Origin of the sequence: Limnohabitans sp. Rim11, assembly GCF_001269365.1 — a bacterium.
In the GTDB taxonomy this organism is placed as follows: domain Bacteria; phylum Pseudomonadota; class Gammaproteobacteria; order Burkholderiales; family Burkholderiaceae_C; genus Limnohabitans_A.
Map to the genome: position 1 here is coordinate 228,966 of NZ_CXOM01000003.1, position 57,671 is coordinate 286,636.

Sequence of the window (57,671 nt, forward strand, 5' to 3'; positions counted from 1 at the left end):
CAGGATCGAATTGGCGATGCCTTTGTCGATGCCTTCTTTCAAAATTTTGGTGTTGGTCACGAACAAGTCGTCGCCGACGATTTGAACTTTTTCGCCCAAACGCTCGGTGAGCAATTTCCAACCATCCCAGTCGCCTTCGGCCATGCCGTCTTCAATGCTGATGATGGGGTACTTGTCGACCCAAGTGGCCAACATGTCAATCCACTGCTCGCCAGTTAAGGACAAGCCTTCACCTTCGAGTTCGTATTTGCCGTCTTTGTAAAACTCGCTGGCCGCGCAGTCGAGGCCAATGGCAATTTGCTCGCCAGCGGTGTAGCCGGCTGCGCTGATGGCGTCCAAAATCATTTGGATGGCGGCTTCGTGGTTGGGCACGTTGGGGGCAAAGCCGCCTTCGTCGCCGACTGCAATGCTCATGCCCTTGTCGTGAATGATTTTCTTCAAGGCGTGGAACACTTCAGCGCCGTAACGCACGGCTTCGCGGAAGCTAGGGGCGCCTACGGGAATGATCATCAATTCTTGCAAGTCGAGGTTGTTGTTGGCGTGTGCGCCGCCATTGATGACGTTCATCATGGGCACGGGCAACTGGCATGCGTGCATGCCGCCAAAGTAGCGGTACAAAGGCAAACCAGACTCTTCAGCAGCAGCGCGGGCCACCGCCATAGAAACTGCCAGCATGGCGTTGGCGCCCAAGCGGCTCTTATTTTCTGTGCCGTCCAGATCGATCAAAGTTTTGTCGAGGAAAGATTGCTCGGAAGCATCAAGACCCAACACGGCTTCAGAGATTTCGGTGTTGATGTGCTCAACGGCTTTCAGAACGCCTTTGCCCAAGTAACGGCTCTTGTCGCCATCACGCAATTCAATGGCTTCGCGGCTACCAGTGGAGGCGCCAGAAGGCACTGCGGCACGGCCCATCACGCCGGATTCCAACAGCACATCACATTCAACGGTAGGGTTGCCGCGGCTGTCTAAGATTTCGCGGCCCACAATGTCAACAATCGCACTCATGTTTACTTCTCTCTGTCTAAATTAAAAATCGTTAAATCCAAAAAACAACTGAATGATGCAATCAATCACTGGAAATTATTTTCAAGGAAGGGGTTCTTTTTGGTGACTGCGTCGAGTTCCAGCAAAGTTTCCAGCAGGGCTTTCATGTGTTGCAAAGGCACGGCGTTGGGGCCGTCAGACATGGCCTCTGCGGGGTTAGGGTGTGTTTCCATGAACAAACCCGCCACACCCACCGCCACGGCTGCTCGTGACAAGACTGGCACCATCTCCCGCATGCCGCCAGAACTGGTGCCTTGGCCGCCTGGCAATTGAACCGAATGGGTGGCGTCAAACACCACGGGCGCGCCGGTTTCGCGCATGATGGCCAAGCTGCGCATGTCAGACACCAAGTTGTTGTAGCCAAAGCTGACGCCGCGCTCACACGCCATGAAGTTGTCTTCTGGCAAGCCTGCTTCACGGGCCGCTGCACGCGCTTTGTCGATCACGTTCTTCATGTCGTGAGGGGCCAAAAACTGCCCCTTCTTGATGTTGACCGGTTTGCCTGATTGGGCCACGGCACGAATGAAGTCAGTTTGGCGGCACAAGAACGCGGGCGTTTGCAGCACGTCAACAATGGAGGCAACAACAGGGATGTCGGCTTCGGTGTGCACATCGGTGAGGATGGGGACGTGCAATTCACGCTTGACCTTGGCCAAAATTTCCAAGCCTTTTTCCATGCCAGGACCGCGGAAGGTGCTGCCAGAAGAGCGGTTGGCTTTGTCGTAACTGCTCTTGAAAATAAAAGGGATTCCCAAAGCGGATGTGATCTCTTTCAAGGTGCCCGCTGTGTCCATTTGCAACTGCTCGGATTCAATGACGCAGGGGCCAGCAATCAGGAAGAATCTTTGATCGAGGCCAACATTAAATCCGCACAGTTTCATGGTGTTCCTTGTTTCGTTACTTCAAATTTAAGCAACGGCTTTGAGGTGCTTGGCACCCTTTTGATGATCAATCGACGCCTTGATAAACGCGTTGAACAAGGGATGACCATCCCATGGGGTTGATTTGAATTCGGGGTGAAATTGAACGCCCACAAACCATGGGTGAACATCGGTTGGTAGTTCTACAATTTCTGTCAGTTGCTCGCGCTGCGTCAGCGCAGAAATGACCAGCCCAGCTTCACGCAAGGTGTCCAAATAATTCACATTGGCTTCGTAGCGATGACGATGACGCTCTGTGACCACAGGGCCATAGATGTCACGTGCCAAAGTGCCCGCAGACACGTCAGAACTTTGAGCGCCTAAACGCATGGTGCCACCCAAATCAGATTGCGCATCTCGGACTTGGATAGTGCCATCGGCATCTTTCCACTCATTGATCAAAGCAATGACGGGGAAGGGAGTGTCGGGTTCAAACTCGGTGCTGTTGGCGTTGGCCATGCCCGCTACGTGGCGCGCGTATTCGATGGTGGCCACTTGCATGCCCAAGCAAATGCCAAGGTAAGGCACTTTGCTTTCACGCGCAAAACGAGCGGTTTGAATTTTGCCTTCTACGCCGCGTTTGCCAAATCCGCCTGGGACCAACACGCCGTCAAACTTGGCCAGTTGGGCCACGGTTTCTGGGGTGATGGTTTCTGAGTCGATGTGTTCAATTTTGACGCGCACATGGTTGCGCATGCCAGCATGGCGCAATGCTTCATTGACAGATTTGTAGCTGTCTGACAGTTCAACGTATTTGCCCACCATGGCAATGGTGACTTCGCCTTGGGGGTGTTCGGTTTCGTAAACCAAGTCGTCCCAACGCTTGAGGTTGGCAGGCGGCGTGTTGATGTGCAATCGGTCGCAAATGAGGCCGTCCAAGCCTTGTTCGTGCAAGACGCGGGGCACTTTGTAAATGGTGTCAACGTCGGGCATGGAGATCACGCCCCAGCTTTGCACGTTGGTGAAGAGCGAAATCTTGTCTTTCTCGTCTTCCGGAATCATGCGATCGGCACGGCACAAAAGCGCATCGGGCTGAATACCGATTTCGCGCAATTTTTGAACCGTGTGCTGTGTCGGTTTGGTTTTGAGCTCGCCTGCGGCTGCAATCCAAGGCACATAAGTAAGGTGCACAAAGGCGGCGTTGTTGGGTCCAAGGCGCAAGCTCAGTTGGCGCACAGCTTCCAAGAAGGGCAGGGACTCAATGTCACCCACAGTGCCGCCAATTTCAACAATGGCCACATCGACAGCTTCGGGCGTGTCAAAGCCGGCGCCGCGTTTGATGTAGTCTTGAATTTCGTTGGTAATGTGAGGAATGACCTGTACGGTTTTACCCAAATAATCGCCGCGGCGTTCTTTTTCGAGCACGCTTTTGTAGATTTGACCTGTGGTGAAGTTGTTAGCCTTCTTCATGCGGGTGTTGATAAAGCGCTCGTAGTGACCCAAATCCAGGTCGGTTTCGGCGCCATCGTCGGTGACAAACACCTCACCGTGTTGAAACGGTGACATGGTGCCTGGGTCGACGTTGATGTACGGGTCCAGCTTGATGAGGGTGACTGACAGGCCGCGCGATTCTAGGATCGCGGCGAGAGAGGCGGAGGCGATTCCCTTACCCAGGGAAGACACCACACCACCGGTGACGAAGACGAATTTGGTCATGTCCAGGACGGGATGCTGAGCACCCGGGAGATGGAAAACGAGATTATAAAGGTGTCCTGATCTGCTACATTGCCGAACATGAACGATTTGCACGGAAAACGCATCCTTTTAGGACTCACCGGTGGCATTGCCTGTTTCAAGGCGGCTGAGCTTTGCCGATCGCTTGTCAAAGCCGGCGCAGAAGTCCAGGTGGTCATGACGGAGGCGGCGGCCCAATTCATCACCCCTGTCACCATGCAAGCGCTCTCTGGTAAGGCTGTTTACACCTCCCAATGGGACGCCCGCGAAGGCAACAACATGGCGCACATCAACTTGAGCCGGGAAGCCGATGCCATTTTGATTGCCCCCGCCAGTGCCGATTTCATGGCCAAGCTGATTCATGGCAAGGCCGACGAATTACTCAGCCTGACATGCCTGGCCCGGCCGCTTCAAAAAGTGCCTCTCATTTTGGCGCCCGCCATGAACCGCGAAATGTGGGCGCACCCCGCCACGCAGCGCAATGTGGCCCAACTCAAAGCCGATGGCACCCATGTCCTCGATGTGGGGCAGGGTGATCAAGCCTGCGGCGAGACGGGTGATGGCCGAATGTTGGAGGCTGAGGAGATTGTGGAAGAGCTGCAAGCTTTTTGGACGCCCAAATGCTTGGCCGGACAGCATGTGTTGATCACGGCGGGCCCAACTTACGAAGCGATTGACCCCGTGCGAGGCATCACCAATTTGTCCAGCGGCAAAATGGGATTTGCCATTGCGCGTGCAGCCCGCCACGCTGGCGCTCAAGTGACGCTGGTCGCAGGTCCTGTGAGTTTGTCAACGCCTCGGGGTGTCAAGCGGGTCGATGTGCGTTCGGCAATGCAAATGAATGAGGCGGTTCAACAGTTAACGGCGAATGCCCAAGTGTTCATAGCGGCGGCAGCTGTGGCCGACTGGCGTCCTGCCTTGGCAGCAGATCAAAAAATCAAGAAAGACGGTTCAGGTGACACACCTGAATTGAGCTTTGTCGAAAATCCCGACATATTGGCTTCGGTGGCTCAAACGGCTCGGGCACAAAGCGGTGCGTTATTTTGTGTCGGCTTTGCCGCTGAAAGCCACGACTTGCTAGCCCATGCCACGGCCAAGCGAGCGCGCAAAGGCGTGCCTTTGTTGGTGGGCAACATCGGCCCCAGCACCTTCGGTCAAGATGACAACGCTTTGTTGTTGGTCGATGCGCAAGGCGCCAAAGAATTTCCTCGCGATACCAAAACCAAGTTGGCGTATGACTTGATTCAAGACATTGCTGCCAGGCTTGTCAAACACTGAACGCTGAAAAATATGATGAATGTTGACGTCAAAATTTTAGATCCCCGCATGGCAGATCAATTGCCCGCTTATGCCACACCAGGCAGTGCTGGCCTTGATTTGCGGGCTTGCTTGGACGCCCCAGTCACCTTGCAGCCCAATGCTTGGCAATTGATTTCTACGGGCTTGTCGGTTTATCTCAAAGACCCTGGTTTTGCGGCCATGTTGTTGCCACGCTCTGGCTTGGGCCACAAGCATGGCATTGTGTTGGGCAATCTGGTGGGTTTGATCGACAGCGATTACCAAGGCCCGCTGATGGTCAGTTGCTGGAATCGGAGCCAAGAGGCTTTCACCATTCAGCCCATGGAGCGCATTGCCCAGATGGTCATTGTCCCTGTGGTGCAGGCCAGATTCAATGTGGTGACTGAATTTGATGCCCCCAGCGAGCGCGGCGAGGGCGGCTACGGCTCGACAGGCAAACGATGAATTTGATGGCTTAGGGATGCCCGCTTGCGAGCATGCCTTGAAGCTCAGTCCAGCTCAGTCAAGCTCAATGGAGCAAGCCGCCACCTGAAGCGGGTGCATCGCCAATTTCAATTTTGAAAAAGCCAGTGCCGCAGGTGCCTGCTTCTTGTTCTTGATCGGTGGCCAGTCGCACATGGTTGACTTTGAGGCTTAAGCGCAAGGCAATGCCAGACAGCGGATGATTGCCGTCAAGCACCACATGTTCTGGATAAATTTCGGTGATGGTGTACAGCACATTGCGGGGTGCATCGGGGTTGCAAGCCGATGGCAAGGCCGTGCCTTCAATGGTCAAGCCTTCCTCAATGTCTTTGGGGAACAAGCCGCGTGGTTCTAGAAACAGCAAGTTCTCATCAAAGTCACCAAAGGCGTCTTCGGGTTCGAGGTGCAAATCGACCTTGGCGCCCACGATATGGCCTTGGAGCGCCTCTTCAATTTTGGGCAGCAAATCGTGGCCGCCAATGTAGAAGGCTACAGGCTCGTCGAGCTCGTCTAAAACTTCGCCCAAAGTATCTTTGAGCGTCCAGGTCAGTTCGACCACACATTGAGAAGTAATATCCATCCCAGAATTGTCGCAGTTTTGAAATCGATTTGGATCAGGTTCCTATGCAAAAAAACACAGCTTTGACCTTGTTGGGTGGTTTGACGCCCGAGCAGTTTATGAAACGTCATTGGCAAAAAAAGCCCTTGCTGATTCGGCAAGCCGTGCCGAACATGAAGCCGCTTGTCGAGCGGGCAGCGTTGCTAGAAATGGTGGAAAGCGAGGAGGTCGAGTCTCGGTGCATTGTGCGCAAAGGTGCCAAATGGACCTTGAAAAAAGGGCCCATGGCCCGCAAGAGCTTGCCCTCTTTGAAAACACCCGATTGGACGGTATTGGTTCAAGGCGTCGATTTGCACAACGATGAGGTCCATTCCCTGCTTCAACAGTTTCGTTTTGTGCCAGATGCGCGGCTTGACGATTTGATGATCAGTTTTGCCACCGAGGGCGGGGGTGTGGGTCCGCATTTCGACAGCTACGATGTGTTTTTGCTGCAAGCCCACGGCCAGCGTCAATGGCGCATAGGTCGGCAGAAAAAATTTGAGTTGCAGGAAGGCGTTCCGCTCAAAATCCTCAAAGAGTTCAAGCCAGAAGCTGAGTTTGTTTTGAATCCGGGCGACATGCTTTACTTACCTCCGGGCTATGCCCACGACGGTATTGCCCAGGGCGAATGCATGACCTATTCGATTGGATTCAGGGTGCCCCGAAGTGCAGAACTGGCCAGTGAATTGTTGATGGGCCTGTCGGAGGAAGTTGCAGAAGATTCTGGCGGGTCTCAGGATGTGCTTTACCAAGATCCGCAACAGCCCGCAGTTTTTCAAGACGCCTCTGTGCCTCAGGCCTTGCAGCAATTTGCAGCCAATGCAATTGCCAAGGCCCTCAAAGATCCCCAACTTCTGAATTGTTTGTTGGGGGAGTCTTTGACCGAGCCCAAGCCCAATGTTTGGTTCGACAACCCCGACCAGGATGAATTGCCCAACTTTGTTTGGCCTGCCGATGTGCGTCTAGACCGTCGGACCAAAATGCTGTTTGATGCCAAACACGTATTTATCAATGGCGAGAGCTTTCGAGCGGCCGGCCAAGACGCCAAGTTGCTTCGAAAGTTGGCCAATGACAAGTTTTTGCCTCTGAAGGAGGCGGCTAAGTTGAGCGCCAATGCGGCCGAGCTGATGCAAGCCTGGTGGGAAGAGGGCTGGTGGCATGAATAATCTGAGGCGATTTGGACTGCCTAGTAATTACCCTGTAAGTCAAGCTATAATCGCAAGCTGTTCAGTGAGAGCTCGAGTGCTCGCTGATCTGTCAGCAGGGTTTAATCAACTTTGATGACAATTTCCCGGAAATTGTTTTTTCACTAACTTTAAGGAAAATAATCATGAACAAGTCCCTCGTTTTGGCCGCCGTGATCGCTGCTGCTGCTTTGGCTGCTTGCGGTAAAAAAGAAGAAGCTGCTGCACCAGCACCAGCCGCTGCTGCTCCAGCTGCACCTGCTGCTGACGCTAAGCCTGCTGACGCTGCTGCCGCTCCTGCTGCTGCCGCTGCACCAGCTGCTCCTGCTGCACCAGCTGAAGCTCCTAAGAAGTAATTCTTAGCAGTCCAAAAAAAACCCCGCTCTGCGGGGTTTTTTTTCGTCTTCAATGGATGGCTTCGGTTGAATTATTTAATTTCACCGACCAAAAGCTTGATGATTTTTTCTGCATTGGCAGAAGTCTCTGGGAGACCATCGGCCGCTTGAACCACGACGGTTGAAACATCACCTTTGCTGGTCACTGCTATACGGTATTTGGCAAGTGTGGGCGTTGCCTTGTCGCTTGAGAAAATTTTGGCAAAGAAACCGGGTTCTTTGTCTGGCTGCCCCGCAGGCGCATAGCGAACAAAAAACACGCCTTGTCCGCGGTCGCGGTCTTCAACCGTAAAGCCTGTTCTGTCAATGGCAATGCCAACTCTGCGCCATGCGCGGTCAAAGCCATCCTTAATTTCAATGGCGGGCTGATTGCCAATTTTGATGAGGCTGACATCAGTGCTGCCACCTGCGGCACTTGGGTTGGCGCCGCTGGTTGCGGCCGGTTGAGCACTGTTGGCCGCGCTGGCCAATGAGGCGCCACCCAATTTAAGCATCATGCGGCGTAAAAACTCAATTTCCAATTCTGGGTCGGCGGGACGGGCCGTCCAAGTGGTGCTCTCTTTGGCGGCGTTTGAAAAGACTTCGGTCAAACCACGGTGCGTGACCGTAATTTCCAGGCCAGTGTCTGTGCGTTCAATGCGTGTTCGGAACTTGTCTCTTGTGCCCGTTGAATAAAGCGAGTCAAAAAGTTTGCCAATTGATCTGCGAATAAAGTCTTGTGGCACGTTGGCGCGATTTTCTGCCCAATCTGTTTCCATGATGCCCAGTGCGGGTTGATCGATGTTGAGCGTAAAACCGCTTTCTTTCCAAAATTCACGCAGAGGTTCCCAAACCGCGTCCGCCTTGAGGTCAACTTTCAGAATGCGTTGCTGGCCGATGCGTTCAATTCGCGCGTTACCCGCTTTGTTGGTTGCAGTCTGGCTATCAGTCGCACTGCGATCAGACGTTGTTGCAGCGCCCGTGGCAATGGCCAGAGCACTTGTTGAACCACCAATTTGGTAACGGCTATCTCGCTTGAGTTGTGTCAGGTCAGGAGGGACCTCGAGCGTTGGCAATGGCTTGTTTGCACTCTTGTAATTGATTTTGTCTTCCTCCAGAGAAGAGCAGCCAGACATGAGGCAAACCAGGGCGGCGGCGCCGGCCAAGGCTGTCATGTGACGAAGGGTGGGCTCAAATCGATTCACGTGTGTATCCTGAAGTTTGGGTGTGCAAGGTCGAGGAAGTAGGGACTTAAATCAGACCGCTGGCGCGCAGTGCGGCTTCGACCACGGGCTGTTGTGATTTGGAAAGTTCGGTCATGGGTAAACGCAAAGTACCGCCGCACAAGCCCATTCGGGTCATGGCCCATTTGACGGGAATAGGGTTGGCTTCGACAAACAAATTTTTGTGCACAGGCATCAATTTGAATTGAATTTCCATGGCTTTTTTGACATCGCCCGCAATGGCTGCAACGCACAATTCGTGCATCAAGCGCGGCGCCACATTGGCCGTCACACTCACATTGCCCTTGCCACCGCACAACATCAAGGCAACCGCTGTTGGATCGTCGCCTGAATAAACGGCAAACTCTTTGGGAAGGTCGCGGATCAACCACTGAGCGCGTTCAATGTTGCCTGTCGCTTCTTTGATGCCCACAATGCCAGGGACCTGGGCAAGCCTGAGCACTGTCTCATGCTGCATATCGGCCACAGATCGGCCAGGCACGTTGTACAAAATAATGGGAAGGTCGGGCACTGCTTCTGCAATGGCTTTGAAGTGTTGGTAAAGACCTTCTTGCGTTGGTTTGTTGTAGTAGGGCACCACTTGCAGTTGGCAGTCGGCGCCAACGCTTTTGGCGAATTTGGCTAGTTCAATGGCTTCGGCGGTGGAATTGGCCCCGCAGCCTGCCATGATGGGGACGCGGCCTTTGGCCTGTTCCACAGACACGCGAATGATTTCTCGGTGTTCTTCGACATTGACCGTGGGGGACTCGCCAGTGGTGCCGACAACGCCAATGCAATCTGTGCCTTCGGCAATGTGCCAATCGATCAGTTTGCGGAGCGTGTCGTAGTCGACAGAACCGTCCGCCAACATGGGCGTGACCAAAGCAGGGATGCTGCCAGTAATGGGTTGAAAAGTTTTCGTCATGGCGAATGAAAAGATCGACAAATGAGCATTCTAACGACTGCTTAGGCCAAACTGGCGTTCTGAATCATTGTCTTGCTTTACAGCCACTATTCGTTGCACACATTTTGGCGTTGGGTGCCAATAGCCATCCTCATAGGCAATGATGCGAAGTGGGGCGAATGTCTGGAGTAATTCACCTGGTTTGAGCAGAAAGTCGGGCCGAGAGGGTTTACCGATTTTTTCGTGACCGGCACTGAAAGTCTCATAAATCAACAAGCCGCCTGGCAACAAGCTTTGAAGAATGGCAGGCATCAGGGGGCGCCAAAGGTAATTGGTCACCACCACCCCCCCAAATTGTTGCCCCGCCAAGGGCCATGGGCCATTCTCTATATCGGCCTCTACCACTTGGCCATGGGACTTGGCCAAGGACAAAGCCTCGGCCGATCGATCAATGCCCGTGCAGGGATGCCCCAATTGTTTGAAAAATTGCATGTGGCGGCCAGCGCCACAGGCCACATCCAAAACTGTGCTGCCTTTTTGCGCCAAATGTGCCCACCGCTGAACCCAATCTGATGGACTTTCTGTGCCGTGCATGTGTCTGAGCCTTGTAAATCAAGTGAGGGATAGCGCACTGTATCGCCAATGAAGTCACATTGTCCTTGAGTTGCTGGGCTGTAAATATATCCAGTACTTTGTTTGATTTGACACTACAATCTGCGCCCATGGCTACTTCTACCTCTTCCAATTCATCTCCCGAATACGGCGAAGGCTCCATTCGAGTCTTGAAAGGCCTAGAGCCCGTCAAACAACGGCCGGGCATGTACACCCGCACCGACAACCCCTTGCACGTGATTCAAGAGGTGCTCGATAACGCAGCTGATGAAGCGCTGGCGGGTCATGGCAAAAAAATTAAAGTGACCTTGCATGCCGATGGCTCGGTCAGCATTGAAGACGACGGCCGCGGTATTCCTTTTGGATTGCATCCGGAAGAAAAAGCACCTGTCATTGAATTGGTGTTCACACGCTTGCATGCCGGTGGCAAGTTCGACAAAGGCAAGGGTGGCGCCTACAGTTTCTCCGGCGGTTTGCATGGTGTGGGCGTAAGCGTCACCAATGCTTTGGCCAAGCGACTTGAGGCCACCAGTTACCGCGAAGGTCAAGTGGCCACGCTGGCGTTTTCGGGTGGCGATGTGGTCGAAGCTTTAGTCACTTGCAAAGCGGGTGAGGGCGATCGGAAGCAAGGCACCACGGTCCGTGTCTGGCCCGATGCCAAGTACTTTGAATCCAGTGCCTTGCCCATGGCCGAGCTCACCCATTTGCTGCGCAGCAAAGCGGTGCTCATGCCAGGTGTTACGGTTACTTTGTTCAATGAAAAAAACAAAGACACCCAAACCTGGCAATACAAAGCAGGCCTGCGTGACTATCTCATGCAAACCCTCTCAGGCGATCCGGTCATTCCTTTGTTTGAAGGCGAAGGTTTTGCCGATGGCAACAACGACAGCTTTGCAGAAGGCGAAGGCGCCAGCTGGGCAGTGGCTTTCACAGAGGACGGCCAGCCGGTTCGCGAGAGTTATGTCAATTTGATTCCCACCAGTGCAGGGGGCACACACGACAGTGGCTTGCGCGATGGCTTGTTCACCGCCGTCAAGAGTTTTATTGAGCTGCACAGCTTGCTACCCAAGGGCGTGAAGCTCATGCCTGAAGACGTGTTTGCCCGAGCCAGTTTTGTGTTGTCTGCCAAAGTGCTCGACCCTCAATTTCAAGGCCAAATCAAAGAACGTTTGAACTCGCGCGATGCGGTTCGATTGGTGTCCAGCTTTGTGCGCCCCAGCTTAGAGCTGTGGCTCAATGAGCACGTCGAGTACGGCAAAAAATTGGCCGAGTTGGCCATTAAGGCCGCTCAGCATCGTCAAAAGGCCGGCCAAAAAGTTGAGAAGCGCAAGAGTTCTGGCGTGGCTGTGTTGCCCGGCAAACTGACCGATTGCGAAAGCAAAGACATTGCGCACAACGAAGTGTTTTTGGTGGAGGGCGACTCTGCGGGCGGTAGCGCCAAGATGGGCCGCGACAAAGAATGCCAAGCCATTTTGCCTTTGCGTGGCAAGGTGCTCAATACGTGGGAAGTCGATCGCGATCGTCTCTTTGCCAACAACGAAATTCACGACATTTCGGTGGCCATTGGTGTCGATCCGCATGGCCCCAACGACACGCCCGATTTGTCGGGTTTGCGTTACGGCAAGATTTGCATCTTGAGCGACGCTGACGTAGATGGCTCGCACATTCAAGTCTTGTTGCTCACTTTGTTCTTCCGTCACTTCCCCAAGCTGATCGAAACGGGCAATGTGTTTGTGGCGCGTCCACCTTTGTTCCGTGTGGATGCACCGGCGCGCGGCAAAAAACCAGCGGCCAAGATGTACGCATTGGACGAAGCCGAGATGCAAAGTATTTTGGACAAGCTGCGCAAAGACGGTGTGCGCGAAGGTGCGTGGAGCATCAGCCGATTCAAAGGCCTGGGTGAGATGAGTGCCGAGCAATTGTGGGAAACCACCCTTAACCCCGACACCCGCCGTTTGCTGCCCGTGCAATTGGGCACTTTGGATTTTGCGCAAACCGAGAGCTTGATCACCCAACTGATGGGCAAAGGCGAAGCTGCAGCGCGCCGCGAGCTCATGGAGCTGCACGGTGACGACATCGAAGTGGACATTTAATCATGAACGATCAACCCACCTTAGACCTCAAAAACAGCGAGTCCGATGACTCACTGAATTTGGCCACCTATGCGCAGCGCGCCTACCTTGAATACGCACTGAGCGTGGTCAAGGGCCGTGCGTTGCCCGATGTGTGCGATGGCCAAAAACCTGTTCAGCGACGCATCTTGTATTCCATGTCCCGCATGGGCTTGGGCTTCTCGGGTGCAACAGGTGCCAAGCCCGTTAAAAGCGCGCGTGTGGTGGGCGATGTGCTGGGCCGTTTTCACCCTCACGGTGACCAAGCAGCCTACGATGCACTGGTGCGCATGGCACAAGATTTCAGCCAGCGATATCCGCTGATTGATGGTCAAGGCAACTTCGGTAGCCGCGACGGTGATGGCGCAGCGGCCATGCGTTACACAGAAGCGCGACTTTCCAAAATCACCACTTTGCTGTTGGATGAAATTGACCAAGGCACGGTCGATTTCATTCCCAATTACGATGGCTCAACTGAAGAGCCGCGCCAACTGCCAGCGCGTTTGCCTTTTGTGTTGATGAACGGTGCCAGTGGCATTGCCGTGGGTTTGGCCACCGAAATCCCAAGCCACAACTTGCGCGAGGTGGCCGATGCTTGCGTGGCCCTCATCAAGTCGCCCAAATTGACGGACGAGGAATTGTTCGCACTGATTCCTGGTCCCGACTTTCCAGGCGGCGGTCAAATCATCAGCCCAGCCTCTGACATTGCGGATGCGTATCGCACCGGTCGTGGTTCTCTCAAGGTGCGCGCGCGTTGGAAGATTGAAGACATGGCGCGCGGCCAATGGCAATTGGTGGTCACTGAGTTGCCCATTGGTGTCAGCTCGCAAAAAGTGCTGGAAGAAATTGAAGAGCTCACCAACCCCAAAGTGAAGGCTGGCAAGAAAGCCCTGAGTGCAGACCAAATGCAACTCAAGGCCAGTATCTTGTCAGTGCTCGATGTGGTGCGCGACGAGTCCAGCAAAGATGCCGCAGTGCGCTTGGTGTTTGAGCCCAAGACCAGCCGCATTGAACAGCAAGAATTGATCACGGCCTTGCTGGCGCACACCAGTTTGGAGACCTCGTCACCCATCAACATGACCTCGGTTGGCATTGATGGCAAGCCCGTGCAAAAGTCATTGCGCCAAATGATTTCGGAATGGATCACATTCCGTCAACAAACCATTGTGCGCCGCTCTGAGCATCGCTTGGGCAAGGTGATGGACCGCATCCACATTTTGGAAGGCCGTCAGTTGGTGTTGCTCAACATCGACGAGGTGATTGCCATCATTCGCCAAAGCGATGAGCCCAAGCAAGCCTTGATGGATCGCTTTAAGCTTAGCGAACGCCAGGCTGAAGACATTCTTGAAATTCGCCTGCGTCAATTGGCGCGTTTGGAAGCCATCAAGATTGAGCAAGAGCTCAAAGAGTTGCGCACAGAGCAAACTCAGCTCGAAGAAATTTTGGCCAATCCTGCATCGCTCAAACGCTTGATGGTCAAAGAGATTGAGCAAGACGCTAAAACATTTGCCGATCCACGCCGCACACTCATTCAAGAAGAGAAGAAGGCCGTAGCCGAAGTGAAAGTGGTGGACGAGCCTGTCACGGTGGTGGTGTCGCAAAAGGGTTGGGTGCGTGCGCGTCAGGGTCATGGCCATGACGCCACCAGCTTTGCTTTCAAAGCAGGCGATGGTTTGTATGGCACCTTTGAATGCCGAACGGTGGATACGCTGTTGGCATTTGGTACCGCGCAGAAAGGCAGTGGCCGCGTTTACTCGGTGCCCGTGGCTTCCTTGCCTGGTGCACGAGGTGATGGTCAACCTATTACCACCTTGATTGAATTAGAAGCCGGAACTCAAGTGGCACATTTCTTTGCGGGTCCTGCCACGGCCACATTGCTGTTGTCTAGTTCTGGCGGCTATGGGTTCATGGCTACGGTCGAGAATATGATTTCCCGACAAAAGGGCGGCAAGTCATTCATGACGGTGGGTGAAGGTGAATCGGTTTGCGCGCCTTCACATGTGTCGGGTTCAAACGCCACGTCAGCTGTTGGCGCAGCGCCCATGCCAGCGGCCACCCATGTGGCTTGCGCTTCTACGGGCGGTCGCATTCTGACTTTCGAAATTAGCGAACTCAAGCTGATGGAGAAGGGCGGCCGTGGCTTGATGTTGTTGGATTTGGAAGCCAAAGACACCTTGGCTGGCGCAGCGGCTTACACCCGAAGTATCAAGTTGATGGGCATTGGCCGAGGCGGCAAAGACCGAGAAGAGACCTTGGAAATTCGAAGCTTGAACAATGCGCGTGCTGCTCGTGCGCGCAAAGGCAAAGCCGCAGATCTGGGCTTCAAACCGACGCAAATTTTCCGGGTCGAATAATGGCTTAGTTCAGACCTCTCAAAAACAAAGCACCTATTGAGGTGCTTTGTTTTGTGGGCTTAGTTCAATTAGCGCTTCGGTGCAAAGTGCATGCGCGGCACAAATTGATAAGTTGATCGCCAGCAAGTTGCCAACAACTCTTCTGGGCCATGGCGATGCGTTAACTTTTTGCGCAAGCGAGAAACGCAAACTTGCAGGCGTTTGTTGTTGTAAAAGTCTGAGAGTCCCCAAATGGCCATTTCAAGTGCATCGCTTCGAAGGGCCTGCTCTGGCGCCATGGCCAATTGGGTGAGCAGCACAGTTTCCATGGCGGTCAGTCCGATGGCGTTGTTGGCAGGGCCTGTAAGGAGGGCTCTGACAGGATCGATGGTCCAACCCGATTTGAGCGTTCTGGGTAAACGAGAAGCCAAACGTTGAATGATGGCAATGAGCTCGGTTGGGTTGAAGGGCTTAGTCAGGCAGACATCTGCGCCAGCGGCAATGTCTGCAATGCGGTCTTGCGGTTCGGCGGCTTGGGAAATCATGACCACCCGAAGCTCTGGGTGTTTGGCCAACTGGCCGGCCAGGCTGAGTCTTTGTTCGCCTAGGGTGTCGGCATCTAAAACGACCACATCAAAGACTTTTTGCGAAAGTTCGGTAGCCAAGCCATCAGGAAATTGGCAGTGGTGGGCTTCAATGCCCGCCGTTTCTAGCTGTGAAAGTACCTTTTCCGCCAGGTGAGGGTCTTGTTCAACGAAGCTGACGCAAAGTGGTTTCATGGCGGATGTCCTTTTATTAATTGTTAACTTAAGAATTCATCCTAATGGTTTTTGAGTGTTTTTTAAATATTTTGTAATGATTAATGTGAATTAAAGGACAAGAAAATTACAAAAAGTTTGTATTTCTCCTCTGAAGAGCCGTTGGAATTCATTCGCTTGCCAACGCCTTGCAAAAAAGAGCAATGTGGTGAATTTGATGAATTTGCTTGTTTAAAGCTTGGATTGGGGGCAAGACTGCCCCCCGAATGTCTGAATTAGGCCAATTCAGCAATCAATTCAATTTCCACGCAGGCACCCAAGGGCAATTGAGCAACACCGAATGCGCTGCGTGCATGCGCGCCGGCTTCCCCAAAAACTTGGCCCAACAATTCGCTGCAACCATTGGTCACCAAGTGTTGTTCCGTGAAGTCTGGCGTGGAGTTGACCAAGCTCATGACTTTGACGATTCTTTTGATTTTATTGAGATCGCCCACAGCCGCATGCAAGGTGCCCATTAAATCAATGGCCACGGCGCGAGCAGCCGCTTTGCCTTCCTCAGTTTGGATATTTTTACCAAGTTGTCCTGCCCAAACTTGGCCATCTTTCTTAGAGATATGGCCACTTAAGAACACCAAATTGCCCGTTTGCGCATAGGGCACATAGGCTGCGGCAGGTGTCGCTACAGGTGGCAATGAAATTTTGAGTTCTTCTAAACGTTTGTAAACAGACATGGTGCATTCAATTCAAGAAAGGTTAAAGAGGTTCCACCGTGACACTGACCGCAAGGGTATGGTGCGTGCCACCTTGTAAGACGCCTCTGAGGGGGGAGACATCTGCAAAGTCGCGACCTACGGCAAGACGAACATAGTCAGTGCCAGGGCTGCACCAACCATCGCGGTTGTTGGTGGGATCGAAATCGTACCAAGATTCTGTGCCCTCGACGGGATTCATCTTTGGAATTCTGAGGGATATCCAAGCATGCGATGCATCGCTGCCAATGAGTCTAGGTTGACCCGGAGGGGGTTCAGTTAACAAATAGCCACTGACGTATCTGGCGGCTAAACCAAGACTGCGTAGACAAGCCAACATCACGTGCGCAAAATCTTGGCAAACCCCTTTTTTATCTTCTAAAACTTTGAGTGCTGGCGTGCTGATGTCGGTACTGAACGATTCGTATTTGAAATCGGTATGAATGCGCTGCATCAAATGACGCGTTGCATCAATGAGGTTTCGGCCGGGTGGAAAACTGCTTTGTGCGTAAATGGCAAATGCCGTGTCGATGGGGGCATGGTGAGAGGTATAAGCAAATTCAGTCGCTTGATCGCTGGCAATGTCAGCGCGGTATCGGTATGCCAATACGGCATTTTCCCAGGACAGATGCAGGACCTGTTTTGCTAAAGCATCTAAGCGCTTTTCTCCGATGAGAAAAGTTTCTAACTCGCTTTGCGCAGTCACCTTCAAGCTGTTGTGAGGTGAAGGCAGTGACCAATAAACTCTGTGGTTGCCAAAGGCATCGATATTCGAGCTCACTTGCGTCGCATTGGGCTCAGTTGCCAAATGATGCTGCTGGCAACTTTGACACGGCGTCATGGGCGGTTGAAGGTGCGCCACGTGCTGAGCCGTTTCGACGATTGGCGTGTAGTGGTAGAGCGTCTCGTGAGTGATTCGCAGCTTCATGGTCTAGCCCTTATGCGCCAATACTTTGCTGCGACTCATCACTGTGCGAGAAGAACAGGCTGTTGAGTTGGTCAGAGACTGAACGTGCGGTTTGCCGACATTCTCCCAGCAACTGTATTAAGGCTGGGCTGTGATTTTGGCCATCGGGTGCAAGCAGCATCAAATCAATGTCTTTCAACACTGGTATTTGATGTGACAAGGTCTCTGTGGCGCCATTGGCCAAATGGCCCATTCGAGCCAGTCGGCCGCGCAATGTTTGAGCGACCCAACCTAGCGCACGTGGATTGTCGGTATGGGTTAACAACAACTCTAGCAGCGCCCCTAAGGTTCGGCTTTGCTGATATTGCGCATGAAAAGAAATGGTGCTGTCGAATAAAGCCAATACCGCATCAAAACCTGCTTGGCTTTGAACACATTGGGTCTCGATGGCGCTGTGAAGTGCGTGTGCCAAAAAATCAAGTCGTTCAATGTGACGGCCAATGGACAGCAAACGCCAGCCATCATCGCGTGTCATTCGGTCTGTTTGCGCGCCAGTCAGTGCCGCCATCAATTGACTGGTTCGGGCCAACAGTTGTTGCGCCCAAATGCTGCTGGCCACGGGAGCATCTTGAGAAGCGGGTTGAAAAAACGCTTTTTCAGTTTGCTCAATCAAGGACCAATGCTCAGGCGACAATCTTTCGCGGACTGTCGCAGCGGCCAACTTGATGGCGCGCAGGTTGTAGCCCACACCTGTGGTGTGCTGGGTGTCCCAAAGTCCGGCAACCAGAGAGCGCTCAAACACGCGTCTAGATTGTTGCGCTTGAGGCACGCCGGGGACCAGCAAGCCATGACTGACGCACATCACATTGAGCCATTCAATCAGGGCGGGACTATGTTGCGCTTCGCTGTTCAAACTCTCAAGGGCCAGTCGTGAAAGTCGCAAGGTGTTTTCTGTTCGTTCCGAATATCGGCCCATCCAAAATAAGTTTTCGGCGGCACGGCTGGTGACCAGTCGATGCTTTTGTGAACTGGCGACAAACACCGCTTCTTTGGCTGGCGCTGGCGCAGGACTTGGTGCCTTGTTAGACAACACCCAGACATCTGCACTGCTGCCACCTTGCTGCATAGAGGCAATGCCATTTTGAGTGCCCAAACGCGCCAAGCCACCTGGCAGAGCTTGCCACCCGCCTTCTTCATTGGCCAATACAAAGACGCGCAATATGACCGGCCGCGAAGGCATTGATTGAAGGTCCGCAAAAGTGGGTGTGTGCGACAAAGGCAAAAAGCCTTGAACAGTGTGCGCCTCAGGGTCGTTTTGAATGCGCGCGCGCCATTCGTCCAGCCCCCGCCAATCTAATGTGTGACCCATGACGGGCTCAAAACTTCGACGGCTTGGCCCATAAGGGTAGGTGGGCTTGATGACACATTCTTGCAAGCGTGGCAGCACCTCGTGCATGGCAGCGGGTTCACCACACCACCAACTGGGGATGGCAGGTAACAGCAATTCTTCTTGCAACAAGGTTCGAGAAAGTTTAGGCAAGAACCCTAGCAGCGCATTGGACTCTAAAAATCCTGAACCGGGCGTGTTGGCCACCAACACATTGCCAGCGCGAACAGCCTGCAATAAACCAGGAACACCCAAGCTCGATTCTGCGCGCAACTCAAGAGGGTCTAGCCAGTCATCGTCAACGCGCTTGAGCAGACCATGAACGGGTTTCAAACCCTCGAGTGTTTTGAGGTAAAGCTTTTCATCTCTGACCAAAAGGTCATTGCCTTGGACCAGCGACAAACCCAAATAGCGCGCCAAGTAAGCTTGTTCAAAATAGGTTTCGTTGTAGGGGCCTGGTGTTAAAAGCGCAATGTGCGCTTGCATACCGGCTTGGGTACGCAGTTTCAATGCATTGACAAAGGAGCGATACGACGCAGCCAGTCCCTGAACCGGCATGGCTTCAAAAGCCCTTGAAAACTGATTGGCAATAATCTGTCTGTTTTCAAGCAAATAACCTAGGCCCGAGGGCGCTTGAGTTCGTTGAGACAAAAGCCACCAACAGCCATCAGGTCCCTTGACCAGATCGAAGGCCGCCAAGTTAAGGTGCCGACCTCCCACAGGCGAGCTGCCCTGCATGGCATGCAAGTAACCCGAATGTCCTTGTACCAAGGCATAAGGCAACGCACCTTGCTTTAAAAGGTGCTGCATGCCATACACATCAGACATGATGCCTTCGAGCAATCGCATTCGTTGCAATACACCCGATTGAATCTGTTGCCAATCTTGGCTGGACAAAATGAGCGGCAACAAATCCAGTGACCAAGGCCGTTGCGGTTGATCGGCGTTGGCATAGACGTTGTAGGTCATGCCATTGTCCCGAACCTGCTTGGCCATGGTGTTGTGTCGCGCTGGCAAGCTTTGGATGCCCTCAGTGCCCAAGTGCGACAAAAACTCAGCCCAATGGGGCGTAACTTGTGTGCTTTGTAGAACCGCTCCAAAGATAGAGTCGGTGCCTTCGCCGTTCAGGGCGCTGACGCCGCCTCGCATTTCATCCCAGTGCCCTGAGGGTGCCAGCCCAAGCACACGAAGCAAGTCGCGCGTGGCCGCTGACTGTTGCACGTTCTCATTGGCAGAGCCCGAAGATTGCGTTTGAGATTGCACAGCGGAAGATGAGGGGTTGTTGTTAAATTCCACAATGCGTGAATTGTCGCCTCATCTGGGCTTGCGCAGGTCCAAAGTCCAAGGAAATTCTGGACTGGCCGCCAATTCGACATTGGCGGGCGGTATGGGCATGCGGCCCGGTGTATGGCCCATTCTGAAGAAGCGGGCTAAGCGTCGGCTTTCTGCTTCATAGGCATTGACCGGCAAGCTGTCGTAATTTCGGCCACCGGGGTGTGCTACATGGTACTGCGCACCGCCGATGGATCGCTGCATCCAAGTGTCCAAAACGTCGAGGGTGAGCGGGGCATGAACGCCAATGCTAGGGTGCAGGGAGGAGGGCGGGTTCCATGCTTTGTAGCGCACGCTGGCCACATATTCGCCTGCTGTGCCGGTAGGTTGCAAGGGCAAGGCCTGACCGTTGACGGTGACGGTGTAACGACTGGGGTTCAAGCCTGTGACATGAACCTCTAGGCGTTCTAGTGACGAATCAACATATCTTGCAGTGCCGCCCGAGGTACTTTCCTCGCCCATGACATGCCAGGGTTCGAGTGCATTGCGCAAAGTCACTTGAATGGCATCGACACAAAATTCACCCACTCTGGGGAATCTGAACTCGAAGTGTGGGGCAAACCATGCTGGATCAAAGTGGAAACCTGCATCACCCAATTCGGTGAGCACGTCGTCAAAATCCATTTTGATGAATGTGGGCAACATGAAGCGATCGTGCAGCGTGGTGCCCCATCGAGTGACGGGTGCCGTGTAGTTGTCGTCCCAGAATCGGGCTACCAAAGCGCGAAGCAGTAACTGCTGAACTACGCTCATTCGAGCGTGAGGCGGCATTTCAAAAGCTCTTAACTCCAGCAAGCCCAAACGACCTGTCGATGAATCCGGTGAGTACATTTTGTCGATGCAAAACTCGCTGCGGTGCGTGTTGCCAGTCATGTCCACCAAGATGTTTCGAAGGCTGCGATCGACCAACCAAGGTGGCATGCTTTGTCCGTGAACTTGTCGATTGCGCGCAATTTCACGCAGCGCAATTTCTAGTTCATAGACCTGATCATTGCGCGCTTCGTCCACTCGCGGCGCTTGGCTGGTGGGCCCAATGAACATGCCACTGAAGAGGTAGCTCAGACTAGGGTGGTTGTGCCAGTACAAAACTAGACTGGCTAACAATTCTGGACGCCGCAAGAAGGGGCTGTCTGCAGGTGTGGCACCGCCCATCACCACATGGTTGCCACCACCGGTTCCTGTGTGCCTGCCATCGGTCATGAATTTTTCAGCACTCAGTCGGGTTTCGAAAGCGGCTTGGTACAGAAATTCGGTGTGCTCAACCACTTCACGCCAATTGCTGGCAGGGTGAATGTTGACCTCAATCACGCCAGGGTCGGGTGTGACTTGCAAGAGCTTGAGCCGTGGGTCTCTGGGCGGCGGATATCCTTCCAACACAATGGCGATGTTGAGTTGCTTGGCTGTGGCTTCTACGGCAGACAACAAATGGAGGTAATCGTCGACTTTGGCCAAGGGCGGCATGAAGACATACATCACGCCTTGCATGTCTTTGTCGCTTGCGGCATCTTTTCGTGGCACGGGCCCATTGGCACGTCGTGGGTCTCTGATTTCTACGCACAAAGCGGTTCGCACGGTGGAGGGATCAGACTTAAACCTGGCAGGTGCCTGCGCATGAGCGCTTTGACCCGGATACTGCATCGTTGGCGGCACTGCCGTCCGCTGATGCGCACTTGGCAATGGCAATGGACCACGAGTTGCATAGGGATCTTGGTCAATTAAAACTTGACGATCGGTCGGTGCAGTCCAAGGCAGGGAGTCGAGTGGCAATCGCCAGCCCATGGCTGAATCGCCTGGCGTTAAATACAAGCGCTCATCTCGCACAAACCATTTGCCACTTTGCCATGATGTGTTATCCCCTGTGCTGCCTGATTCTTGCACTTGCAAGGGCAGTAGGTAGCCAACCTCTTGATCCAGACCTTGCGAAAAAACACGGTGCAAACGAGCGCGTTCCATTTCGTCGTCCAGCCTGGCATCAAAGGGGTCTACGTTGACAGGCAGACGCCGTTCACGCCACAAGTAATACCAAGTGTCTTCATAACCCGGTGTGATGTTTTCGGGTGATACACCTAATTGGTTTGCCAATGTGTTTAAAAACTTTTTGGCATCACTAGGGGTGTACTGATGTGACACGCGTTCATCTGCAAACAAGGATGTGTCTTGCCAGCAAGGTTGACCGTCTGCACGCCAATAAATGCTGAGGGCCCACCTTGGTAATTGTTCTCCCGGATACCACTTGCCTTGGCCAAAATGCAAGAAGCCGCCTGCGCCATATTGCGCGCGAAGCTTGTGAACCAGTTCAGTGGCCAAACCCCGTTTGGTGGGGCCTAATGCGTCGGTGTTCCATTCGGGCGCATCTCTGTTTTCGGTGGCTACAAAAGTGGGCTCGCCGCCCATGGTCAGTCGGACATCGCCTTCTAGCAATTGCGCGTCGACTTGATCGCCTAAAGCCAACACCTTGGCCCATTGATCTTCGGAGTAAGGCTTCGTGACACGGGGAGATTCATAGATGCGCGTGATGGCCATTTCGTGACCGAACTCAACTTCGGCTTCGTCCATCAAACCCTCAATGGGCGCTGCACCTGAGGGTTGGGGTGTGCAAGCCAAAGGAATATGACCTTCACCGGCCAATAAACCAGAGGTGGGGTCGAGCCCAACCCAGCCAGCACCTGGCAAATAAACTTCACACCATGCGTGTAAATCGGTGAAGTCAACTTCGGTGCCACTGGGGCCATCCAGCGATTTCACATCGGGCGTGAGTTGAATCAAATAGCCAGACACAAAGCGCGCAGCCAGGCCCATGTGCCGCATCAGTTGAACCAAAAGCCATGCTGAATCACGGCAAGAACCACTTTGCAATGCAAGTGTTTCGTCGGGCGTTTGAACACCGGGCTCCATCCGAATCAAGTAGTTGATGTCTTGGTAAACGCGTTGATTGATTTGCACCAAGAAGTCGATGGTTCTTTGACGCTTTCTGTCTAAGCTGCTGAGGTATTTTTTAAACAGCGGGGTGCGCGGTAGTTTGTCCAAGTAAGCGGCGAGTTCTTCTTTGAGTTCTGGCGCGTAGGTTAGAGGGACATGCTCGGCACTGGGTTCTAAGAAGAAGTCAAAGGGATTGAAGACGGCCATTTCAGTGACCAAATCGACAGTCACTTTGAATTCGGTGGTTTTATGGGGAAATACCAAACGAGCCTGGTAATTGGCAAAAGGGTCTTGCTGCCAGTTGATGAAATGATCAGAAGGCTCTACGCGAAGGCTGTACGACAAAATTCTGCTGCGGCTGTGCGGTGCTGGACGCAGGCGTATAACTTGGGGGCCCAGTTGAACAGGCCGATCGTATTTGTAATGTGTAACGTGATGCAGTGCAACGTGAATAGACATAAATGCAAGTAAGCGCAACAGCGGCTGCATCGACAGAGCAGCTTGGGCTCCCTAAACTAGCAAAAGCCGCGCCATGGTGGGCACATCGAAAGGCTCAACATGTTGAAATTGGCGCCCAGCTTGGCGATGGGCTGGATTTTGGGCACTGCGCTTCAACTCCAACAAGAAGACATTTGGACCGTGCAGCGCATCACTGCAAGTTCGCTGTTCGGTCTTGCACTTTTAGTGTGCGCTTGGGCGCTGTCTACATTGGGCCAAACCCAGCCATTTCTTTGGGGAAACAAGCCAGAGCTTTTCAAAGGTCTTCAGCACTTGGCTTTGTTTGTGGCCTCAATGGCCTTGGCTTTGTCGTTCATCAATGTCAGGTGCTTACTGCAGGATCATCGACAACTAGTGCGTGACATTGAAGGGCAGGACATCAGTCTCACAGGGGTCGTTGCGTCGCTGCCTGTTCAAAGCGCAATGGGTGTGCGCTTTAAATTTCAAATTCAATCAGCTCGCCATGTGGATTCCCACAGGGCAGTTGATTTGCCCGCAGATGTGGACCTCAATTGGTACGACCGGGAGAGCGGCAGCATGGGGGAGTCACGGGCTTGGGCCGATCTCAATCCGGGTGGCACGTGGCAATTTGTTGTGCGATTCAAGGTGCCGCATGGCCTTCGCAATCCTGGTGGTTTTGATGAAGAGCTGTGGTTGTGGGAAAACGGTGTCATGGCCACTGGCACCATCAGGGTTGGCAAACGCGATACAGCGCCCCAAAAGCTCAGCGCTTCATGGCGTTTTCCTATGGCGCAAGCGAGGCAATACACGCGTTCTCAAATTGCCTTGACCTTGTCCTCAGACGGCCATGCATCTCAGACGCATGGTGGGGTGATTGCCGCTTTGGTGATGGGCGATCAAGGCGCGATCAGCAGTGCAGATTGGGATCTCTTTAGGGCCACAGGTGTTGCTCATCTCATGAGCATTTCGGGTTTGCACATTACCTTGCTGGCCTGGCTTTTTGCCAAAGCACTAGGGGGCCTATGGCGATGGTCTGCCACTGCGGGCAGTGACTTGTGTTTGCGTTGGCCTACGCCGGTAGTGGCTGCATGGGGTGGTGCCATCCTTGCAACACTCTATGCCTTCTTTGCGGGTTGGGGTTTGCCGGCGCAACGAACCATCGTCATGTTGTGGGTGCTTGTCCTTGTACAAAACTTGGGCTTGCGTTGGCCGCGTCTGTGGACATGGGTTCTGGCGTTTTGGGTCATTGTCATTTGGGACCCATGGGCTTTGATGCAAGCAGGCTTTTGGTTAAGTTTTGTAGCGGTGGGGGCGCTCATGTTGGGCGGTTCTGACTACAACTCGGAGCGCACCAAAATGAGATCAAAAAGCCCTGAATTGGTGCAAGAAAGTGGCTTGAAGCGTTTACGCCTCAATATGGGTAAGTCAATCTGGCAAGGATTTGTTGGCTTGGCCAAGGAGCAGTGGATCGTCATGTTGGCTCTGACACCCTTGTCTGTTTTGTTTTTTGGCCAGGTGTCTTTGGTGGGGTTGCTGACCAATTTTGTGGCCATTCCCTGGGTGACTTGGATCGTCACCCCTTTGGCCATGTTGGGCATGCTTTATTCACCCTTTTGGCAATGGGCATTGCTGGCGCTGGAACCCCTCATGTCTTTGCTTGAATTGCTTCGACAGGTGCCTGTTGGCGTATGGGTCATGCCAGTTCCACCGGCACTGATGGCGGCCATGGCGCTAGGTGGTGGGCTGCTACTGATTCAGGCTTGGCCATGGGTATTGCGTTGCTGGGGTCTTTTGCTGATGTTGCCTGCTTTTTTGTGGCAAGACCCCAGACCGCCAGAGGGGCACTTTGATTTGTGGTTTGCCGACGTGGGTCAGGGCAATGCAGTCATTTTGAGAACTGCGCACCATGCATTGTTGTACGACACTGGCCCCCAATATTCTGAAAATTCAGACGCTGGGCAAAGAGTCTTGGTGCCGCTGATGTCTCGACTGGGCATTCAACTCGACCGCCTTATATTGAGTCATCGCGATTCAGACCATACAGGCGGTGCCGCTGCAGTCTTGGCGGCCCACACCAAAGCGTCGGTGTGGGCTTCCTTAGAAGAGGGGCACACGCTTACAAAAATACGCCCTGTGAACGCTTGTTTGGCGGGGCAAAAATGGATTTGGGATGGTGTGCAGTTTGAATTTCTGCATCCGACGCGGGCAGATTACGATGCCCAAGCCTCCTCAAACGCGATCAGCTGCGTCTTGAGAATTGATGCCAATCAAGGCGCCACAACCTTCAACAAGGACGCAGAGAAAGGATTCGGCAAGGCCAGTGCGCTGTTGGTCGGCGACATCGAAGCGCCGCAAGAATTGGCATTGTTGCAGCGGGCAGCACTGCACCCCGTCGATGTGCTGTTGGTACCGCATCATGGCAGCCAAACCTCCTCAACACCTTCGTTCATTAGCTCGCTAAAGCCACAGTGGGCGGTGGTTCAAGCGGGTTATCGCAATCGGTACGGACACCCTGCAGCGCCTGTGCTGGCACGTTACCAAGCGCTAGATGTTGAGCTGGTATCAACGCCCGATTGTGGTGCTGCCCATTGGCAAAGTAGTCTGCCTCAGACGCTTGAGTGTGAACGGACTCAGAACAAACGGTATTGGCATTACCTAAGGCCTTAAGCCTTAAGATAGGCGTTGCTTGACCAGACTGCATTTGCGGGTATGCATCTTGCTTTTCAAAGCCTAGGAGTGATGTCAGATGCAGAGATTTGATGAGATGTACAGTCAGGCAACGGCCACCACGCCGGGTAGTCCTGTTCGGGCCCACTACAAAGCCTATGCCGATTGGTTAGCGGGTCAAAGTGAGCAAGTCATGCTTGCGCGCCGTGAAGAAGCTGAAATGATTTTCAGACGTGTCGGCATTACATTTGCGGTCTACGGCGACAAAGACGAGTCGGGCTCTGGTACCGAGCGACTCATTCCTTTTGACCTGATCCCTCGCATTATTCCGGCCAACGAGTGGCAAAGCATGGAGCGTGGTTTGGTGCAACGCGTCACTGCACTCAACCGTTTCATTCACGACGTCTACCACGATCAAGAAATTATCAAAGCAGGCCTGATACCTGAAGAGCAAATTTTGAGGAATGCACAATTCCGACCCGAGATGATGGGTGTGGATGTGCCGCATCAAATTTATTCGCACATTAGCGGGATTGACATTGTTCGTGCGCCTAACGCGCAGGGCGAGGGCGAGTACTACGTTCTAGAAGACAACCTGCGGGTTCCCAGCGGTGTGAGCTACATGCTTGAAGACCGCAAGATGATGATGCGTCTGTTTCCAGACTTGTTCAATCGCCATCGCGTTGCACCTGTTGCCCATTACCCAGACTTATTGCTTGAAACTCTGAGGGCTTCTAGTCCTGCCTCCTCGGCTGAGCCCACGGTGGTGGTGCTAACGCCCGGCATGTACAACAGTGCCTACTTTGAACATGCTTTTTTGGCGCAGCAAATGGGCGTGGAGTTGGTGGAAGGTCAGGACTTATTTGTTAAAGACCAGTTTGTCTACATGCGAACCACCCGAGGGCCTAAGCGAGTGGACGTGATCTATCGCCGTGTCGACGATGACTTCTTAGACCCCAAGGTATTTCGACCCAACTCAACGCTGGGTTGTGCAGGTTTGATGGATGCCTACCGCGCTGGCAATGTGGCCATTTGCAACGCGGTTGGCACAGGGGTGGCAGACGACAAATCTATCTATCCCTATGTGCCTCAGATGATTGAGTTTTATTTGGGTGAAAAGCCTATTTTGAAAAACGTGCCCACTTACATGTGCCGAAAGTCTGATGATTTGGCTTACACATTGGCCAACTTGAAAGACTTGGTGGTCAAAGAAGTTCATGGTGCTGGGGGTTATGGCATGTTGGTAGGACCCGCATCAACCCATGCAGAAATTGAAGACTTCAGAAAAGCATTGGTTGCCAATCCTTCGGGCTACATTGCGCAGCCTACTTTGAGTTTGTCGAGTTGCCCTACCTATGTTGAAAGTGGTGTGGCGCCGCGTCACATTGATTTGCGTCCCTTTGTTCTGAGTGGCAGAACGGTGCAGATGGTGCCGGGTGGCTTAACGCGAGTGGCTTTGAAAGAGGGCTCGCTGGTGGTGAACTCATCGCAAGGTGGTGGTACCAAAGACACATGGATTTTGCAGTCGTAAGTCAGCACGATGCACTTTCTAAGCCACTTCTAAGAGCCCCCCTCAGTATTTGAAAGAACAAGCATGCTAAGCCGAACCGCCGATCATTTATTTTGGATGTCACGCTACACAGAGCGCGCTGAAAACACGGCGCGCATGTTGAATGTGAGTTATGAAACCTCGCTCTTGCCACAATCTAGTGCCACCGTTCAATCGGGTTGGGAAGGGCTGCTGTCAATCAGTGAACTTTTGCCGGCCTACACAAAAATGCATGGCGACGTCAAAGCGCACAACGTGATGCAGTTCATGGTGATGGACCCCAACAACCCGTCGTCCATCATTTCCTGTTTGCGTGCGGCCAGAGAAAATGCCCGCGCTGTGCGTGGTGCGCTGACCACCGAAGTTTGGGAGACACAAAATCAAACTTGGTTGGAAGTCAATCGCATGATTCGCTCCGGTGAGTTTGAAGCCGATCCAGGTAAGTTTTTTGAGTGGGTTAAATTTAGATCGCACCTGTCTCGCGGTGTCACGGTTGGCACTATGCTCATGGACGAGTCCCTGCACTTCATGCGCTTGGGAACCTTTCTAGAACGTGCTGACAATACAGCGCGTTTGGTCGATGTGAAGTTTCATGCAGTTCAAAATGATCGATTTGGTGCATTGCCCTTGGAGGCCAGCTTGGTCCAGCAAATGCAATCGCAAACCATGGCAGTCGATTCGCCCTTGGACGTGTCACAAGAGTTTGATTTTTATCACTGGAGCGCCATTCTCAGAAGCGTCAGTGGTTTTGAAATTTACCGCAAGGTTTACCGCGATGTGATTCGCCCCGATCGAGTGGCTGAATTATTGATCTTGCGCCCCGACATGCCGCGCTCTTTGCATGCCAGTCTGAACGAAGTGGTCAATAACCTTCAAGCAGTGACGGACAATCCTCAAAGCGAGACCGTGCGCCATGCGGGCAAATTGCGAGCAGATCTGGCCTATGGCCGCATTGATGAAATTTTGGCTACGGGTTTGCATGCCTATTTGACCCAGTTCCTAGAGCGCGTCAATGTTTTGGGCGGTAGAATCAGCCGAGAATTTTTGATGCCCCAAGCATCTTGAAGTTTGGGTGCCCTTAGGGCATGTATTGGCCGCCATTGACTTCGATGATTTGGCCAGTGACATAGCCTGACATCTGCTCAGAGGCAAGGTACACAAAGGCACCGGCACATTCTTCGGAGGTGCCCAAGCGGTTCATTGGAATGGTGGCTTTGAAGCCTTCCAGCATTTGGGGCGTGGAGAAGCGTTCGTGGAATGGGGTGGTGATGACGCCTGGAGAGATGGCATTGACACGAATCTTGTCTTTGGCCAATTCTTTGGCCCAACCTCTGGTCATTGTAGATACAAAGCCTTTTGAGCCTGCGTAAAGCGATGCACCTGCGCCCCCACCATGACGTGCTGCGATAGAAGTTAAGTTGATAATTGAACCACCATGACCTTGACGGCGCATGTGGGCAACGGCAGCAGATGTGCACATCATGGCAGACCGAACGTTCAAGTAAACAACATGGTCAAAGAGTTCATCCGTGATTTCTTCGATGGGAACCCGCTGAACCAGCGCTCCCGCATTGTTGATGAGGATGTCGATACGCCCAAATGCATTGACAGTGTCATTGACCAGGCGATGACATTGCGCAGAGTCCATTACGTCTGCATGAAACAGGTGGGCTTGAGCACCAGTGGCTTTGACATCTTTTAACACTTGCTCCGCTTGATCTTTGCTGCTGTTGTAGTGCACAGCAACGCGAGCGCCAAGCTTGCCAAAGGCTACAGCGGCAGCTGCGCCTATGCCAGTGCTTGAGCCTGTAATTAAAACTACTTTGTCTTTGAGGTCGTTCAACATGCAAGTCTCCAAAAATTATTTGATCATCTCGGGCGAGAAAATTCGGGGTAAAAACAGCACGATGTCTGGAAACACGATGATGGCCAACAGAACAACCAGCATGGGTATCAACATGATCATGGTGTCTTTGATGGCAAAACTTAGAGGCACTTTGGCCACCGCACATGAAATCATGAGACACATCCCGTAGGGCGGGGTGATCAGTCCAAAGGCCAGCGACACAATGCCTACGATGGCGAAGTGCACTGGGTGCATGCCCACAGACTCTGCCAAAGGCTGCAGTGTTGTACCCACAATGATGATGGCAGGGATGGCGTCTAAGAAGCAGCCAACAACCAAAAACGCACCCGCAATGAGCAAGCCTACACCAATGACGCCCAAGCCCCAGTCTGTGACATTGGCCAGCAGTGCTTTGGGAATTTGGTAGTAAGCCAGCAACCAGCCAAACACTGAGGCCGTGCCAACGCAGAACAAGGCGACAGCACTCAATTTGCCGGTATCAACAATGGCCGTCATGAAGCTTTTCCAGCTCATCTCACGGTAAAAAAGCATAGACAACACGGCCGCATACAAAACAGCCACAGCGGCTGATTCAGTGGCTGTAAAGAGTCCTAGCAAGATGCCACCCACAATGATGACGGGCGTCATCATGGCTGGAATAGATACCAAAGCTGCTTTGTAGATTTCAGTTAGGTTGGCGCGTGGGTAGACAGGGTAATTGCGTTTCTTGGCGTAGGCATGAACGGTGGCCATTTGGGCTAAGCCAATGAGGAGACCCGGCACGATGCCTGCCAAATACATGGCGCCAATGGAGGTAGAAATGACGCCACCCCACACCACCATCAAAATAGAGGGCGGAATAATGACTGCCAACACGGCAGAAACAGCTGTGATGGCAATCGAGAAGGACAAGTCATAGCCCTCTTTAACTTGTGCCTCAATGAACAATTTGCCTTGGCTGGCTGCATCCGCAGTAGAAGAGCCTGAAATGCCAGCAAAGAAAACAGACAAGATCACATTGATTTGTGCCAAGCCCCCTGGGAAGTGCCCCACCAAGGCCCGCGACAATCGCATCAGTCTGTCTGTGATACCGCCTCCGTTCATGAGGTTGGCGGTCAAGAGAAAGAATGGCACTGCCAAAAGAATGAATGAGTTGTAAGCCTTGAACATTTCATTGAACAAGACCGACGGGGATAAGCGGGGTTCAAATAGTAGGACCGGTAGTGACGCAAGTCCAAGGGCAAAAGCAACAGGTATTCGCAATGCCAGTAACAGGAAAAAACTACCAAACAGAACAAGCGCCGCCATCGATGGCGATAAAAGAGAAGAGCTCAAATCACTGACCCCTGGTTAGAACTTTCGCTGACGTCGCTGGCATTGAACATGTGATCCAGCAAAAAAACAATCCACAAAAAACCGGCGATGGGCCATGCGATGAAAATCCACCACATGGGCATCTCAGCCAATTCGGAGGTTTGATTCCAACCAAATTGCGTGAATTCGATGCCCCAATAAAGAATGACACATGAAAAAACTAGCATGGCTGTTTGACTGATGCGCAAAATGACATGGGTTGCCCGAGGCGAAAGTTCAGGCAGAAAATCGACGTCAAAGTGAAGACGCTCGCGAACTCCCAAAGTGGCGCCTAAAAGAATGAGCCAAACAAAAAAGAATCGGCTCATTTCCTCTGTCCACATGTAGCGTGGAATCAAATCTGTGAATCTGGAAAAAATCTGCAAACTGACCGGAACGATCAGCAACAAAACCGTTGTGATGAGCAAAAAATGAAGCAACTTATCGATCAAGCCAAGTAGTTTTTGCATGGAGTTTCCAGATTGCCAAGAAAACGGGCAACTTAAAGTTGCCCGTTATGGTTGTGAAGTATTACTTCAAGCTGTTGATTTTGGCGTAGATGGCATCAGCTCCCACTTCCTTGGCGTAGGCGGCCATGACAGGATCAACCAATTTTTGCATCTCAGCACGCTGTGTAAAGGGAATCTGTTTTAACTTGCCTTCTTTGGCGTACTTGTCGAGCTTGGCCTGATCTTCAGAAGACTCAACTTGACGACCATAGGCACCAGCCTCTTTGCCAGCCTTGACAATGGCTGCTTGTAAATCAGCAGGCAACTTTTTCAGGGTTTTGACCGAGAAGCAAAGCGGACGGATGGTGATGGCGTGACGGGTCATCAGAATGCTTGGCGCCACTTCGTAAAACTTCATGGCCTCAACACCTGCGGCCTCGTTTTCACCTGCGTTAATCACGCCGTTTTGAATGGCGTTGTAGACCTCGTTGTAGGCAATGACGGTGGGCGTCATGCCAACCGCGCCAAATGTACGACTCCAAATAGGTGCGCCTTGAACGCGAACCTTGAGATTTTTAAGTTCGGCCAAATTGGTGGCAGACTTGTTGGCAAAAATATTGCGAACGCCGCCACCTGCATAACCAATCAAACGAACTTCGGCTTTTTGTTCGACTTCATCGGCAATGGGTTTCAGTATGTCTTGATCAAGAACTTTGTTCCAGTGATTTAAATCGCTGAACAAAAAGGGCGCGTCAATGAAGGGCGCTGCCTTAGAGAAGGTGGACATGTGTGCTGGCGACACAATGGCGAAATCGACGGCCTTTCCTTGGTTCATGTAGGCAAAGTAATCTTTTTCAAGGCCTAACTCACTGTTTTTGTGCAGAACAAAATTAACGGGCTTGCCGTAGTATTTTTTGACAAGTTCTTCGAAGCGAACCATTGTTTTGGTGAATGCGTGGTCATCACCGAACTGCGAAGCGCCGTGAAGGGTGATAGGGGCTTGCTGCGCGTGTGCGCTTAAAGCCATGACAGATGAAAGAACCATGCCCAGCAAAGGCTTCAAAAATTTCATGCTCATGTCTCCTGTTTAATTTTCAAAAAATACAACGTCTCTGTGTTGCTCGAATAACTTTAGGACAAAGTTGCATAAATGTTCTTGGGGTAAACCATGGTTTGCAACAAAGGACCGCATTAACTTATCCTACGAGCTGTTTTAAATAGAAAGTAAAGCATGAAGCACATTGGTTTTATTGGCGCATCGGGCTTGATGGGGCATGGCATTGCCAAAAATTTGTTGGCCAAAGGTTTTCAAGTTTCTTTGACTGCGCACTCAAGACAGGAGCCCCTAAAGGACCTGCTGGCTGCGGGTGCACAACTCGCCAAAACCCATGCAGATTTGTCTGCTTGTGATGCCGTGATTATTTGTGTCACGGGTTCACCTCAAGTGGAAGCAGCCATTGAGGGACCGCAGGGTTTGTTGAGCAAAGCGCGAGCTGGGCTGATTATTGTGGATGCTTCAACCAGTGAGCCCGATTCAACACGTCGTTTGGCGCAGCGTTGTCAAGATGCTGGCATTACGCTGGTAGATGCCCCCTTGGCACGCACACCGGTTGAAGCTGAGGCGGGCAAGCTCAACACCATGGTTGGTGCGTCCCCCGAAGTTTTTGCCAAGCTTGAACCGATGTTTCAAGCGTATTGCGAAAACATTTTCCACGTGGGCGAAACTAGCGCAGCCCATGTCATCAAACTGTTGAATAACTTTTTGGGCCAAGCTATCACAACAGCAGCTGCAGAGGCCTTTGCTGTTGGAGCAAAAGCAGGCATTGATGTCAATCAGCTGGTACGTGTGGTGTCTGCAGGCGCTGTCAATTCTGGTTTGTTTCAAGCCATGGCCAAGACACTTCAAGGTGATTACACCGGCTTGAAATTTGAACTCAACAATGCTTCCAAAGACTTGCGTTATTACGTTCATTTGACCGAAAGCGTCAAAGCGCCATCGCTGGTTGGAACCAGTGTCCATCAAAGTTTGGTCACCGCTTGCGCTTTGGGTTTTGGCGCAGAACTGGTGCCTTCTCTCGTTAAAGCACAGGCTCAAATCAATCAGGTCAAGATCGTTCAAGGCAGTTGATATGACTGCACGCATGGTGGTGGCTTTGGTGGGGCTAGGCCCTGCAGCTTTGCCGCATTTGCGAAGCTTGCAAGACCTGACTGACCGCATTGAATTTCGGTATGCGTTTGCACGCCGACCAGATGCTGACCGTGTCCTTCCGTATACGGGGCCAGTGCAGTTGACGGACTCACTCGATTTGATCTTGCAAGACCCCGAGGTTCAAGCTGTCATTGTGGCAACGCCGCCAGCAACCCATCTCGAAATTTGTCAGCGGTGCTTTGCCGCAGGTAAGCACGTCTTGTTAGAGAAGCCTTTAGAAGTTAACTTTGAACGGTCTGAGCGATTGGTTGAGTTGGCAGAGGCGACGGGGCTTCGTCTAGGCCTGGTACTGCAACATCGATACCGCGAAGCCTCAGTTGCCTTAGAAAAGATTTTGCAGGAAGGCCGGTTGGGTGAGATTCAGGCTGCATCTGTTCGCATTCCATGGTGGCGCTCTCAAGCTTATTACAACGAGCCCGGCAGAGGCACTATGGCGCGAGATGGTGGCGGCGTGTTGTTGACGCAGGCCATTCACACCTTAGATTTGTTTCGATCCTTGGTGGGTTTCAGGTCGGTCAAGTCAGCCGTGGTTCGTCAAACCAAGTTACACCAGATGGAGACAGAAGACTACGTCAGTGCCTTGCTGGTTTTGGGCAATGGTGCCCCGGGCGATTTGATGGCCACAACCGCCATGTTTTCTGGCTTTTCTGAAACCATTGAAATTATCGGCAGTTTGGGTAGCGCGCGATTGTCTGGAGCCAACCTTGGGGTCCATTTTTTGGAAGGATCGCCTTTTAGCATTCGCAGCGAAGGAGGCACAGGCAGCGGCGCCAACATGATGGATTTTTCGCATGAACCGCATCGTGCGCTGTTGACTGAATTCTTGGATGCTATTCAAGAAAATCGTGACCCTAAGGTCAATGGCCGTGATGCTCTGTCAACTCAAGAATTGATCGTTGAATTGCTCAGGGTTGGTGCAGCATGAGTGTGGGTTTCAGTGACGGCCAACAAATTGTGGCTGGATTGAACGCGATCGTTGGTGACGAAGGCAGCGGGAAAACGCGATTTCTGCGCCAGTTGTGTGACTCAAATTCTGACGCCTTTTGGCTTGATACGCGACTGCTAGATTACGATCAAACCACACCAGAGAAATTTTGGGCTCAGATCCAAATGAAGCACCCTCGTTGGTCGGAGAGATTGTGCCAAGAGCTGTGCATGGCGCTTGATCTTGAAGATCATTTGGGCAAGCAGTTGTACATGCTCTCTAACGGTAGTCGCCGCAAAGTAGCCTTGATAGCTTTGCTGGCCAGCGGTGCGCAACTCATTTGCCTGGATCAACCCTTTGTCGCCTTGGATCAGGCTTCTATCGAAGTGCTGTGTGATTTTTTGAACGACATGGCCGATGATCCGTTGCGGACCTGGCTGGTTGCCGATTACGAAGCTGACCCAAGACTCGATTGGAGTGCGGTGATTAATTTGTCACCTGGAGAGGGTGCTCTCTAACATGATGGCATTCATTTCACAGCCCACCCGCCAGACATGGGGAACACTTGCCCAACAAAACAGCTGGCGGCATCGCTGCACAGATAGGCCACAAAGCGAGCGTCTTCTTCCGCCTTGACCAAGCGGCCCAGTGGAACTTCGCGCTTCAATCGTTCTTGAAATCGAGGATTGGCTTGAACTTCTGGCGGAAAGTAGGTTGGGTTGTCGACAAAATTTTGCGCCACGGCATTGATCTGAATGTTGTCGGGCGCTAGCTCGACACCTGCTGCTTGGACGTACGCCAATTGCGCACCACGTGCTGCGCTGTAGCTGGCTGCACGCTTCATGCCGCGCAAGGCGGAGGCGCTGCCCATGACAACGATCTTGCCGCCACCTTGAGCCTTCATGCCCGGTATTGCGGCACGGACCAATCGTGGCAATGGATTGACCATGACATTGAAGACATTTAGCCATTCGCTGTCATCAATTTGTGACACGGGGGTTGAGGGGGCGGGAAGCGCTAGATTGATTATGAGAGCATCCAGCGGTACTGCTGCGTCAATGATGGCTTGTGCATCTTGGGGCTCTAACGGAATGCGATCGTCTGCAATAACCGTTGCGCCACACAAGCTAAGTTCATGACAAAGAGCCGGCCCCATGAAGTCTTTGGCCTGGGTGACTAGGATTCTTTGATTCGATAGATCGATCATTTCACGCTCCGTACTGTGAAATTTCAAATGTTTTCAGCGCTGTACCCGTTCTGCGACGGCTTGCCCCAATTCAATGACAGCCATGGCGTAATAACTGCTCCAGTTGTAGGGGGTTATGGCGTAGAAGTTTTCGGTGCCTGCCTCATGTGATAGCCAGATTGAGTTGGCGATTCTCCTGAAACTTTGCAAGTAAATCCTAATTGCTTGATTGGGGTGTTCGGGTTATAAATCCTAGATTGCATCCAGGCAATGTCGTTCTACAGCTTGTCCAAACACTGCAATGGACATCTCGCAGCAATCAAGGTTCACGTGAGTGACGTTCAAAGATCAACAAAGTGGGTTCATCATGCTACGACGGTTTTTATTTGGTTTAGTTTCGATTCTGCCCCTTTTAATGACCGGTTGCAGTGGAGGGAGCGACAGCACGCAGACGGGGGTCTTTCTGGACGCAAGTGGCGTTGAGGGATTGCACTATCAGACACCCACGCAAAACGGTACCACCGACTTCGCTGGAAACTTTCGCTACTTGCCGGGAGAGCAAGTTGTTTTTTTTATAGGTCAAATGGAGATCGGGCGTGCTGCAGGAGCGGCTCGCGTCACTGCCTTTGATCTGGCGGGCGTTTCAGTGCCCTTGAATGAAACTGAATTTGAGTTGTCGACGCCTAGTGGACGAGGTCTAAACCGTGCCATCAACCTCACAACCTTTTTACAGACAATCGACCAGGATGCGGATGCGTCTAACGGCATCTTCATTCCTCCGTACCTTCGGTCCATGCAGGCTCGAAACGCGGTCAAGTTTGCTCTTCCTGTTGAGTCATTCAGGACCCATCCAACTTTGCTGACTTACATGGGCCAGGCACGGACTGCTGGCGTGTGGGGAGGAGCCAGGGCGATCAAAAACAGCGGTTTTGCAGCCAACGCCCTGTACCGTGGATTGAATCTAACGTCTGAACCTCAGGCCAGATCTGAAGCTCGTACTAAAACAGCCGATCGTGCCGATACGGTTGAAACATACACTTATAACGATAAGGGACAATTGATAGAAGAAATTTATATCAATCCTTTCGAAGATTTTTATCAAAAGACAATCTATAAATATGATGATGAAGGTAAAGTTAAAGTTATCTCAACGTACCTTTCTCCTGATGTCTTATTGAATGAAATATTTATCTCATATGATTCTAATGGTCATGAAGTAAAGTCAGAAACTGTTCAACTTGGTTGGGGAGTCAGATGGTCTACTGAGACTGTACGCGATATCAGTGGTAACCCAATCGAAATCAAAAGGTATGAGTCAGGGGCACTGACAATACGCACCCTCAATTCTTTTAATACTTCAGGCCTTTTAATTCAAAGTCAAAATTTTGATGGCGATGGTCAATTGACAGGGCGTCAAGAGTCAGAATATGGATTGGATTTTAATTTAATCAAATACAGACAATTTGATTCGACACAGGCCTTGGAGTTGTCCATCCATTCGAGCTATAACAACAATGGAATGATCATTAATGAGATATTCTATGACCGGCTAGGGCAGGTGTCTGGATCCCTTCACTTTTCCAGAGATTCAAATGGAAATATTCTCCGTATGGAAACCAAGGATGGCGCAGGATTGGAAAATTATTATGCGATTTATGCTTACGATATAACTGGGCGTAAAACTTCTGAGAAAATATACGACAGTAGTGGAATCCTCACAGAGGCTGCCCTATCTTATGATGCCAGTGGAAGGCTGACTATCAAAAGTACAGATTATAAAATAAATGGGGTGTCGACCGAGACCATCACTTACAAACGCGTAACAGGATGGGTGAGTTCCTTGACTTCATTCCGCCAGGGACCTAGGTGAATTGATGAGGTATACCTTCATGTCAGATGCTCAGCAGCAGTTTTTTGGGGTTCAAAGGGTTCACGCGTGAACGCTCTCAGGGCTTGCTTGGCATTTCTCGCGCCACTGCTTGGCCCAGGTCAATGACCGCCATGGCGTAATAACTGCTCCAGTTGTATCGCGTTATGGCATAAAAGTTTTCGGTGCCAGCCACATAACTTGGCGCTGCATCACCGTTCAGTAGTTCAATCAGGGCGAATGGGCCGGCGTGGCTTAAAGCATCGCCCTCCAAAACAGCGCCCTTGGCCAAAAAGTTTGGCACACTGAAGGTAGGCAAAATGTCCGGGGCCATTAGCGCATCCATGTCGAGTTTGTCCGCATCAAACCGCACGGGGTAGTGAGTGGGCATGCCGGGTTGCCACTGAAAGGCTTTGAAGTAATTGGCCACGGAGCCAATCACATCGGCCTTGTTGGCAAACAAATCGATGTGTTTGTCGCCATCAAAATCGATGGCAAATTTAGCCCAACTGGAAGGCATGAATTGAGGCAAGCCTAAGGCGCCGGCATAGCTGCCCTTGATGCTGCTTGGTTTCATTTTTTCTTGGTGGGCCAGTACCAGAAAATGCGCCAGTTCTTTGGAGAAAAAGGCTTGCCTTTCTTTGGCGCGGGGGTGTTCTGAAGGGAAGTCGAAGGTCAGTGTGCACAGGGCATCGAGCGTTCGAAAATTGCCAGTGTGCTGGCCATAAAAGGTTTCAACGCCAATGATGCCTACGACCAACCAAGCCGGTACACCAAATTTTTCTTCAGCATCTTGAAGCGTTTTTTGGTTTTGTTTCCAAAATTGAACGCCAGCTTCAATCCGTTTGGGTTCAATGAATCGGGCTTGATAAGCGGCCCAGTTTTTTTTATTAATCTGTGTTGGGGGCAGTATCAACTTCGGAATGCTGGGAATGTAGCGCGCCTGGGCCAGTTGGCTTTTGATCCATTTGGCATCCAGTTGATACTCCTGCGCCACTTTGTCGGCCCATATGGCAGCATCATGTCGCTTGGAATAGGACGGTCCAGTCGCAGGACTGGTTTTGCTTATTTTGGACTTGCTTTTTTTAGACGGCTCGGCCGCGTGCAAGTTGGCAGATAAAACTGCACAAAAGATGATCCCAATCAATGACAAAATTCGCATGGCTTAAGTTTAGCCTTTGTATCCGGTCACGGTGTCGTGATAAGCTGGAAACTTGAAAAAATTGAAATCCACCCGACTAACTCTACGGTAATCATTGATGGGCGCTACCGGCTATTTCACACACGCAGATTGTCGGCTTCACGAAATGGGTGGGGGCCATCCAGAATGTCCCCAGCGCCTTGACGCCATTGAAGACCGCTTGCTAATCACTGGCCTAGACCACGCCCTCGAAAGGCGTGAGCCCGCCCCAGCATCCTTGGCAGACATCGAACTAGCCCATGGCAGGATGTATGTGGCCTCATTGCGGGGCTTGAGCGACGCACTCATTGAAGACATGCAGGCGGGAGGACCGTCCCATACCGCTTTGGATCCAGACACTTCTATGAATTCGCACACTTGGAAGGCGGCACTCCGGTCGGCAGGTGCTGCGTTAGAAGCCACAGATGCAGTCATTGCCGGCGATTTGGAAAATGCCTTTTGCGCGGTGAGGCCGCCTGGGCATCACGCTTGCCGCGACAAAGCCATGGGCTTTTGTTTTTTCAACAATGTGGCCATTGCGGCCAAATACGCCGTAGAGCGACATGGCTTGCAACGTGTGGCCATCGTTGACTTTGATGTGCACCACGGCAATGGCACCGAAGACATTGTGGCTGGCGACGATCGAATTTTGATGGTGAGCTTTTATCAGCACCCGTTCTATCCAGATGGGGGGGCTCTAAAGCACGATACCAATTTGGTGAATTTGCCTGTGCCTGCCTATACCAAAGGCATGGACATTCGTGAGTTGATTGAAATGATTTGGATCCCTCGATTGGAAGCGCATCGGCCTGAAATGATTTTCATCAGTGCTGGGTTTGATGCGCACCGCGAAGATGACATGGGACAGCTTGGTTTGGTCGAGCAAGACTATGTCTGGATGACGCAGCGCATGAAAGACATTGCCCAAAAATATGCCCAAGGGCGTATCGTGAGTTGTTTGGAGGGGGGCTACAACCTCAGTGCCTTGTCGCGCAGTGTCGAGGCACACATTCGAGTTTTGGCCGATGTCTAATAAGGAATGGTTGTGAGAAAAGTTCCCATCATGATGAATGACCCCGCCCTGTGGTGGGATAGTTTGAATCCAAGCCAAGCACTGATCGAACTCTCCCTGTTTGGCGCATGCATTGCATTGGCTGTTGTCTTGGTCATGGCGCTGCGGCGCGTTACACCGCAGTGGGAGTTGTCAGTTTTATTGGGCAAAAAACTCATCGATGGGGTTTTGTTTCCCATCTTGCTCCTAGGCTTGGTGTTTGCAACGCGTGCGGTATGGGCACAAGCACACCCCGTCTGGGTATTTGACTTCTTGGTACCAGTCTGTATGTCTTTGGCAGTCATCAGGCTTGGCGTCAAAGTTTTGCAGGCCACTTTCAAACAAGCCGAATGGGTTCGTCCCGTAGAGCGCAGTTTGTCATGGTTGGCATGGGGCGCCGTGGTCTTGTGGCTCACGGGTTTGTTGCCATTGATTTTGGAAGAGTTAGACCAAATTCAATGGAAGGTCGGGTCCTCACACTTATCGCTTCGAACCTTGATGGAAGGCGGCTTGACCGCAGGCTTGGTCATGTTGCTCACTTTGTGGGTGTCTTCTGCCATTGAGGCGCGCTTGCTTAAATCGTCTTCGGGCAGCGAGCTGTCTTTGCGCAAAGCGGTCAGCAATGCTGTCACTTCATTGTTGTTGTTCCTGGGCTTGATGCTGTCTTTGTCTGCGGTGGGTATCGACCTAACGGCACTGTCTGTGCTGGGTGGTGCAGTCGGTGTTGGTATTGGTTTTGGATTGCAAAAATTAGCCGCCAACTATGTCAGTGGCTTTGTCATTCTGGCAGAGCGCAGCATGCGCATTGGCGATAGCGTCAAGGTAGACGGTTTTGAAGGGCGTATTTCGGACATCAAAGCGCGCTATACAGTAATCCGTGCGCCCAATGGCCGCGAGTCTATTGTGCCCAACGAGATGCTGATCAACAGCCGTGTAGAAAATTTGTCCTTGGCCGATTCGCGTGTGTTGCAAAGTACATCTGTATCGGTGGCCTATGGCTCAGATGTGCAACAAGTCATGTCCTTGCTAACCCAAGCCTGTACCTCCAAAGACAAAGTTTTAACGGATCCTGCACCCTTCGTCACACTCTCCAACTTTGGCGCTGATGGCCTAGAGTTTGGTGTCCACTATTGGGTCGATGAGCAACAGTCTGGCATGCTCACCTTGAGGTCAGAAATCAATGTGGCGATCTTGGATGTGTTGCGTGCCCATGCCATCGAAATTCCATTTCCACAGCGTGTGGTTCACACGCGTGGAACGCCTGGCTAACCCTGTTCAGCTGCCATCTGTTGCGATTGGCTAGGCTTATTTTGGATGAAGCTGAGTTCTCAACACTTGCGCGCACATTGAGACGGCCGTGTTGGCTTCTTGCATCACGCGTCCCATGGTGATAAACCCATGAATTTGCCTTTCAAAGCAAACGTACTGTGTTGATACGCCGGCTTTGGACAAGGCATCTGCATACATCAGTCCTTCATCCCGCAGCGGGTCGTATCCTGCGGTCATGACGAAAGCGGGAGGCAAACCCGCATGACTGTCTGCCCACTGTGGCGACGCACGCCAATCTTTGGCATCATTTCGATCGCGCAAATAGTTGTCAGTGTAGTAAGCAATGGAATCTTTGGTGAGCATGTAGCCCTGGCCATTGGCATGGTAGGAGGGCGTGTCTTGCCACATGATGGTGGCCGGGTAGATCAGCAATTGGAATGCAGGTTGAACAGGATGGTCACGCAATTGCAAGCAGGCGGCAGCCGTCAAATTGCCACCAGCACTGTCGCCACCCATGGCGATGCGTTTTGTATCGATACCCAGTCGATTCGCATTTTGAACTGTCCATTGAAACGCTGCGACACAGTCGTCGAAGGCTGCCGGAAACTTGTGTTCGGGGCCCATTCTGTAATCGACGGATATCACCACCACGTCGGCTTGAAGGCACAGGCTTCGACACAAAACATCGTGTGTGTCGAGGTCGCCAATGGTCCAGCCACCGCCATGGATGTAGACCAAGGCGGGCAGCTGTGCTTGGGTTTGTGAAGAAGCCGGATGGTAAATGCGAACTGGAACATCCACAGCGTTTTGATTGAAATGTGTGTTTTCAACCTTAAAAACTTCTAGCGCATCAGGCTGCGTGAATGTTCGACGTGAGCGATATGACTCACGTGCTTCAGCAGGCGACAAGGTGTTGACGGGCGGTACACCTTTATCAACCATGAGTTGCATCAGCGCTTGGGCTTGTGGGTCTAACATGTTGAACGCTTTCGCAGCATGACGGTTGTTGGTTTTTTAAAAGGTTCGCTTAAGTGCTCATCAGTGATGGCAAATACAAACTCAACCAAGGGAAGAACAATAAGAATCCCAAGGTGATGATTTGCATGCCTACAAATGGCCAGCATCCACGGAAGATTGTTCCTAATCCCACTTTGGGCAGCAGTGTGTTGAGCACAAACAAGTTCATGCCAACGGGCGGTGAAATTAAACCAATTTGAATCACCATCACAATCAAAACACCGAACCATACGGGATCGAAACCCAGTTGAACCACAATGGGAAAGAAAAGCGGAATGGTCAGAAGAACCATGGTGAGTTCTTCCATCACAGTGCCTAAGATGATGTAGATGACCATCATGGCGCCGACCACCATGACGGGGGAAAGACCAAGGTGCGTGATCCATTCTTTCAGGTCACTGGGCATGGTGGTGAAGTTGACAAAATTTGCAAATATCGTGGCTGCAATGAGCAGCGTAAAAAGCATGCCTGTGGTTCGTGCAGACTCCACCAAAATGTCGATGAGTGATTTCCAAGTTAGGGCTTTACGGCCCCATGCAAAGAGGAATGCGCCTGCTGCACCCATTCCGGCGCCTTCAGTGGCCGTGAATACGCCGCCATAAATGCCGCCCAGTACAACAAAAACCAACAGCAACACGCCCCAAATGCCGCGCAAGGCTGCCATGCGTTGACCCCAAGTGAATTTCTCACCTGCTGGTGCATGTTCAGGGTCTAGGGAGGTCATGATGACCACAGCAAGCATTAGCAATAGCGCTGTCAATATGCCGGGGATGACGCCAGCAGCAAACAGTTTGCCAATGTGAGTTTCCGTAACGATGCCATAAATCACCATGATGGTGGAGGGCGGAATCATGATGCCCAAAGTCCCTCCCGATGCAATGACGCCGGTTGAAAGCGCATCGCTATAGCCTAGCTTTTTCATGGACGGATAAGCAACCTTGCTCATGGTTGCTGCCGTGGCGATGGACGAGCCACAAATGGCGCCAAAACCTGCACATGCAGCAATGGTGGCATGTGCCAAGCCACCCCGACGATGGCCAATGAAGGTGTAGGCTGCGTGAAAAAGCTCATGGGCCAGTCCAGCGCGCGCCACAAAGTTGCCCATCAAAATGAACAAGGGAATGACGGACAGGGTGTAGGCAAAACCTGTTTCTTGAACCACTTGAGCGGTACTGGCCAAGGCAGGCATCCACCCGCGCGTCAGCCCAATGCCAACAATGCCGACTAAGCCCATTGAGAAAGCCAGAGGCATGCGGAGCAAAGCCAGTCCAAAAATAGCAATAAAACCAATGAGTGCTTCGGTCATAGAACACCGCCTTCGGATTCTTCATCGGCTGAGAGGGGTTGAAAGACCAAAATCAAGTGAACGATGCCAGCCAAAGCACACATGAAACCCATGCCCATGATGAATGGCGCTTTTGAAATTTTGAGTTGCGCAGTGGTTTCTCCAAATGATGCAAAGTCAATGCCAGTGGAAATCATCAACCAGCCTAAGGCCAACAAAGCTAAACTGCAAAGCAGATTGACCAATGCTTTTTGAAATTTGACAAATGATGCAGGCCAAAAACTGTCCAGTGAATCAAACACCACATGCTCGCCTTTGCGAGACACCAAGGGCAGGGCACCAAAAATAACGACCACCATGAACAGCTCGGTCAATTCGAGGGAGCCTGTGATGGAGTGGTCGAGAAGTTTGCGGCCTGATACGTCAAAGAAGGTCAGCACCATGATGGCAAACAGCGCCAAGCCAGAAATCAGGCTGCAAAGCCTGTCAAGAAATTTGTTCACAAGAATAATTCCAATGCATCAAAAAAAACGGTACCTCTCAATATTGACAGGTACCGCTTGCTGCTGAATGACAAACGCTAGAAAGCGTCTGTTTTCAATTATTTCTCGAGCTTGGCAATTTCAGCGCGGAATTCAGCCAAAACTTTGGCGGGATCTTTCAAACCTTTGGCTTTTGAAGCTGCCACCCAGTTTTGTTCCAAAGGCTGGGTTTTGGCTTTGACGTCTGCCACAAACTTGGCGTCTGCTTTTGTCACCAATACGTTATTGGCTTGCATCAGGCCATAAGCACGGCGGTCAACCTTGTCCCAACCGCGGCCAAAAATACGCGCAGCTGTTTCGCCGGAGATGGCATCAACGGCTTTTTTGTCCTCTGCTGAAAGCTTGTCGTATTTGGCTTGGTTCATCATGAAAACGAAGCTGGTGTTGTACAAGCCACCCGGGAATGTTGTTGCATGCTTGATGATCTTGTCGATCCTGAATGACTCAGTCGATTCAGCGGGAAACAAGGTGCCATCCATCACGCCAGAGGCCAACAGTTCATAGGAGTCAGGTGCGGGTTTGAGTGTCACGTTCATGTTCAAGGCCTTGGACATGTCGTTGACCATGCCACCACCCACGCGGAATTTGAGACCGGTCAAGTCTTCCACTTTGGTAATGGGGCGCTTGACGTTGAACACAATGCCAGGGCCGTGGGAGAACAAAGAGAGTAGTTTGACGCCTTGGTGCTCGGCTGCAAATTCGGGGTATTTGGCGCTAACGCGGCTCAATGCCACAGAGATGGACTCAGCACTGTTGCCCAGGAAAGGCAGCTCAGTCATTTGGGTGTATACAAAACGGCCAGGGGTGTAGCCATGAACGGTGTAGGACAAATCGGCCAAGCCGTTTTTCACTGCATCGTATGTACCCGGTGCTGGCGTGACACCGCGGGGCAGGATGTTGCATTTAATGCGACCTTTGGTGTTGTTCTCTAACAAGTCGCACCATTCTTTTTGCGCCATGGAGGCGGTGTGGGTGGGTGGCAACCAGCTTGAAACGGTCAGAACTGTTTCGGCTTGAACAAGGGGGGCCCAGGCGGTCAATGCCAAAAGAGCGGCTGTTAGAAGTGACTTTTTCATGGATGTGCTCCGTTCGAAGAATAAGAAGTGCAGTTTGGCTGCAAATGACTCAAAGGTTTTAATCAAAACCCTCCACCTTATATGGTAATACCAATTCACCAACCGATTGGTCGGTGAATTCCCGATGTTTTGACTTTTTGATTTGTTTAATTCGTCATATAAAATCTGAACGATCGTGCTTTTTTGATGTCAAGCCTTGAGAAAATTGTGAATTAAGGCACAATTGACGTTTACGTTAACGTCAAACAAAATCGCGCGTTAATCCGCTGTTTTATTTCTTGGAGATTAGGCAATGAAAATTCTTGTTCCCGTGAAACGGGTCGTCGATTACAACGTGAAGGTGCGCGTCAAATCTGACGGCACGGGCGTGGACATCGCCAACGTCAAAATGAGCATGAACCCCTTTGACGAAATTGCTGTCGAAGAAGCTGTTCGCTTGAAAGAAAAGGGCATTGCTACAGAAGTGATCGCAGTGTCTTGCGGCGTCACGCAGTGCCAAGAAACCTTGCGTACTGCCATGGCCATTGGTGCCGATCGCGGCATTTTGGTGGAAACACCTGCCGACTTGGATTTGCAACCTTTGGCTGTTGCCAAATTACTCAAAGCCTTGGTCGACAAAGAACAACCTGGCTTGATCATCTTGGGCAAACAAGCGATTGATGACGATTGCAACCAAACCGGTCAAATGTTGGCAGCTTTGGCTGACTTGCCGCAAGCCACCTTTGCTTCCAAAGTGGAAGTGGTAGACGGCAAAGTGCAAGTGACACGCGAAGTGGATGGCGGCTTGGAAGTTTTATCCTTGTCTATGCCTGCAGTCATCACCACTGACTTGCGTTTGAACGAACCACGTTATGTGACGTTGCCCAACATCATGAAGGCGAAGAAAAAACAACTCGACACGTTCAAGCCTGAAGACTTGGGTGTGGATGTTGCGCCTCGTATTTCAACCTTGAAAGTGTCTGAGCCACCCAAGCGCTCTGCTGGTATCAAGGTGCCCGATGTTGCGACATTGGTTGATAAGTTGAAAAATGTTTCGAAAGTAATTTAATCATGGCTTCATTGGTTATTGCAGAACACGACAACGCATCCATCAAGGGTGCAACTTTGAACACCGTCACAGCCGCTGTGGCATGCGGTGGTGATGTGCACGTTTTGGTGGCCGGTCACAACGCCTCTGCTGCCGCACAAGTTGCTGCACAAATTGCAGGCGTCTCCAAAGTGATTCATGTCGACGCAGAAGGACTGGCGCATGGCTTGGCCGAGAACGTGGCAGCTCAAGTGTTGGCCATTGCTGGCAACTACACACACATTTTGTTTCCCGCTACAGCAAGCGGCAAAAACGTGGCCCCTCGCGTGGCAGCCAAGCTGGATGTGGCGCAATTGAGCGATGTCACTTTGGTCGTGTCTGCCGACACCTTCGAGCGTCCTATTTATGCTGGCAACGCCATTGCCACTGTGCAAAGCAAAGATAGCGTCAAAGTGTTGACTGTTCGCACCACAGGTTTTGATGCAGCAGCAGCTACTGGCGGTTCTGCCAACGTTGAATCTGCAGCAGCAACGACCGACAGCGGCAAGAGCAGCTTCAAGGGCAGCGAAATTGCCAAGAACGACCGTCCCGAACTCACAGCCGCCAAGATCATTGTGTCGGGTGGCCGTGCTTTGGGCAGTGCCGAAAAGTTTGCAGAGGTCATCACGCCCTTGGCCGACAAGCTGGGAGCAGCCATGGGTGCTAGCCGCGCAGCGGTGGACGCAGGTTATGCGCCTAACGATTGGCAAGTGGGCCAAACAGGCAAGATTGTGGCGCCCCAGTTGTATGTAGCCTGCGGTATCTCGGGTGCCATTCAGCACTTGGCCGGTATGAAGGACAGCAAAGTCATTGTGGCCATTAACAAAGACCCTGAAGCGCCCATCTTTAGCGTGGCCGATTACGGTTTAGAAGCCGACCTGTTTGCGGCTGTGCCTGAATTGGTCAACGCACTTTGATTCGTTTGATTTGAACTGAAATGTGAGTTTGAAAGGCATCCCTTGTGGTGCCTTTCTTTTTATTCGGAGAATGACATGAGTTACGTTGCCCCCCTGAAAGACATGCTTTTTAACATCGAGCACTTGGCCCGAATTGACCAAGTTGCGCAAATGCCTGGCTTTGAAGATGCTGGGTTAGAAACTGCCCAGGCTGTGCTTGAAGAGTGCGCCAAGTTGAACCAAGATGTGATTGCGCCCTTGAACTGGGAAGGCGACAAAAATCCATCGGCCTTTGCCAATGGCCATGTCAAAACCACGCCTGGTTTCAAAGAAGCATTCAAGCAATACGGTGAGGGCGGCTGGCAGGGTTTGCAACACCCCACAGATTTTGGCGGACAAGGTTTGCCCAAAACCATCGGAGCTGCTTGCGGCGAAATGCTCAACTCGGCCAACATGAGTTTTGCATTGTGCCCCTTGCTCACAGACGGTGCCATCGAAGCTTTGTTGACGGCGGGCTCTGATGATTTGAAAAACATCTATCTCGAGAAATTAATTTCTGGCGAGTGGACTGGCACCATGAATTTGACTGAGCCCCAGGCAGGTTCTGATTTGGCCTTGGTTCGCACACGCGCCGAGCCATTGCCCGATGGCACCTACAAAGTGTTCGGCACCAAAATTTACATCACCTATGGTGAGCACGACATGGCCGACAACATCGTTCATTTGGTGTTGGCCCGTGTGCAAGGCGCACCTGAAGGCGTGAAGGGCATTAGCTTGTTTGTCGTGCCCAAGTTCATGGTCAATGCCGATGGCAGCCTGGGCAATCGCAACGACGTTCATTGCGTCAGCATTGAACACAAAATGGGCATCAAGGCCAGCCCCACAGCCGTGTTGCAGTATGGCGACAACGGCGGTGCTATTGGCTACTTGGTGGGCGAAGAAAACCGCGGCCTCGAGTACATGTTCATCATGATGAATGCCGCTCGCTATGCGGTGGGCGTTCAAGGCATCGCCATTGCCGAGCGTTCTTATCAAAAGGCTGTTCAGTACGCCAAAGACCGCGTGCAAAGCCGTCCTGTCGATGGCAGCATGAACACTTCAGCGCCCATCATTCACCACCCTGATGTCAAACGCATGCTCATGACCATGCGTGCCAGCACTGAAGGTTGCCGTGCGTTGGCCACTGTGGCTGCCGCTGCCTACGATGCTGCGCATCACCACCCCGATGCAGAAGTGCGCAAGCAAAATGCCTTGTTCTACGAATTCATGGTGCCGCTGGTTAAAGGCTACAGCACCGAGATGAGTTTGGAAGTGACATCGCTCGGTGTGCAAGTGCACGGCGGCATGGGCTTCATTGAAGAAACAGGTGCAGCGCAGTACTACCGCGACGCCAAAATTTTGACCATCTACGAAGGCACGACGGCCATTCAAGCCAATGACTTGGTGGGCCGCAAAACAGCACGCGATGGCGGTCAAACTGCCAAAGCACTGGCTGGACAAGTGGAGCAAACTGAAATCGAATTGTTGGCCCACTCCAATGCAGACGCCCAAGCCGTGGGACGTCGCTTAAAAGCGGCTCGCTTGGCATTCTTGGATGTGGTCAATTTTGTGGCTGGCAATACCAAAGCCAATCCAAACGACGTCTTTGCGGGCAGCGTGCCTTACTTGATGCTCTCTGGCAATTTGATGGCTGGCTGGCAGATGGGCCGTGCCTTGCTGGTGGCTTTGACTCAAAGCGCCCAAGATCAAGACAAAGCATTCATGGCTGCCAAAGTGACCACCGCACGTTTTTATGCCGACCATTTGCTCAGTCGCGCACCAGGTGTTCGCGATAGCATTGTGGAAGGCGCTCAAAGCGTGAACGAATTGGCCTTGGACGCTTTCTAATATCATTGCCTTGAATCATTAAAAATAATTTGGAGACTGCATGTCAAAACTGCCCGCTGTATTGGCCAATTTACCTTTTCCGGTCATCGCTTCGCCTTTGTTCATCATCAGCAACCCGAAGCTGGTCATTGAGCAATGCAAAGCAGGTGTGGTGGGCTCCATGCCCGCCTTGAACGCCAGACCAGCAGCCCAATTGGAAGAGTGGTTGATTGAAATTACCGAAACTTTGGCGGCTTACAACAAAGCCAATCCAGACAAGCCCGCAGCGCCTTTTGCCATCAACCAAATTGTTCACAAAAGCAATGACCGTTTAGAGCACGACATGGCCATGTGCGTCAAGTACAAAGTGCCGATCATCATCACATCGCTGGGTGCACGTGAGGATATCAACCAAGCAGCGCACAGCTACGGCGGTGTGGTGTTACATGACATCATCAACAACAAGTTTGCGCACAAAGCCATTGAAAAGGGTGCCGACGGTTTGATCGCTGTGGCCGCAGGTGCTGGTGGTCACGCTGGCGAGAAGAGCCCGTTTGCATTGATTCAGGAAATTCGCCAGTGGTTTGATGGCCCGATTGCTTTGTCGGGTTCGATTGCAAGTGGTGATGCCATCTTGGCGGCACAAGCCATGGGCGCTGACTTTGCCTACATTGGCTCTGCATTCATTGCTACCCACGAAGCGCGTGCGGCAGAAGAATACAAGCAAGCCATTGTGGATTGCAACTCCGATGACATTGTGTATAGCAATTTGTTCACGGGTGTGCATGGCAACTACTTGGCGCCTTCCATCAAGGCGGCTGGACTCGATCCTGCCAACTTGCCAGTGTCCGATCCCTCGGTCATGAACTTTGGCGGCGATGCCAAAAAAGCTTGGAAAGACATTTGGGGTTGCGGCCAAGGTATCGGTGCCGTCAATGCCATCGTGAGCACAGCAGAGCGTGTGGCCAAGTTAAAGCAAGAGTACGCTCAGGCACGCGCCCGTTTAGCCCTTTCTTAAATCACTAGGTTTTGTGAAGTCAGAGCGGTCAGAGCTCATTGACCTGTTGAAGGTTGGGGCCTGTATTCTCATCGTTTGGCACCATCTGGCTTTGTACAGCCCGATGGCAGCTGTAGCGGCCGAATGGTTTCCGACACTTGAAGATTTTTTGTTAGATCAAGGCCTGCTTGCGGTTCAAGTTTTTTTGGTGGTGGGTGGTTATCTCAACGCCAAGTCTTGGATCCGAGTATTAGTAGGTGATTCGTTTCAAATTTTCCCTCGCATCTGGGCGCGATATGTGCGCTTGGCCATTCCCTTGTTCGTGGCGCTTTCTGTTGCCGTGCTGGTAACGGCGGGCGTCAGACCTTTTTTTGATCATAGTTCACTCTCGGCATCGCCAACGCCATTGCAAGTTGTTGCCCATGTTTTGCTTCTGCAAGATATTCTTTTTTTAGAGGCATTTTCGGCTGGCGTTTGGTACGTTGCCATCGATTTCCAATTGTTTGTCATTGCCATTGCCTGCGCGTGGCTGGCCCATTCATGGCAACACATTTCAAAAAGTGGTTCGGTCGTTCGAAAAGCTTTGCTAGTGTGGGCAACACTCACGCTGCTTTCGACTTTTTTCTGGAACTTGCATCCGCTTGGCGAAATATGGGGCACCTATTTTTTCTGTGCCTATGGCTTGGGCCTGTGCATTGGATGTTGGCGTCAAGCAAATCTGCGTTGGAGTTACTTGAATTTGGCGATCTTGATCGCATTGCTTGGGGCTCTGGCCTATGCATATCAACCCAGAATTCGACTGGCCGTTGCAGTTGTCACAGCTTTGGTATTGTGTCTTTACGAATCTAGAGAGGGCAGATCCCTGGCATTTCTGGGCGCTCCTTGGCTTAGTGATTTTTCCAATGCGTCCTATGCCATTTTCCTGATTCACTTTGGCGTCAGTCTGGTCATCAGCGCACTTGTCTTTAACTTTTGGTCTGAGAGCATTCCCATCAATTTAATGGGTCTGCTGATTTCATTCGCAGCTTCTGTTTGGCTGGGTCGCCTGATTCATGTGCACATTGAAAGCAAGCCACCCAGCTTGAAGCGGGTGGTGCAGTGGGTCGCCATCTTTTCGGCTAGCAGCGCCGTTGCTATGCTGCTCAGTTAGCAGCCAGTACTTGACTCTCGTTGACCTTGCCTTGGATATAAGCCAAAGCCGCTTCCACTTGGTCAATGAGAATGAGGCACAAATCGCCAGGTGCCAAGCGGGCTAAAGCCGTGTCGATGGCATTGAACTCACCTTGAATGTCTTGAACATGGGTGGTGCGTGATGCACCGTTCAGACCTTCTCGGAGAAGTTGAATCACTTCGCCATCGCTGCGGCCACGCTGACAAGCATCTTGGTACAAGATCACTTCGTCAAAAGCTGTTCCCAATATTTGGGTTTGATCGCGGATGTCTTGGTCACGTCGGTCGCCTGCGCCACTGATGACGACGACGCGTTTGTTGGCAGGCATGTTGTCAACGGCGTTGACCAATGCTTGAATGGCATCTGGGTTGTGGCCGTAGTCGGCAATGAGGGTGGCGCCTTTGTAATCAAACAAATTGAAGCGGCCAGGGACGCCTTGAATGTCGCTGATGAAGGTTGCCAAGCCTTGTGCAATGGTTTCCCAAGGCACATTGACGGCCCATGCCGCGCCCACAGCTGCCAAAACATTTTCTGTTTGAAAACCAATTTGGCCTTGGCGGGTGAGGGGGACTTCACTCAATGAAATACGGAAAGACTTTTTGCCTTGTTGTGCAATGATGTCGCCATTTTGGGTGTATACCACACGCTTGCCTTGTGCACGATGCGTGGCCAAAACGGGGTGGTGTGGGTCAAGTGCAAAGAAGGTGACATTGCCAGGACACATGTTTGCCATCATTGCCACTTGGGGGTCGGCGGCATTGAGGACTGCCATCCCATCTGGGGCCACGTTGAGCACAATGACGCGCTTTAGAACCGACAAGTCTTCAAGGGTGGTGATGTAGTTCAAGCCCAAATGGTCGCCTGCACCCATATTGGTCACAACGGCTACTTGGCAACGATCGAAGGCCAAGCCCTCTCGCAGCAAACCACCTCGGGCAGTTTCAAACACGGCGGCATCGACATCGGGGTGCATCAGCACATTGCGCGCGCTGCGCGGGCCACTGCAATCGCCATCGTCAATCTGACGGCCGTTGACGTAGACGCCATCGGTGTTGGTCATGCCAACCCTGAGGTGGTTGGCCTTTAATAGGTGCGCTGTGAGTCTGACGGTAGTGGTTTTGCCATTGGTGCCTGTGACCGCAATGATGGGAATGCGACCGTTGTCACCGTTGGGGAACATGTGGTCAATGACGGCCTTGCCGACATTGCGTCCCTTGCCAAAAGAAGGGCTGATGTGCATGCGCAAACCTGGCGCCGCATTGACTTCGACAATGCCGCCATTTTGTTCTTCGAGCGGCTTGAGAACCGATTCGCAAACAACGTCTACGCCGCAAATGTCGACGCCAACCATTTGAGCTGCAGCCACCACACGCGCAGCCACTTCGGCATGCACATCGTCGGTGACATCGGTGGCTGAACCACCCGTGGACAAATTAGCGTTGTTTCTTAAGATGACCCGGCGGCCTTTTTCAGGCACTGAATTGGGTTCAAGGTCTTGCAGCTTGAGGCGACCAATGGCGATGTCATCGAATTTGATTTTGGTCAGCGATGTTGAGTGACCATCTCCACGACGGGGATCTGCGTTGACTTTCTCAACCAGCTCACGGACTGTGAGCACGCCATCGCCCACCACCAAAGGGGGTTCACGCCTAGCAGCAGCAACCAATTTGTTGCCGACTACCAGCAGACGATAGTCACTGCCGGGCAAGAATTTTTCGACCAAGACTTCGCCATAACGTGCGGCGGTTTCGTAGGCCTGATCGAAAAGTTCGCGCTCCACAATGTTGACCGTGACGCCTTTGCCCTGGTTGCCGTCTTGCGGTTTGACCACCACTGGCAGGCCAATGCTTTGAGCAATTTGCCAAGCATCTTCGAGATCTTTGGCCGGTCGTCCAATCGGGACGGGAACACCTGCGGCCAGCAACAAAGACTTTGTGAGGTCTTTGTCTTGGGCGATAGATTCGGCAATGGCACTGGTGGTGTCAGTTTCAGCGGCTTGAATGCGGCGCTGTTTGGAGCCCCAACCAAATTGCACCATGCTGCCTTCGGTGAGGCGGCGATAAGGAATGCCTTTAATAACTGCGGCATCGACGATAGAACCCGTTGAAGGGCCCAGTCGAACATCCTCATCCAAATCACGCAACTCAGCCAGTGCTTGGTTGAGATCAAAAGGTGATTGTGTTTGAACCGCGTGACACAGCTTTTCTGCCAAGCTGAGTGCCAAACGGCCAACCGCTTCTTCTGTGTATTGAACCGCCACCTGAAAAATGCCTTCTTCTTCAGTGGCCGTGGTGCGGCTGAACGTCACAGGGCAGCCGGCTTGGTTTTGTAGACTGAGCGTTATTTTTTCAAGGGCATGCGCCAAACTGGCGGGTTGACCAGGGCGTGAGCCTTCAAGGGGGCCCACAGCTGGAAAAATTCGGCGCAATTGTTTTTCAAAATCATTGCCTGGCAGCATCTCGCACTCATGCGGCTGACAGCTGACGATGGCTTCGATGCTGGTTTGTCTGCTCCAAAGGTTGGGGCCTCGCAAAGCTCGAATTCTTGAAACTTCCATGAATCAGTTTTCCTGGTTTGAGGCGCTGTATCAAGCTCAGTGAGAGCCTGGGCTTTGGCCAAAACTTTTGATGCCCGCTCGAATCAAGTCAGTGCTGATGCCGAGCGACCATGCTGCCGCAGAGGCCGCCAATACTTCGGTGCACGTGATGAATTGATTTTTGAACAGCTTGTCAATGGCGGGCAGTTGGCGGTTCAGTGCGTCAATCTCCTGATCACCTTGTGCCAAGACCAAATGATTTTTCCGCCAGAAAGCAACGCGGCCGTTTTCGCTGCGGTGCTTGACGATGAGGGGGTTGTCTTCTGAGCTGGCAAAGTAAGTGACTTCACCGTCGCAGTACTGCGCCAAATTGGCAACATCGGCATCGTCGGCATTGAGCACAGCCATGCCATTGGGTAAAACCACATCCATTTGGGTGCGAACCACATTGGGCATCTGCTCGTCACTCTGAATGTAAAGGTCTTGCAGTCCTTCGGCTTTGGGCATGGCGGTAATGACACCGACCAAGCAACGGTCGTAAGGCAAGCCCTCAGAAAGAAGGTGTCTAGCCGTAGTTTCAAACACAGCAGCTTCAACCGATCGGTTAATGAGCAAGCGCTGAGCCGACTCCCACTCCATACCGCTTTGATTTTGCAAGCAACGCTGCCCTAAGAACAAGCCTTTGGCTGAAGACAAACCAGTTTGCAGGCCTTGCAAATGCAATAACCAAGCAATGAGGTGCGAGGTGCCTGTGGTGTTTTCTTGACCAATGACCCCGACCACTGGAATTCGGGGTTCTGAATCGGGGGCAAAAAGATGAGCCGCAATGGCTTGGCCCACGGGGCGGGGTTTGCCGGTGGCTGGCTTGAGGTGCATCAATAGGCCAGGGCCTGCATTGACTTCAACAATGGCTGCGCCCTGGGCTTTCATGGGTTTGGAGATGTCCTGGGCAACCAAATCAACGCCAGCGATGTCCAGGCCCACAATGCGGGCTGCCAGGGCTGCCAGTTCAGCCACATCGGGGTGAACCAAATCGGTCACATCCATGGCCATGTTGCCGGTTCTCATGACCAAAACATGGCGGTCTTTTTCGGGGACGCTGCTGCCGGTCAGGCCTTGACGCTGCAGTTCTAAAACGGCAGTGGTGTGGTCCTTGAGGCGAATGGTGTCCAGCGGGAAATCTTCTTCTTCGCCGCGCCGAGGGTCGGAGTTGATTTGGATTTCGATCAGTTGTTCGACGGTGTGAATGCCATCGCCAATGACGCTGGCAACTTCACCTTTGTTGGCGGCGACCACTTGGCCACCGACTACCAACAAGCGATGCTCATCGCCCAAAATATGTCGCTCGACCAGGACATCGCTGCCTTCGGCTTCGGCCAAATGGTAGGCGGCTTCGATTTCGGCTTGGGTGCGCAACTCAAGTGAGACGCCACGGGCGTGGTTGCCATCGACGGGCTTGACGCAGACGGGCAGGCCAATGTCTTGGGCCGCTTCCCATGCTTCTTGAGGGGAAGACACATTGCGACCTTCTGGAACGGGCACGCCACAGTTGGCCAACAAGCTCTTGGTCAGGTCTTTGTCTTTGGAGACGCCTTCAGCAATGGCGCTGGTTTGGTCGGTTTCGGCAGTCCAGATGCGGCGCTGGTTGGCGCCGTAGCCCAATTGCACCAAATTGCCATTGTTGAGGCGAATGGCGGGAATATTGCGCTCGGCAGCGGCATCGACAATGCAGGCAGTACTGGGGCCTATGCACAGGCGGTCGACCATTTGGGTGAGATCGGCAATGACTTGCTTGACGGGGAAGTCGCGGTTTTCGATGGCGGCCATGACCAAGTCGCGAGCAGCCTGAAGCGCTGCGCGGCTAACCACCTCGTTGCGCGTGCGAATGACGACTTTGTAGATACCTCGGGGGCCTGCCTCGCGGGCTTTACCAAAGCCCGTTTGCATGCCGGCGCGGTTTTGCAGCTCTAAAGCCACGTGTTCCATGATGTGGCCAGGCCATGTGCCTTCGGCCAATCTTTGAAGGAATCCACCTCGTTCACCTACGCTGCAGCGGTGCTCAATGAGGCCGGGCAGCATTGCTTGGAGGCGCTCATTGAAGCCTGGCAGGGTGTTGGAAGGGCAGTCTTCCAAATCGCCAATGTCGATCCACGCCTCAAGGACTGGGCGATACGTCCAGATGTTGGGACCCTTGAGGTGGGTCATCTTTAAAAATTTGATATCTTTAGAACTCATTTCCGCGTGCCTGACGATTCTGAGCGATGGCACGGGTCGATTCGTGTCCGGGGATACAATGGCCGGCCAGTTGCAGCACTGGCAATGATCGTCTGATAAACAAGGTGCATGGGCTGTGTCCTGGCCGCTTCTTTTGCTGTTTTTGTTTGCCGCCAACACTAGTTGACTCTTGCTGTTTGAATTCTTATGAACGCCATTACCCATCCTCCCATTGATTTTCTGGGATTGCCTATTTTCTGGCAGGAGGGCGTGTTGTCTCAAGTTCACCTTGGTGAAAACGTCCTAGCCTGGCTAGAGGTTGACCTGAATGAAGAATTAAGCTTCAAAAAAACCCTTGTTATTTTGACCGATCAAAGGGTCATCTCCACGGATGAAGCTCAAAAAAATTGGAATTCTTGGTCTTTGACCCCCGATTTGAGCCTTCGAGTGCTCGATCATGCAGGGGTTGGAACGCTTGCCTTGCACCAAGGGGGCACTCGTTTGGCCGCTTGGCGCTTCACCTTAGGCCTGGAAGCGGCCGTTCTGCGATGGAAATTGCGGTTTGAAAACCGCTTGCTTCAGACCGGTCCCTCGTCATCTTTCATGGGGCAATCCTTGGATGGTCAAGTTCAAGGCGGAGCAGATTGGACCGAGCCAGGGGTTGCTCAAATGCGGCACGTGTTGTGTCCTGTTTGTCAGAACGTGGTGGACGCTTCCGACGAAGAGTGTGCTGTTTGTCTAGAGAAAGAACAGGCGCCGCCTTCGACCTGGACACTGTTAAAACTTTGGCGTTTTGCCAAGCCCTATCAGTGGCAACTTTTGTTGGGCTTTGTTTTGACCCTGGCTTCCACCGCTGCAACCTTGGTGCCGCCTTATCTCACCATGCCCTTGATGGACGATGTGCTCATTCCTTATCAGAATGGCAAGGACATTGACCCCATGGTGGTGTCTTGGTATTTGTTGGGCCTGTTTGCTTCCGCCTTGGTGGCTTGGGGTTTGGGGTGGATCAAAACCTACATCTTGGCCTTGGTCTCTGAGCGCATTGGCGCTGATTTGAGAACCACCACCTATCAACATTTATTGAAGCTTTCTTTGGAGTATTTCGGGGGCCGACGCACCGGCGATTTGATTGCCCGTATCGGCAGTGAAACCGATCGGATCAATGTCTTTTTGTCGCTCCACTTGCTTGACTTTGCGACAGACATTTTGATGATCATGATGACCGCCATCATCTTGTTCTCGATCAACCCCACTCTGGCTTTAGTGACTCTGTTGCCTCTGCCGTTCATTGGTTGGTTGATTCATGTGGTGCGCGAAAAACTTCGGACTGGCTTTGAGAAAATTGACCGTGTTTGGTCTGAAGTGACCAATGTGTTGGCAGACACCATTCCGGGCATTCGGGTGGTCAAAGCCTTTGCACAAGAAGATCGTGAAGCTCAGCGTTTCATCGATGCCAACAAACACAATTTGGCCGTCAACGATCGACTCAACAGAGTCTGGTCTGTGTTCTCGCCGACGGTCACCTTGATGACCGAAATTGGCTTGCTGGTGGTCTGGGGTTTTGGTATTTGGCTGGTGTCAAAAGATCAAATCACGGTGGGCGTGTTGACAGCCTTCTTGGCCTACATCGGTCGCTTTTACACGCGCTTAGATTCCATGAGCCGCATTGTGTCGACCACCCAAAAAGCGGCTTCTGGCGCCAAACGTATTTTTGAAATTTTGGACCATGTCTCTAGCGTACCTGAGCCATTGAATCCCGTGGCTTTACCGAAGGTAGAGGGCCGAATTACCCTGACAGACGCAAGCTTCCGTTATGGCAATCGTGCGGTCATCAAGCAATTGAATTTGGACATCCAACCCGGTGAAATGATTGGCCTGGTGGGTCACAGTGGTTCAGGCAAAAGCACCCTCGTTAACTTGATGTGCCGCTTTTATGATTTGTCAGAAGGTAGCATTGCCCTGGATGGCGTGGACATCAAGCAACTCAAAGTGGCCGACTACCGCAGGCACATTGGCTTGGTTTTACAAGAACCCTTCTTGTTCTTTGGCACCATTGCAGACAACATTGCCTATGGCATGCCCGATGCCACTCGCGAACAGATCGTGGCAGCCGCGCGTGCAGCCCATGCGCATGAGTTCATTTTGCGGATGCCTCAAGGCTATGACTCTTTGGTGGGCGAGCGAGGCCAAGGGCTGTCGGGCGGT

At 52.2% G+C, this 57,671-nt stretch carries 45 protein-coding genes and 1 pseudogene (2 of these 46 cut by a window edge); 21 read left to right on the forward strand and 25 right to left on the reverse strand.

Features of this window, described 5'->3' with window-relative positions:
- The 3 genes from eno to AMM03_RS10180 form a co-directional block, all read right to left on the reverse strand.
- On the reverse strand, positions 1–1,005 hold the 5' portion of the coding sequence (gene eno, locus AMM03_RS10170) for a phosphopyruvate hydratase (protein ID WP_090131213.1). Its footprint begins 279 nt before the window's first position; only the first 1,005 of its 1,284 coding nucleotides appear in the window; the start codon lies at positions 1,003–1,005; the stop codon falls past the left edge of the window.
- Between the two features lie 65 nt (positions 1,006–1,070).
- Positions 1,071–1,925: a 3-deoxy-8-phosphooctulonate synthase gene (gene kdsA, locus AMM03_RS10175; protein WP_090131215.1), complete on the reverse strand. Its 855-nt coding sequence runs from the start codon at positions 1,923–1,925 to the stop codon at positions 1,071–1,073.
- Between the two features lie 27 nt (positions 1,926–1,952).
- Positions 1,953–3,620, reverse strand: a complete 1,668-nt coding sequence (locus AMM03_RS10180; RefSeq protein ID WP_090131217.1) for a CTP synthase — start codon at positions 3,618–3,620, stop codon at positions 1,953–1,955.
- Positions 3,621–3,698: 78 nt separating this feature from the next.
- On the opposite strand from AMM03_RS10180, the gene coaBC reads away from it, so the two are divergent.
- Both coaBC and dut read left to right on the forward strand, forming a co-directional pair.
- Positions 3,699–4,916 (forward strand): bifunctional phosphopantothenoylcysteine decarboxylase/phosphopantothenate--cysteine ligase CoaBC, encoded by a 1,218-nt coding sequence (coaBC, locus tag AMM03_RS10185; RefSeq protein ID WP_090131218.1) that lies wholly within the window; start codon positions 3,699–3,701, stop codon positions 4,914–4,916.
- A gap of 15 nt (positions 4,917–4,931) precedes the next feature.
- Entirely contained in the window at positions 4,932–5,381 is a 450-nt protein-coding gene (dut, locus tag AMM03_RS10190; protein WP_090131568.1) for a dUTP diphosphatase, read from the forward strand.
- A 64-nt stretch (positions 5,382–5,445) separates the two neighbouring features.
- On the opposite strand, the gene AMM03_RS10195 is transcribed toward dut, so the two are convergent.
- Positions 5,446–5,979, reverse strand: coding sequence for an FKBP-type peptidyl-prolyl cis-trans isomerase (locus tag AMM03_RS10195; RefSeq protein ID WP_090131221.1), 534 nt, complete (start codon positions 5,977–5,979; stop codon positions 5,446–5,448).
- A 44-nt stretch (positions 5,980–6,023) separates the two neighbouring features.
- On the opposite strand from AMM03_RS10195, the gene AMM03_RS10200 reads away from it, so the two are divergent.
- Together AMM03_RS10200 and AMM03_RS10205 are read left to right on the forward strand one after the other, a co-directional pair.
- Positions 6,024–7,163 (forward strand): JmjC domain-containing protein, encoded by a 1,140-nt coding sequence (locus AMM03_RS10200; protein WP_090131223.1) that lies wholly within the window; start codon positions 6,024–6,026, stop codon positions 7,161–7,163.
- A gap of 164 nt (positions 7,164–7,327) precedes the next feature.
- Entirely contained in the window at positions 7,328–7,537 is a 210-nt protein-coding gene (locus AMM03_RS10205) for a hypothetical protein (protein ID WP_090131225.1), read from the forward strand.
- A gap of 71 nt (positions 7,538–7,608) precedes the next feature.
- Here the strand turns inward: AMM03_RS10205 and bamC are convergent, their stop codons facing one another.
- Genes bamC through AMM03_RS10220 form a run of 3 tightly spaced genes read right to left on the reverse strand, consistent with a single transcriptional unit; the run spans position 7,609 to position 10,276 of the window.
- Complete coding sequence (gene bamC, locus AMM03_RS10210) at positions 7,609–8,760, reverse strand: outer membrane protein assembly factor BamC (protein ID WP_228764648.1); 1,152 nt, start codon at positions 8,758–8,760, stop codon at positions 7,609–7,611.
- A gap of 46 nt (positions 8,761–8,806) precedes the next feature.
- Entirely contained in the window at positions 8,807–9,703 is an 897-nt protein-coding gene (gene dapA, locus AMM03_RS10215) for a 4-hydroxy-tetrahydrodipicolinate synthase (RefSeq protein ID WP_090131231.1), read from the reverse strand.
- 30 nt (positions 9,704–9,733) lie between these two features.
- Positions 9,734–10,276: a class I SAM-dependent methyltransferase gene (locus AMM03_RS10220; protein WP_090131233.1), complete on the reverse strand. Its 543-nt coding sequence runs from the start codon at positions 10,274–10,276 to the stop codon at positions 9,734–9,736.
- A gap of 128 nt (positions 10,277–10,404) precedes the next feature.
- Here AMM03_RS10220 and AMM03_RS10225 point away from each other — a divergent pair, with 128 nt between their 5' ends.
- Together AMM03_RS10225 and parC are read left to right on the forward strand one after the other, a co-directional pair.
- Positions 10,405–12,387, forward strand: coding sequence for a DNA topoisomerase IV subunit B (locus AMM03_RS10225; RefSeq protein WP_090131570.1), 1,983 nt, complete (start codon positions 10,405–10,407; stop codon positions 12,385–12,387).
- A 2-nt stretch (positions 12,388–12,389) separates the two neighbouring features.
- Complete coding sequence (parC, locus tag AMM03_RS10230) at positions 12,390–14,759, forward strand: DNA topoisomerase IV subunit A (RefSeq protein ID WP_090131235.1); 2,370 nt, start codon at positions 12,390–12,392, stop codon at positions 14,757–14,759.
- A 68-nt stretch (positions 14,760–14,827) separates the two neighbouring features.
- Here the strand turns inward: parC and AMM03_RS10235 are convergent, their stop codons facing one another.
- The 5 genes from AMM03_RS10235 to AMM03_RS10255 form a co-directional block, all read right to left on the reverse strand.
- On the reverse strand, positions 14,828–15,517 hold the full coding sequence (locus tag AMM03_RS10235) for a response regulator transcription factor (RefSeq protein WP_090131237.1): 690 nt from the start codon (positions 15,515–15,517) through the stop codon (positions 14,828–14,830).
- A 254-nt stretch (positions 15,518–15,771) separates the two neighbouring features.
- Positions 15,772–16,227: a RidA family protein gene (locus AMM03_RS10240; RefSeq protein WP_090131239.1), complete on the reverse strand. Its 456-nt coding sequence runs from the start codon at positions 16,225–16,227 to the stop codon at positions 15,772–15,774.
- Between the two features lie 22 nt (positions 16,228–16,249).
- Positions 16,250–17,173 carry a transglutaminase family protein gene (locus AMM03_RS10245; RefSeq protein WP_090131244.1) on the reverse strand — a complete coding sequence of 308 codons (924 nt, stop codon included), beginning with the start codon at positions 17,171–17,173 and terminating at the stop codon, positions 16,250–16,252.
- 10 nt (positions 17,174–17,183) lie between these two features.
- Positions 17,184–19,835: a circularly permuted type 2 ATP-grasp protein gene (locus AMM03_RS10250; RefSeq protein ID WP_228764649.1), complete on the reverse strand. Its 2,652-nt coding sequence runs from the start codon at positions 19,833–19,835 to the stop codon at positions 17,184–17,186.
- 18 nt (positions 19,836–19,853) lie between these two features.
- Positions 19,854–23,249: a transglutaminase family protein gene (locus AMM03_RS10255; protein WP_090131574.1), complete on the reverse strand. Its 3,396-nt coding sequence runs from the start codon at positions 23,247–23,249 to the stop codon at positions 19,854–19,856.
- Between the two features lie 99 nt (positions 23,250–23,348).
- Between AMM03_RS10255 and AMM03_RS10260 the strand changes: the two genes are divergently transcribed.
- The 3 genes from AMM03_RS10260 (at position 23,349) to AMM03_RS10270 (ending at position 28,530) form a co-directional block, all read left to right on the forward strand.
- A complete protein-coding gene (locus tag AMM03_RS10260; protein WP_090131247.1) occupies positions 23,349–25,916 on the forward strand; it encodes a DNA internalization-related competence protein ComEC/Rec2 in 2,568 nt (855 codons plus the stop codon).
- A 79-nt stretch (positions 25,917–25,995) separates the two neighbouring features.
- Positions 25,996–27,447, forward strand: a complete 1,452-nt coding sequence (locus tag AMM03_RS10265) for a circularly permuted type 2 ATP-grasp protein (protein WP_090131248.1) — start codon at positions 25,996–25,998, stop codon at positions 27,445–27,447.
- A 63-nt stretch (positions 27,448–27,510) separates the two neighbouring features.
- On the forward strand, positions 27,511–28,530 hold the full coding sequence (locus tag AMM03_RS10270; protein WP_090131257.1) for an alpha-E domain-containing protein: 1,020 nt from the start codon (positions 27,511–27,513) through the stop codon (positions 28,528–28,530).
- 13 nt (positions 28,531–28,543) lie between these two features.
- Here the strand turns inward: AMM03_RS10270 and AMM03_RS10275 are convergent, their stop codons facing one another.
- The 4 genes from AMM03_RS10275 to AMM03_RS10290 all read right to left on the reverse strand — a co-directional run bounded on the left by AMM03_RS10275 (position 28,544) and on the right by AMM03_RS10290 (position 32,191).
- Positions 28,544–29,308, reverse strand: a complete 765-nt coding sequence (locus tag AMM03_RS10275) for an SDR family NAD(P)-dependent oxidoreductase (protein ID WP_090131576.1) — start codon at positions 29,306–29,308, stop codon at positions 28,544–28,546.
- A gap of 18 nt (positions 29,309–29,326) precedes the next feature.
- Positions 29,327–30,619 carry a TRAP transporter large permease gene (locus AMM03_RS10280; RefSeq protein WP_228764650.1) on the reverse strand — a complete coding sequence of 431 codons (1,293 nt, stop codon included), beginning with the start codon at positions 30,617–30,619 and terminating at the stop codon, positions 29,327–29,329.
- A gap of 23 nt (positions 30,620–30,642) precedes the next feature.
- Positions 30,643–31,134: a TRAP transporter small permease gene (locus AMM03_RS10285; protein WP_090131259.1), complete on the reverse strand. Its 492-nt coding sequence runs from the start codon at positions 31,132–31,134 to the stop codon at positions 30,643–30,645.
- A gap of 61 nt (positions 31,135–31,195) precedes the next feature.
- The gene (locus AMM03_RS10290; protein WP_090131260.1) at positions 31,196–32,191 is read right to left on the reverse strand and encodes a TRAP transporter substrate-binding protein; all 996 of its coding nucleotides are present in this window, start codon (positions 32,189–32,191) and stop codon (positions 31,196–31,198) included.
- Between the two features lie 153 nt (positions 32,192–32,344).
- Here AMM03_RS10290 and AMM03_RS10295 point away from each other — a divergent pair, with 153 nt between their 5' ends.
- From AMM03_RS10295 to AMM03_RS14400, 3 genes are all read left to right on the forward strand, one after another.
- Positions 32,345–33,241 carry an NAD(P)-dependent oxidoreductase gene (locus AMM03_RS10295; RefSeq protein WP_090131263.1) on the forward strand — a complete coding sequence of 299 codons (897 nt, stop codon included), beginning with the start codon at positions 32,345–32,347 and terminating at the stop codon, positions 33,239–33,241.
- A 1-nt stretch (position 33,242) separates the two neighbouring features.
- Complete coding sequence (locus tag AMM03_RS10300; protein WP_090131266.1) at positions 33,243–34,247, forward strand: Gfo/Idh/MocA family protein; 1,005 nt, start codon at positions 33,243–33,245, stop codon at positions 34,245–34,247.
- A gap of 230 nt (positions 34,248–34,477) precedes the next feature.
- A complete protein-coding gene (locus AMM03_RS14400) occupies positions 34,478–34,765 on the forward strand; it encodes a hypothetical protein (RefSeq protein WP_369793693.1) in 288 nt (95 codons plus the stop codon).
- 11 nt (positions 34,766–34,776) lie between these two features.
- Here the strand turns inward: AMM03_RS14400 and AMM03_RS10310 are convergent, their stop codons facing one another.
- Positions 34,777–35,454, reverse strand: coding sequence for an SDR family oxidoreductase (locus AMM03_RS10310; RefSeq protein WP_090131270.1), 678 nt, complete (start codon positions 35,452–35,454; stop codon positions 34,777–34,779).
- A gap of 33 nt (positions 35,455–35,487) precedes the next feature.
- Positions 35,488–35,604: pseudogene (locus AMM03_RS14180) on the reverse strand (lytic murein transglycosylase); the annotation flags it as partial.
- A 163-nt stretch (positions 35,605–35,767) separates the two neighbouring features.
- Between AMM03_RS14180 and AMM03_RS10315 the strand changes: the two are divergent.
- Positions 35,768–37,303, forward strand: a complete 1,536-nt coding sequence (locus tag AMM03_RS10315) for an RHS repeat domain-containing protein (protein ID WP_194942851.1) — start codon at positions 35,768–35,770, stop codon at positions 37,301–37,303.
- Positions 37,304–37,379: 76 nt separating this feature from the next.
- Here AMM03_RS10315 and mltB read toward each other — a convergent pair whose 3' ends face one another.
- Complete coding sequence (mltB, locus tag AMM03_RS10320) at positions 37,380–38,462, reverse strand: lytic murein transglycosylase B (protein ID WP_090131274.1); 1,083 nt, start codon at positions 38,460–38,462, stop codon at positions 37,380–37,382.
- 97 nt (positions 38,463–38,559) lie between these two features.
- Between mltB and AMM03_RS10325 the strand changes: the two genes are divergently transcribed.
- Together AMM03_RS10325 and AMM03_RS10330 are read left to right on the forward strand one after the other, a co-directional pair.
- Entirely contained in the window at positions 38,560–39,513 is a 954-nt protein-coding gene (locus AMM03_RS10325; protein WP_090131276.1) for a histone deacetylase family protein, read from the forward strand.
- Positions 39,514–39,543: 30 nt separating this feature from the next.
- Positions 39,544–40,800 (forward strand): mechanosensitive ion channel family protein, encoded by a 1,257-nt coding sequence (locus AMM03_RS10330; RefSeq protein WP_090131577.1) that lies wholly within the window; start codon positions 39,544–39,546, stop codon positions 40,798–40,800.
- Between the two features lie 36 nt (positions 40,801–40,836).
- Here the strand turns inward: AMM03_RS10330 and AMM03_RS10335 are convergent, their stop codons facing one another.
- The 4 genes from AMM03_RS10335 to AMM03_RS10350 all read right to left on the reverse strand — a co-directional run bounded on the left by AMM03_RS10335 (position 40,837) and on the right by AMM03_RS10350 (position 44,720).
- The gene (locus tag AMM03_RS10335) at positions 40,837–41,778 is read right to left on the reverse strand and encodes an alpha/beta hydrolase (RefSeq protein ID WP_090131278.1); all 942 of its coding nucleotides are present in this window, start codon (positions 41,776–41,778) and stop codon (positions 40,837–40,839) included.
- Positions 41,779–41,827: 49 nt separating this feature from the next.
- A complete protein-coding gene (locus AMM03_RS10340; RefSeq protein WP_090131280.1) occupies positions 41,828–43,123 on the reverse strand; it encodes a TRAP transporter large permease in 1,296 nt (431 codons plus the stop codon).
- The gene (locus AMM03_RS10345) at positions 43,120–43,605 is read right to left on the reverse strand and encodes a TRAP transporter small permease (protein WP_228764651.1); all 486 of its coding nucleotides are present in this window, start codon (positions 43,603–43,605) and stop codon (positions 43,120–43,122) included. Before AMM03_RS10345 ends, AMM03_RS10340 begins: the two co-directional genes overlap by 4 nt.
- A gap of 98 nt (positions 43,606–43,703) precedes the next feature.
- Complete coding sequence (locus tag AMM03_RS10350; protein WP_090131284.1) at positions 43,704–44,720, reverse strand: TRAP transporter substrate-binding protein; 1,017 nt, start codon at positions 44,718–44,720, stop codon at positions 43,704–43,706.
- Between the two features lie 292 nt (positions 44,721–45,012).
- Here AMM03_RS10350 and AMM03_RS10355 point away from each other — a divergent pair, with 292 nt between their 5' ends.
- From AMM03_RS10355 to AMM03_RS10375, 5 genes are all read left to right on the forward strand, one after another.
- Positions 45,013–45,768, forward strand: a complete 756-nt coding sequence (locus AMM03_RS10355; protein ID WP_090131286.1) for an electron transfer flavoprotein subunit beta/FixA family protein — start codon at positions 45,013–45,015, stop codon at positions 45,766–45,768.
- A 2-nt stretch (positions 45,769–45,770) separates the two neighbouring features.
- A complete protein-coding gene (locus AMM03_RS10360; protein ID WP_090131288.1) occupies positions 45,771–46,703 on the forward strand; it encodes an electron transfer flavoprotein subunit alpha/FixB family protein in 933 nt (310 codons plus the stop codon).
- Positions 46,704–46,778: 75 nt separating this feature from the next.
- Positions 46,779–48,569 carry an acyl-CoA dehydrogenase gene (locus tag AMM03_RS10365; protein WP_090131290.1) on the forward strand — a complete coding sequence of 597 codons (1,791 nt, stop codon included), beginning with the start codon at positions 46,779–46,781 and terminating at the stop codon, positions 48,567–48,569.
- A 40-nt stretch (positions 48,570–48,609) separates the two neighbouring features.
- Positions 48,610–49,566 (forward strand): NAD(P)H-dependent flavin oxidoreductase, encoded by a 957-nt coding sequence (locus AMM03_RS10370; protein WP_090131292.1) that lies wholly within the window; start codon positions 48,610–48,612, stop codon positions 49,564–49,566.
- A 13-nt stretch (positions 49,567–49,579) separates the two neighbouring features.
- Positions 49,580–50,695, forward strand: a complete 1,116-nt coding sequence (locus AMM03_RS10375) for an acyltransferase family protein (protein ID WP_090131295.1) — start codon at positions 49,580–49,582, stop codon at positions 50,693–50,695.
- Here AMM03_RS10375 and cphA (AMM03_RS10380) read toward each other — a convergent pair.
- Together cphA (AMM03_RS10380) and cphA (AMM03_RS10385) are read right to left on the reverse strand one after the other, a co-directional pair.
- A complete protein-coding gene (cphA, locus tag AMM03_RS10380; protein WP_090131298.1) occupies positions 50,688–53,273 on the reverse strand; it encodes a cyanophycin synthetase in 2,586 nt (861 codons plus the stop codon). The two genes, AMM03_RS10375 and cphA (AMM03_RS10380), sit on opposite strands and share 8 nt — an antisense overlap.
- 36 nt (positions 53,274–53,309) lie before the next feature.
- Positions 53,310–55,487: a cyanophycin synthetase gene (gene cphA / locus AMM03_RS10385; protein WP_090131581.1), complete on the reverse strand. Its 2,178-nt coding sequence runs from the start codon at positions 55,485–55,487 to the stop codon at positions 53,310–53,312.
- A 186-nt stretch (positions 55,488–55,673) separates the two neighbouring features.
- Here cphA (AMM03_RS10385) and AMM03_RS10390 point away from each other — a divergent pair, with 186 nt between their 5' ends.
- Positions 55,674–57,671, forward strand: partial view of a cyanophycin metabolism-associated ABC transporter gene (locus AMM03_RS10390; RefSeq protein ID WP_090131301.1) — the 5' portion only. It continues 339 nt past the right edge of the window; the window shows 1,998 of its 2,337 coding nt (coding positions 1–1,998); it begins with the start codon at positions 55,674–55,676; its stop codon lies off the right edge, out of view.

Bases quoted from the DNA above. Each gene is read 5' to 3' on its own strand.
- AMM03_RS10365 (WP_090131290.1), top strand. From the start codon at position 46,779: ATGAGTTACGTTGCCCCCCTGAAAGACATGCTTTTTAACATCGAGCAC.
- AMM03_RS10280 (WP_228764650.1), bottom strand. From the start codon at position 30,619: ATGGCGGCGCTTGTTCTGTTTGGTAGTTTTTTCCTGTTACTGGCATTG.
- AMM03_RS10195 (WP_090131221.1), bottom strand. From the start codon at position 5,979: ATGGATATTACTTCTCAATGTGTGGTCGAACTGACCTGGACGCTCAAA.
- AMM03_RS10180 (WP_090131217.1), bottom strand. From the start codon at position 3,620: ATGACCAAATTCGTCTTCGTCACCGGTGGTGTGGTGTCTTCCCTGGGT.
- kdsA (WP_090131215.1), bottom strand. From the start codon at position 1,925: ATGAAACTGTGCGGATTTAATGTTGGCCTCGATCAAAGATTCTTCCTG.
- mltB (WP_090131274.1), bottom strand. From the start codon at position 38,462: ATGCGAATTTTGTCATTGATTGGGATCATCTTTTGTGCAGTTTTATCT.
- cphA (WP_090131298.1), bottom strand. From the start codon at position 53,273: ATGGAAGTTTCAAGAATTCGAGCTTTGCGAGGCCCCAACCTTTGGAGC.
- AMM03_RS10225 (WP_090131570.1), top strand. From the start codon at position 10,405: ATGGCTACTTCTACCTCTTCCAATTCATCTCCCGAATACGGCGAAGGC.
- AMM03_RS10245 (WP_090131244.1), bottom strand. From the start codon at position 17,173: ATGAAGCTGCGAATCACTCACGAGACGCTCTACCACTACACGCCAATC.
- AMM03_RS10325 (WP_090131276.1), top strand. From the start codon at position 38,560: ATGGGCGCTACCGGCTATTTCACACACGCAGATTGTCGGCTTCACGAA.
- AMM03_RS10350 (WP_090131284.1), bottom strand. From the start codon at position 44,720: ATGAAAAAGTCACTTCTAACAGCCGCTCTTTTGGCATTGACCGCCTGG.
- AMM03_RS10330 (WP_090131577.1), top strand. From the start codon at position 39,544: ATGATGAATGACCCCGCCCTGTGGTGGGATAGTTTGAATCCAAGCCAA.
- coaBC (WP_090131218.1), top strand. From the start codon at position 3,699: ATGAACGATTTGCACGGAAAACGCATCCTTTTAGGACTCACCGGTGGC.
- AMM03_RS10360 (WP_090131288.1), top strand. From the start codon at position 45,771: ATGGCTTCATTGGTTATTGCAGAACACGACAACGCATCCATCAAGGGT.
- AMM03_RS10300 (WP_090131266.1), top strand. From the start codon at position 33,243: ATGACTGCACGCATGGTGGTGGCTTTGGTGGGGCTAGGCCCTGCAGCT.
- cphA (WP_090131581.1), bottom strand. From the start codon at position 55,487: ATGAGTTCTAAAGATATCAAATTTTTAAAGATGACCCACCTCAAGGGT.
- AMM03_RS10260 (WP_090131247.1), top strand. From the start codon at position 23,349: ATGTTGAAATTGGCGCCCAGCTTGGCGATGGGCTGGATTTTGGGCACT.
- AMM03_RS10235 (WP_090131237.1), bottom strand. From the start codon at position 15,517: ATGAAACCACTTTGCGTCAGCTTCGTTGAACAAGACCCTCACCTGGCG.
- dapA (WP_090131231.1), bottom strand. From the start codon at position 9,703: ATGACGAAAACTTTTCAACCCATTACTGGCAGCATCCCTGCTTTGGTC.
- AMM03_RS14400 (WP_369793693.1), top strand. From the start codon at position 34,478: ATGGCGCTTGATCTTGAAGATCATTTGGGCAAGCAGTTGTACATGCTC.
- AMM03_RS10370 (WP_090131292.1), top strand. From the start codon at position 48,610: ATGTCAAAACTGCCCGCTGTATTGGCCAATTTACCTTTTCCGGTCATC.
- dut (WP_090131568.1), top strand. From the start codon at position 4,932: ATGAATGTTGACGTCAAAATTTTAGATCCCCGCATGGCAGATCAATTG.
- AMM03_RS10220 (WP_090131233.1), bottom strand. From the start codon at position 10,276: ATGCACGGCACAGAAAGTCCATCAGATTGGGTTCAGCGGTGGGCACAT.
- AMM03_RS10270 (WP_090131257.1), top strand. From the start codon at position 27,511: ATGCTAAGCCGAACCGCCGATCATTTATTTTGGATGTCACGCTACACA.
- AMM03_RS10285 (WP_090131259.1), bottom strand. From the start codon at position 31,134: ATGCAAAAACTACTTGGCTTGATCGATAAGTTGCTTCATTTTTTGCTC.
- AMM03_RS10205 (WP_090131225.1), top strand. From the start codon at position 7,328: ATGAACAAGTCCCTCGTTTTGGCCGCCGTGATCGCTGCTGCTGCTTTG.
- AMM03_RS10340 (WP_090131280.1), bottom strand. From the start codon at position 43,123: ATGACCGAAGCACTCATTGGTTTTATTGCTATTTTTGGACTGGCTTTG.
- AMM03_RS10255 (WP_090131574.1), bottom strand. From the start codon at position 23,249: ATGTCTATTCACGTTGCACTGCATCACGTTACACATTACAAATACGAT.
- AMM03_RS10310 (WP_090131270.1), bottom strand. From the start codon at position 35,454: ATGATCGATCTATCGAATCAAAGAATCCTAGTCACCCAGGCCAAAGAC.
- AMM03_RS10265 (WP_090131248.1), top strand. From the start codon at position 25,996: ATGCAGAGATTTGATGAGATGTACAGTCAGGCAACGGCCACCACGCCG.
- AMM03_RS10355 (WP_090131286.1), top strand. From the start codon at position 45,013: ATGAAAATTCTTGTTCCCGTGAAACGGGTCGTCGATTACAACGTGAAG.
- AMM03_RS10295 (WP_090131263.1), top strand. From the start codon at position 32,345: ATGAAGCACATTGGTTTTATTGGCGCATCGGGCTTGATGGGGCATGGC.
- AMM03_RS10240 (WP_090131239.1), bottom strand. From the start codon at position 16,227: ATGTCTGTTTACAAACGTTTAGAAGAACTCAAAATTTCATTGCCACCT.
- AMM03_RS10290 (WP_090131260.1), bottom strand. From the start codon at position 32,191: ATGAGCATGAAATTTTTGAAGCCTTTGCTGGGCATGGTTCTTTCATCT.
- AMM03_RS10335 (WP_090131278.1), bottom strand. From the start codon at position 41,778: ATGTTAGACCCACAAGCCCAAGCGCTGATGCAACTCATGGTTGATAAA.
- AMM03_RS10200 (WP_090131223.1), top strand. From the start codon at position 6,024: ATGCAAAAAAACACAGCTTTGACCTTGTTGGGTGGTTTGACGCCCGAG.
- parC (WP_090131235.1), top strand. From the start codon at position 12,390: ATGAACGATCAACCCACCTTAGACCTCAAAAACAGCGAGTCCGATGAC.